The 48,822-nt window shown below is 72.9% G+C and carries 40 protein-coding genes (1 of these 40 cut by a window edge); 30 read left to right on the forward strand and 10 right to left on the reverse strand.

Translation table 11 applies throughout. The annotated features are described in order from the left end of the window. Window positions 1–499 carry the 5' portion of an SAM-dependent methyltransferase gene (locus ACZ4M5_RS32510; RefSeq protein WP_467742283.1) on the reverse strand. The gene continues 308 nt to the left of window position 1, outside the view, so 499 of the gene's 807 nt are visible here — the first part of the coding sequence; its start codon is at window positions 497–499; the stop codon falls past the left edge of the window. A 192-nt stretch (window positions 500–691) separates the two neighbouring features. On the opposite strand from ACZ4M5_RS32510, the gene ACZ4M5_RS32515 reads away from it, so the two are divergent. From ACZ4M5_RS32515 to ACZ4M5_RS32545, 7 genes are all read left to right on the forward strand, one after another. Next, the gene (locus ACZ4M5_RS32515) at window positions 692–1,066 is read left to right on the forward strand and encodes a hypothetical protein (RefSeq protein ID WP_467742285.1); all 375 of its coding nucleotides are present in this window, start codon (window positions 692–694) and stop codon (window positions 1,064–1,066) included. Between the two features lie 157 nt (window positions 1,067–1,223). Beyond that, window positions 1,224–3,467 carry an MMPL family transporter gene (locus tag ACZ4M5_RS32520; RefSeq protein WP_467742287.1) on the forward strand — a complete coding sequence of 748 codons (2,244 nt, stop codon included), beginning with the start codon at window positions 1,224–1,226 and terminating at the stop codon, window positions 3,465–3,467. Beyond that, window positions 3,445–4,017, forward strand: coding sequence for a GNAT family N-acetyltransferase (locus tag ACZ4M5_RS32525; protein WP_467742289.1), 573 nt, complete (start codon window positions 3,445–3,447; stop codon window positions 4,015–4,017). The genes ACZ4M5_RS32520 and ACZ4M5_RS32525 overlap by 23 nt, the downstream gene beginning before the upstream one ends. 35 nt (window positions 4,018–4,052) lie before the next feature. Further along, a complete protein-coding gene (locus tag ACZ4M5_RS32530) occupies window positions 4,053–4,607 on the forward strand; it encodes a hypothetical protein (protein ID WP_467742291.1) in 555 nt (184 codons plus the stop codon). A 169-nt stretch (window positions 4,608–4,776) separates the two neighbouring features. Continuing rightward, window positions 4,777–4,989, forward strand: a complete 213-nt coding sequence (locus ACZ4M5_RS32535; RefSeq protein ID WP_467742293.1) for a hypothetical protein — start codon at window positions 4,777–4,779, stop codon at window positions 4,987–4,989. A 203-nt stretch (window positions 4,990–5,192) separates the two neighbouring features. Beyond that, complete coding sequence (locus ACZ4M5_RS32540) at window positions 5,193–8,267, forward strand: helix-turn-helix transcriptional regulator (RefSeq protein WP_467742295.1); 3,075 nt, start codon at window positions 5,193–5,195, stop codon at window positions 8,265–8,267. 50 nt (window positions 8,268–8,317) lie between these two features. After that, window positions 8,318–8,491, forward strand: coding sequence for a DUF6191 domain-containing protein (locus tag ACZ4M5_RS32545; protein ID WP_467742297.1), 174 nt, complete (start codon window positions 8,318–8,320; stop codon window positions 8,489–8,491). A 63-nt stretch (window positions 8,492–8,554) separates the two neighbouring features. Here the strand turns inward: ACZ4M5_RS32545 and ACZ4M5_RS32550 are convergent, their stop codons facing one another. Then, window positions 8,555–9,718 (reverse strand): PQQ-dependent sugar dehydrogenase, encoded by a 1,164-nt coding sequence (locus ACZ4M5_RS32550; protein ID WP_467742299.1) that lies wholly within the window; start codon window positions 9,716–9,718, stop codon window positions 8,555–8,557. 118 nt (window positions 9,719–9,836) lie between these two features. Next, on the reverse strand, window positions 9,837–10,835 hold the full coding sequence (locus ACZ4M5_RS32555) for an aldo/keto reductase (RefSeq protein WP_467742301.1): 999 nt from the start codon (window positions 10,833–10,835) through the stop codon (window positions 9,837–9,839). 77 nt (window positions 10,836–10,912) lie between these two features. Between ACZ4M5_RS32555 and ACZ4M5_RS32560 the strand changes: the two genes are divergently transcribed. From ACZ4M5_RS32560 to serA, 6 genes are all read left to right on the forward strand, one after another. Further along, window positions 10,913–11,863 (forward strand): 2-hydroxyacid dehydrogenase, encoded by a 951-nt coding sequence (locus ACZ4M5_RS32560; protein WP_467742303.1) that lies wholly within the window; start codon window positions 10,913–10,915, stop codon window positions 11,861–11,863. Between the two features lie 421 nt (window positions 11,864–12,284). Beyond that, entirely contained in the window at window positions 12,285–15,302 is a 3,018-nt protein-coding gene (locus ACZ4M5_RS32565) for a putative bifunctional diguanylate cyclase/phosphodiesterase (RefSeq protein ID WP_467742305.1), read from the forward strand. Between the two features lie 230 nt (window positions 15,303–15,532). Further along, entirely contained in the window at window positions 15,533–17,380 is a 1,848-nt protein-coding gene (locus tag ACZ4M5_RS32570) for an acetolactate synthase large subunit (protein WP_467742307.1), read from the forward strand. Window positions 17,381–17,401: 21 nt separating this feature from the next. Then, complete coding sequence (ilvN, locus tag ACZ4M5_RS32575; RefSeq protein ID WP_467742308.1) at window positions 17,402–17,926, forward strand: acetolactate synthase small subunit; 525 nt, start codon at window positions 17,402–17,404, stop codon at window positions 17,924–17,926. Between the two features lie 121 nt (window positions 17,927–18,047). Beyond that, window positions 18,048–19,046 (forward strand): ketol-acid reductoisomerase, encoded by a 999-nt coding sequence (ilvC, locus tag ACZ4M5_RS32580; protein WP_467742310.1) that lies wholly within the window; start codon window positions 18,048–18,050, stop codon window positions 19,044–19,046. A 269-nt stretch (window positions 19,047–19,315) separates the two neighbouring features. Continuing rightward, complete coding sequence (gene serA, locus ACZ4M5_RS32585) at window positions 19,316–20,905, forward strand: phosphoglycerate dehydrogenase (protein ID WP_467742312.1); 1,590 nt, start codon at window positions 19,316–19,318, stop codon at window positions 20,903–20,905. A gap of 192 nt (window positions 20,906–21,097) precedes the next feature. Here the strand turns inward: serA and ACZ4M5_RS32590 are convergent, their stop codons facing one another. Further along, window positions 21,098–22,348: a PucR family transcriptional regulator gene (locus tag ACZ4M5_RS32590; RefSeq protein ID WP_467742314.1), complete on the reverse strand. Its 1,251-nt coding sequence runs from the start codon at window positions 22,346–22,348 to the stop codon at window positions 21,098–21,100. Window positions 22,349–22,540: 192 nt separating this feature from the next. On the opposite strand from ACZ4M5_RS32590, the gene ACZ4M5_RS32595 reads away from it, so the two are divergent. From ACZ4M5_RS32595 to ACZ4M5_RS32610, 4 genes are all read left to right on the forward strand, one after another. Beyond that, window positions 22,541–23,467 (forward strand): proline dehydrogenase family protein, encoded by a 927-nt coding sequence (locus ACZ4M5_RS32595; protein ID WP_467742316.1) that lies wholly within the window; start codon window positions 22,541–22,543, stop codon window positions 23,465–23,467. Between the two features lie 54 nt (window positions 23,468–23,521). Then, a complete protein-coding gene (gene pruA, locus ACZ4M5_RS32600; protein ID WP_467742318.1) occupies window positions 23,522–25,153 on the forward strand; it encodes an L-glutamate gamma-semialdehyde dehydrogenase in 1,632 nt (543 codons plus the stop codon). A gap of 75 nt (window positions 25,154–25,228) precedes the next feature. Next, window positions 25,229–25,771, forward strand: coding sequence for a GNAT family N-acetyltransferase (locus tag ACZ4M5_RS32605; protein ID WP_467742320.1), 543 nt, complete (start codon window positions 25,229–25,231; stop codon window positions 25,769–25,771). A 254-nt stretch (window positions 25,772–26,025) separates the two neighbouring features. Next, window positions 26,026–26,157, forward strand: coding sequence for a hypothetical protein (locus ACZ4M5_RS32610; protein WP_389093301.1), 132 nt, complete (start codon window positions 26,026–26,028; stop codon window positions 26,155–26,157). Between the two features lie 46 nt (window positions 26,158–26,203). On the opposite strand, the gene ACZ4M5_RS32615 is transcribed toward ACZ4M5_RS32610, so the two are convergent. Further along, window positions 26,204–27,793, reverse strand: a complete 1,590-nt coding sequence (locus tag ACZ4M5_RS32615) for a purple acid phosphatase family protein (RefSeq protein WP_467742322.1) — start codon at window positions 27,791–27,793, stop codon at window positions 26,204–26,206. Window positions 27,794–27,956: 163 nt separating this feature from the next. Between ACZ4M5_RS32615 and ACZ4M5_RS32620 the strand changes: the two genes are divergently transcribed. Next, window positions 27,957–29,009 (forward strand): 3-isopropylmalate dehydrogenase, encoded by a 1,053-nt coding sequence (locus ACZ4M5_RS32620; RefSeq protein WP_467742324.1) that lies wholly within the window; start codon window positions 27,957–27,959, stop codon window positions 29,007–29,009. A gap of 243 nt (window positions 29,010–29,252) precedes the next feature. After that, on the forward strand, window positions 29,253–30,341 hold the full coding sequence (locus tag ACZ4M5_RS32625; protein ID WP_467742326.1) for a branched-chain amino acid aminotransferase: 1,089 nt from the start codon (window positions 29,253–29,255) through the stop codon (window positions 30,339–30,341). Window positions 30,342–30,750: 409 nt separating this feature from the next. Here ACZ4M5_RS32625 and ACZ4M5_RS32630 read toward each other — a convergent pair whose 3' ends face one another. Continuing rightward, a complete protein-coding gene (locus tag ACZ4M5_RS32630; protein WP_467742328.1) occupies window positions 30,751–32,199 on the reverse strand; it encodes a cytosine permease in 1,449 nt (482 codons plus the stop codon). Between the two features lie 143 nt (window positions 32,200–32,342). Here ACZ4M5_RS32630 and ureA point away from each other — a divergent pair, with 143 nt between their 5' ends. The 5 genes from ureA to cimA all read left to right on the forward strand — a co-directional run bounded on the left by ureA (window position 32,343) and on the right by cimA (window position 38,377). Then, entirely contained in the window at window positions 32,343–33,047 is a 705-nt protein-coding gene (gene ureA, locus ACZ4M5_RS32635; RefSeq protein ID WP_467742330.1) for an urease subunit gamma, read from the forward strand. Continuing rightward, window positions 33,044–34,756, forward strand: a complete 1,713-nt coding sequence (locus ACZ4M5_RS32640) for an urease subunit alpha (RefSeq protein WP_467742332.1) — start codon at window positions 33,044–33,046, stop codon at window positions 34,754–34,756. Before ureA ends, ACZ4M5_RS32640 begins: the two co-directional genes overlap by 4 nt. A gap of 9 nt (window positions 34,757–34,765) precedes the next feature. Next, entirely contained in the window at window positions 34,766–35,803 is a 1,038-nt protein-coding gene (locus ACZ4M5_RS32645; protein ID WP_467742334.1) for an agmatine deiminase family protein, read from the forward strand. Between the two features lie 8 nt (window positions 35,804–35,811). Continuing rightward, window positions 35,812–36,432 carry a TetR/AcrR family transcriptional regulator gene (locus ACZ4M5_RS32650; protein WP_467742336.1) on the forward strand — a complete coding sequence of 207 codons (621 nt, stop codon included), beginning with the start codon at window positions 35,812–35,814 and terminating at the stop codon, window positions 36,430–36,432. Between the two features lie 340 nt (window positions 36,433–36,772). Next, window positions 36,773–38,377, forward strand: a complete 1,605-nt coding sequence (gene cimA, locus ACZ4M5_RS32655) for a citramalate synthase (RefSeq protein ID WP_467742338.1) — start codon at window positions 36,773–36,775, stop codon at window positions 38,375–38,377. A 134-nt stretch (window positions 38,378–38,511) separates the two neighbouring features. Here the strand turns inward: cimA and ACZ4M5_RS32660 are convergent, their stop codons facing one another. Next, window positions 38,512–39,198 (reverse strand): SLATT domain-containing protein, encoded by a 687-nt coding sequence (locus ACZ4M5_RS32660; RefSeq protein ID WP_467742340.1) that lies wholly within the window; start codon window positions 39,196–39,198, stop codon window positions 38,512–38,514. Window positions 39,199–39,343: 145 nt separating this feature from the next. Between ACZ4M5_RS32660 and ACZ4M5_RS32665 the strand changes: the two genes are divergently transcribed. Next, on the forward strand, window positions 39,344–40,705 hold the full coding sequence (locus ACZ4M5_RS32665) for a hypothetical protein (protein WP_467742342.1): 1,362 nt from the start codon (window positions 39,344–39,346) through the stop codon (window positions 40,703–40,705). 37 nt (window positions 40,706–40,742) lie between these two features. Here ACZ4M5_RS32665 and ACZ4M5_RS32670 read toward each other — a convergent pair whose 3' ends face one another. Then, window positions 40,743–41,711: a DMT family transporter gene (locus tag ACZ4M5_RS32670; RefSeq protein ID WP_467742344.1), complete on the reverse strand. Its 969-nt coding sequence runs from the start codon at window positions 41,709–41,711 to the stop codon at window positions 40,743–40,745. 74 nt (window positions 41,712–41,785) lie between these two features. On the opposite strand from ACZ4M5_RS32670, the gene ACZ4M5_RS32675 reads away from it, so the two are divergent. After that, entirely contained in the window at window positions 41,786–42,367 is a 582-nt protein-coding gene (locus ACZ4M5_RS32675; protein WP_467742346.1) for a TetR/AcrR family transcriptional regulator, read from the forward strand. 39 nt (window positions 42,368–42,406) lie between these two features. Continuing rightward, complete coding sequence (locus ACZ4M5_RS32680) at window positions 42,407–42,988, forward strand: YdeI/OmpD-associated family protein (protein ID WP_467742348.1); 582 nt, start codon at window positions 42,407–42,409, stop codon at window positions 42,986–42,988. Between the two features lie 84 nt (window positions 42,989–43,072). Here ACZ4M5_RS32680 and ACZ4M5_RS32685 read toward each other — a convergent pair whose 3' ends face one another. Both ACZ4M5_RS32685 and ACZ4M5_RS32690 read right to left on the reverse strand, forming a co-directional pair. Further along, a complete protein-coding gene (locus ACZ4M5_RS32685; RefSeq protein ID WP_467742350.1) occupies window positions 43,073–43,858 on the reverse strand; it encodes a S1 family peptidase in 786 nt (261 codons plus the stop codon). Between the two features lie 221 nt (window positions 43,859–44,079). Then, on the reverse strand, window positions 44,080–44,685 hold the full coding sequence (locus tag ACZ4M5_RS32690) for a YceI family protein (RefSeq protein WP_467742352.1): 606 nt from the start codon (window positions 44,683–44,685) through the stop codon (window positions 44,080–44,082). A 366-nt stretch (window positions 44,686–45,051) separates the two neighbouring features. Between ACZ4M5_RS32690 and ACZ4M5_RS32695 the strand changes: the two genes are divergently transcribed. From ACZ4M5_RS32695 to ACZ4M5_RS32705, 3 genes are all read left to right on the forward strand, one after another. After that, window positions 45,052–45,903, forward strand: a complete 852-nt coding sequence (locus ACZ4M5_RS32695; protein WP_467742354.1) for an SDR family NAD(P)-dependent oxidoreductase — start codon at window positions 45,052–45,054, stop codon at window positions 45,901–45,903. Between the two features lie 160 nt (window positions 45,904–46,063). Then, window positions 46,064–48,427 carry a polysaccharide lyase 8 family protein gene (locus ACZ4M5_RS32700; RefSeq protein WP_467742356.1) on the forward strand — a complete coding sequence of 788 codons (2,364 nt, stop codon included), beginning with the start codon at window positions 46,064–46,066 and terminating at the stop codon, window positions 48,425–48,427. A 153-nt stretch (window positions 48,428–48,580) separates the two neighbouring features. Next, on the forward strand, window positions 48,581–48,822 hold a 242-nt coding region (locus tag ACZ4M5_RS32705; RefSeq protein ID WP_467742358.1), incomplete at its 3' end, for a carboxyl transferase domain-containing protein.

Here is a 48,822-nt window from a genome sequence, read left to right on the forward strand (position 1 = left end):
CCGGAACGACGACGCCGATCCGCCCGCCGGGCTTGAGCAGCGGCGTCAGCGCGGGCAGGTAGAGGTCGTCGGTGCCGAAGTACTGGTAGGCGTCGACGGAGACGATCGCGTCGAAGGTGCTCTCGCCGAACGGCAGGTCGTGCGCCTCGGCCAGCACGGGCAGCACGCGGTCCGCGACGCCCGCCTCGGCGATGCGCGCGGCGTTCTCGCCGGGTTTGATCCACAGGTCGGCCGCCGTGACCTGGAGGTCGTACTCCCTGGCCAGGAAGACCGAGGTCATGGCGCGGCCGCAGCCCAGGTCGAGCACGCGCGAGCCGGGGCTCAGCGTGTCGAGCCCCAGGGCCGGGGCCAGCCACTCCAGCAGCCACAGCGCGTGCGGGCCCATCTGGTTGTCGACGGTCCAGCGGGCGTCGTAGCCGTTGCTGCGCGGGCAGCCGGGATGCCTCACACGGTCAGCGAGGGGGGCGTCCGAAGGGGGGAAGGTGAGGTCGTCGTGCATCGGTGAACGGGCTCCTTGAGTCCTCGAGGAAGAAGGGGTGTGCGTCGGAGCTCGGTCGGACCGTCAAACAATGCACCTGCTTCGGCGGGGCGGCGCGGGGCGCCGCGGGCGTACCGGGACGCGCGGACGCTAGCAGCCGGACCACCGGCCCCGCATCCGGTTTCCGTCACCCGGCGCGCTACCGTTCCGGCCATGAGTGGACGCGCTGAATCCGACGCCGGTCCCGAGACGGCGGACCCGGAGACGGCCGCGGACCCGGAGACGGCCGCGGAGCAGGAGACGGCCGCGGAGCAGGACGGCGACGCCGAGGACCACCTCCGTCAGGACGCCCGCCGGGCCCGCTGGACGGCGGCCGGTGCCGGCGCCGCCCTGACGCTGGCCGGCCTGGCCGCCGCGCTCCTCCGCCTCGCCCGCTCCACGCCCGCCTTCGTCCCGGCCGCCTACGCCGGCGGAGCCGCGGTCTGCGCCGCGGCCGCCGTGCTCGGATCCCGGGGGCGGACCCGGCGGGCCCTGTGGCTGCTGATAGCCGGAGTGATGGTCATGGCGCTGGGTGACCAGTTCGACTGACCGCTGCCATTGTGAATAAGCCCACGAATGCCGCAATGGATCTTTTTCGCCTGTAAGAGTGGCTTTGCATTGCTCATGCGTTCTTTGCGGGCTGTTCGGTTCCCCGACGACTGATCCCGGTCAAAGATCCACACAAGGCAACTCCGGGAGCACGTTCGTGGCAGCCCTCGCACGCTGGTGTGTCCAGCGCCGTCTGGTCACTGTTCTGCTGTGGCTCCTCGCCTTCGCGGGCGTCGCCACCGGCGCCGCCGTCGCGGGCACGACGTACTCCAACGACTACGAGGTCCCGGGCACCGAGTCCGGCCGGGCCACCCAGCTGCTGCACGAGGGCTTCCCCCAGCTCGGCGGCGACAGCGACACCGTCGTCTGGCACACCCCGTCCGGCAGCGTGCGCGGCACCGACGTCGAGCAGACCATGACCCGCACCCTGGAGCGCATCGAGGACCTGCCCGGCGTGGCCTCGGTCGCCGGCCCCTACGGCCCGGGCACCGGCCGCGTCAGCGCCGACGGCCGGACCGCGTACGCCACGGTCACCTTCGACGACCGGGCCGAGGACATCGACAGGGGCGAGGCACAGGCGGTCGTCGACACCGCCAAGGCCGCCGAGGGCGACGGACTGCAGGTGGAGCTCGGCGGCAGCGCCGTGGCCCTCACCCAGTCCTCCGGCGGGCACCTCGCCGAGGTCGTCGGCGTGGCCGTCGCCGCGGCCGTGCTGTTCCTGGCCTTCGGCTCGGTCGCCGCCTCCCTGCTGCCCATCGCCACCGCCCTGGTCGGCGTCGGCACCGCCTACGCCGGGATCGTGCTGCTCGGGCACGCCATGACCGTCGCCGACTTCGCGCCCATGCTCGGCATACTCATCGGGCTCGGCGTCGGCATCGACTACGCGCTGTTCATCGTCACCAGACACCGGCGCGGACTCAAACGCGGACTGTCCGTCCCCGAGGCGGCCACCAACGCCGTCGCGACCACCGGGCGCGCGGTCGTCTTCGCGGGTGCCACCGTTTGCATCGCCCTGCTGGGCATGCTGATCCTGCAGCTGGGCTTCCTCAACGGCGTCGCCATAGCGGCGAGCCTGACGGTGGTCCTCACCGTCGCGGCGTCCGTGACCCTGCTGCCCGCCCTGCTGTCCCTGATCGGCATGCGCGCCCTCAGCCGGCGCGAACGCCGCCGGCTGGCCGAGCACGGGCCCGAGCCCGAAGTGCCCACCGGTTTCGCCGCCCGCTGGTCGGCGTTCGTCGAGCGCCACCCCAAGCTGCTCGGCGTGATCGCGCTGGCCGTCATGGCCGTCCTCGCGCTGCCCACCTTCTCCCTCCACCTGGGCACCTCCGACCAGGGCAACGACCCGCGGGCCACCACCACACGCCAGGCCTACGACCTGATCGCCGACGGCTTCGGACCCGGCGTGAACGGCCCCCTCACCCTCGTCACCGAGGTCGACGGCGGCGCCGACCGGCTCGCCCTGGACAACCTCGACGCCACCCTGCGCACCACCGAGGGCGTCGCCTCGGTCACCCCGGTGACCTTCGACGCCGGCGGCCACACCGCGTACCTGACCGTCGTACCGGAGTCCTCCCCGCAGTCGCAGCGGACCAGCGACCTCGTGGACCGGCTGCGCGAGGACGTGCTGCCGCGCGCCGAGTCGGGCACCTCGCTCGACGTGCAGGTCGGCGGCATGACGGCCGGCTACGACGACTTCGCCGAGGTCATCGTCTCCAAGCTGCCCGTGTTCGTCGGGGTCGTGATCGGCCTGGGCTGCCTGCTGCTCCTGCTGGCGTTCCGCTCGATCGGCATCCCGCTCAAGGCCGCCGCGATGAACATCGCCGCCGTGGCCTCCGCGTTCGGTGTGGTCGTCGCGATCTTCCAGTGGGGCTGGGGCAGTGAACTGCTGGGCCTGGGCAGCGCGGGCCCCATCGAGCCGTTCCTCCCCGTGATCATGGTGTCGGTCCTCTTCGGCCTCTCCATGGACTACCAGGTCTTCCTGGTCAGCCGGATGTACGAGGAGTGGCTGGAGACCGGCGACAACCGGCGGGCCGTGCGCGTCGGCCTCGCCGAGACCAGCCGCGTCATCAACTCCGCGGCCGTCATCATGATCTCCGTCTTCCTGGCCTTCGTGCTCAGCGGCGACCGCGTGATCGCCATGTTCGGCATCGCCCTGGCCGCCGCCGTCGCCCTGGACGCCTTCGTCCTGCGCACCCTGCTGGTCCCCGCCCTGATGCATCTGCTCGGCGGCGCCAACTGGTGGCTGCCGCGCTGGCTCGACCGGCGCATGCCGCGCATCAGCATCGAGCCGCCCGAGACGCGCGCCACCCATGAGAGGCTGGCCGCCGCGACGGACGCCGAGGTGGCGGACGTCCTGGCGGAGGAGGAGCGACAGCGGGATGTACGCGATATCCCTGGGTGACGACGCCGAGCTGAGGCCCCTGGAGCCCTGGCACGCCGCCGAGTTCCTGGCACACCTGGAGCGCGGACGGGACTTCATCGGCCGGTACATCCCGTTCGGCACGACCGAGACGGACCTGGCCTCGGCGCGGGCGAAGCTCCAGCGGTACGCAGAGATGCGGGCCGCCGACACGGGCTCCCTGCACGGACTGTGGCTGGAGGGCACACTCGTGGGCGGGGTGCTGTTCCTCAACTTCGACGCGGCGAGCGGCAACTGCGAGGTCGGCTGCTGGCTGGAGCCGGCCGCCACCGGGCGGGGCCTGGTCACCCGGGCGATGCGGGTGCTGATCGACTGGGCCGTCGAGGAGCGCGGCATCCACCGCGTCGAGTGGGTCGCCGCCTCCGGCAACCGGCCCAGCCTGAACGTGGCGCGGCGACTCGGCATGAGCCGCGACGGTGTGCGGCGCGAGGCCCACCCCTATGGTGGCGTACGGCACGATCTCGAAGTCTGGTCGCTGCTGGCGCCCGAGTGGCGCGCCGCACGCGCGCGTGCCGCTCACGACGCTCCTTAAGAGACTTCTCAGACAGCGACCCTACGGTGCGAGACATGGCAACGAACGCAGTGGACGAGACCGAGGCCGCCGAGGCCACGACCGAGGAGAAGGCGGTGAAGACCACCGAGTCCGACGAGGTGACTCCAGCCGGGGCGCCCGAAGAGAACGAGGCCCTGGACGAGACCGGGGAAGCGGCGACCGGGCAGGAGCGCCCGTCCGGCGTCGGCCAGGGCGCCGCGGCCGTGGTCTCCGCCGCGCTGGGCCTCGTCTCGCTCACCGGCAGCTGGGTCGGCACCGTGGCCGCCGCGCGCCAGAACCTCATCGGCCAGCTGGAGACCACGCAGAACGCGAGCGTCGCCAAGCAGATCCAGGCCGTCTACGGCGACGCCTGGCAGACCACCGCCCTGTGGGCCGGCCTGTTCGCGCTGGCCGCGCTGATCGTCGGCGTCGTCACGCTGGCCCGCCCCGCGTTCGGCACGCCCGGCCGCGTCCAGGCGCCCTGGATCAAGTCGGTCGCCTGGGCGGGTGTCGCCCTCGGCGTCGTCGGACTGTTCCTGGCCGTGCTGAAGTACACCGACGTCCTGCTCGGACTGCCGTCGGCGAGCTGAACCGCAGCACATCCTGAGGGGCCTTAGGGCGTCCGTGAGCACCTTACGGACGACCCGGGGCCCCTCGGCCGTGTCCTAAGGCCCCCGCCCCGGCGGGAGATGCGGAACTCTCCCGATGTGGCCGCCCCGCCTGGGAGACGACAGTGGAGTCATCGCGGAGAAGCCCTCCGTGACCGACTCCCACCGAGGACACGCCATGTACGAGTACGAACTCCAGCGCCTGCACACCGCCGACCTCATCCGCCGGGCCGACCACGAGCGCCAGGTCCGCGAGGCCGACCGGGCCCGCCGCGCCGCCCGCCGCGATACGGATCACGACTCCGCCGAGCACGAGAGCCATAGCCGCCGCTTCCGCCGCCCGCGCCCCGCCCGGCCGGCGTGAACGCCGGGCCGGGACCGGCCCCGGGCGGCGGGGCACGCGGTGCACGGCCGGTGACCGAGCGGACGAGCACCGCCCCCGGAAGCGGATCCGGGGGCGGTGCGCTCGTCCGTCCGGCACCGGCCACCGCTTCCCTCCGCCCGCACGGCGACCGCTCGGGCGCGGCACCGGCGAAAACCGGTGCCGCCCCCTCCGCCGCACGTGCGATGCTCGGGACCGTGGAGACCAGGTCCGTCAGCCCCGTGTTCGTCGGCCGTGCCGAGGAGTTGGGCACGCTGCACGACGCGCTCGCCCGCTGCCGCGCCGGTGAACCGCAGGCACTGCTCCTCGGCGGCGAGGCCGGAGTCGGCAAGACCCGCCTGGTCGAGGAGTTCGCCGCCGCGGCCCGCGACCGGGGCGCGGTGGTCGCCCTGGGCGGCTGCGTGGAGATCGGCGCCGACGGACTGCCCTTCGCGCCCTTCTCCACGGCCCTGCGCGCCCTGCGCCGGGACCTGCCCGCCGAGCTGACCGACGCGGCCCAGGGCCAGGAGGAGGAGCTGGCCCGGCTGCTGCCCGAACTCGGCGAGTCCGGCACCGGACGGCACGACGAGAACGGCATGGCCCGCCTCTTCGAGCTCACCGCCCGCCTGCTGGAACGCGTCGCGGCCGAGCACACCGTCGTCCTCGCCCTGGAGGACCTGCACTGGGCCGACGCCTCCACCCGCCACCTGCTCGCCTACCTCTTCCGCACCCTGCGCACCGGCCGCCTCGTCGTCGTCGCCACCTACCGCTCGGACGACATCCACCGCCGCCACCCCATGCGGCCGCTGCTCGCCGAGCTCGACCGGCTGCGCACCGTCCGCCGCCTCGAACTGCGCCGCTTCACCCGCGAGGAGGTGGGCCGCCAGATCGCCGGCATCCTGGCGCAGGAACCCGACCCCGACCAGGTCGACGCGATCTTCGAACGCTCCGACGGCAACGCCTTCTTCGTGGAGGAACTCGCCGTCGCCGCCCACGAGGGCTGCCGGACGGGCCTGACCGACTCCCTGCGCGATCTGCTGCTCGTGCGGGTCGAGGGGATGCCGGAGCCGGCGCAGCAGATCGCCCGGATCGTCGCCGAGGGCGGCTCCACCGTCGAGTACCGCCTGCTCGCGGCCGTCGCCCGGCTCGCCGAGGACGACCTCATCGAGGCGCTGCGCGCCGCCGTGAACGCCGGCATCCTCGCCCCCGCACCGGGCGGCGACGGCTACCGCTTCCGGCACTCCCTGGTCCGCGAGGCCGTCAGCGACGACCTGCTTCCCGGTGAGCGCTCCCGCCTCAACCGCCGCTACGCCCAGGCCCTGGAGGCCGACCCGAATCTGGTCCCGGCCGACCAGCGCGCCACCCGCCTGGCCAGCTACTGGTACCACGCCCACGACGCCGCCAAGGCCCTGCCCGCCGTCCTCGAGGCCTCCGTCGAAGCCCGCCGCCGGCACGCCTACGCCGAGCAACTGCGCCTGCTGGAACGGGCGATGGAGCTGTGGGACTCGGCCCCCGAGGACGTGCGCCGCACGCTGCGCCCCGTCGACCACGCCGAGATCTATCCCCCCTGCGGCTGCGACCCGGCCACCACTGCCCTGCGCCACCTCGACCTGCTGGCCGAGGCGGCCGTGGCGGGGCGGCTCTGCGGGGAGCGCGAACGGGCCCTGAAGATCACCAAACGGGCGCTGCGGCTGCTGGAGGAGGACGGCACCGCGCCCTGCGGCACCGGCCGGCACCCGGGCGGCGCCGACCCCCAGCGCGCCGCCTGGTTCTGGATCCAGCGCTCCCGCCTGGTGCGGGGCCTCGCCCGCGGCGACGGCTGGCGGGAGATCGCCACCGCGCAGGAGCTGGTGCGCGGTCTGCCGCCGTCCGGGGTGCACGCCGAGGTGCTGGCCGCCGTCGCCCACTGGTCGATGCTCCACGAACCCGGGCCGCAGGCCCTGACGGCGGCCGAGCGGGCCGTGGAGTACGCGCGCATGGTCGGCGCCGACGACATCGCCTCCCACGCCCGGCTCACCCTCGGCGGCCTCATGGTCGACGCCGGGCAGATCGACGCCGGACTGGCCCACATGTACGACGTGCGCGACGAGGTGGTCGCCCGCGGTCTCGCCGCGATCGTCGGCCGCAGCCACGTGAACCTGCCGTCCGTCCTCGAAGGCGTCGGCCGCTCCGAGGAGGCCGTGGGCGTCCTCCAGGAGGGCCTGCGGCTCACCGCCAGGATGGGGCTGCGGGACACCGAGGCCTGGATCTGGAGCAACCTCGCCGAGTCGCTCCTGTCGCTGGGGCGCTGGGACGAGGCAGCCGAGGCCGCCGCCAACGCGCAGCGGCGCGGTCACACGGCCGGTCCGCACGGATCGGCCGCCAACAGCCTGGCGTACCTCGCCCTGGCCCGCGGCCGGGTGCCCGAGGCCGCCCGGCACCTCGCCGAGGGCCGGGCCGCCTACGGCCCGCACGACCCCATGCCCCAGCACGACCTGCCGCTCTCGTGCCTCACCATCGCCGTCGCCGTGCGGGAGGGCCGCCCGGCCGCCGCCCGCGCCGAACTCGCCCGCACCCTCGCGGCGGGCTTCCCGCCCGGCACCCAGCGCTACGCCTGGCCGCTGCTGCTCGAAGCGGCCGCCGCCGAGGCCGACGCCCGCGCCCTGCCCGCCGCGCAGGAGGGCCGCGACGAGGTCCTCGACAGCGTCTTCGAGACGGTCAGACGCCTCACCACCAACGCGCCCGTCTGGCTGGCGCACGAACAGTGGGTCCGCGCGGAGCTGCACCGCGCGCGGGGCCTGAGCGCTCCGGAGACCTGGTCCCGGGTGGTCACCGCCTTCGAACCCCTGGGGCGGCCCTACGATCTCGCCCGCGTCCGGTACCGCCTCGCCGAGTCGCTGCTCACCGGCGGGGGCGAGGACGACCGCGCCCGCGCCACGGAACTGCTCCGGCTCACCCACGCCGTAGCACGCCACCTCGGTGCCCGGCCGCTCGCCGACGCCGCCGGGGCGCTCGCCCGGCGGGCCCGGCTCCCGCTGGCGCCCGCCAACACGGCGGCCGGGGACCCCGCCGGCGCACTCGGCCTCACCAGCCGGGAGCGGGACGTGCTGCGGCTGGTGGCGGCCGGGCACACCAACCGCGGGATAGCGCAGGAGCTGTTCATCTCCCCGAAGACGGCGAGCGTCCACGTCTCCAACATCCTGGCCAAGCTCGGCGTCTCCGGGCGGGGCGAGGCGGCGGCGCTGGCGCACCGGCTGGGCCTGTTCCCGGCCGAGACGCTCCTGCCGGGTCCGGCGGGCTGAGGCATACGCTGGAACAGAGGTCGCGGTTCCCGCGGCTGAGGGAGGCAGAGTTGTTCAACATGTTCGAGGAACTGTTCTCGCCCGGCCGCAAGCACACCCGGGACGAACAGAAACGGCTGGAACTGACCCGGGAGGACGTCGGTGACGGCGATCCCGGGCGGGGTCCGATAGACCTGGCCTCCGGCAAGGTCGTCGTACGCCCGCCGGACGACGCGCAGGAGTAGCCGCAGCCCCGGCCCGTCCCCGCCACCCGGCGGCCCCGCCCGCGTGCCAACCCTCAGGGGCGGCTACCGGACCCGCACCTCCAGGATCCTGTCGTCCCCGTCCTTCGGGCTGCCGCGGCCGTCGGTGTTGCTGGTCATGACGTAGAGCCGGTCGCCGCCCGCCGCGACCACCGTGCGCAGCCGGCCGTACTCGTCCGTGAGGAACGGCTGCGGCTCCGCCGCCGCCTTCGTGCCGTCCAGCGGGATGCGCCACAGCCGCTTGCCCCGCAGGCCCGCCATCCAGACCGACCCCTCGGCGTGAGCGATGCCGCTGGGGGACGCCTCGCCCGTGGACCACTGCTCCACCGGGTTGTGGAACCCGGACTCGTCCGAGGTGCCCTCCGCCTCCGGCCAGCCGTAGTTGTCACCGGGCTTGATCGCGTTCAGCTCGTCCCAGGTGTCCTGCCCGAACTCCGAGGCGAACAGCCGCTGCCGCCCGTCCCAGGCGAGCCCCTGCACATTGCGGTGGCCGTAGGAGTACACCGGCGAGTCCGGGAACGGGTTGCCCGGGGCGGGCTCGCCCTCCGGCGTGAGGCGGAGGATCTTGCCGCCCAGGGAGTCCTTGTCCTGGGACAGGCCGGTGTCGCCGCTCTCGCCCGTGCCGGCGTACAGCATCTTGTCCGGCCCGAACGCGATCCGGCCGCCGTTGTGGACGAAGCCCTTGGGGATGCCCTTGAAGACGGTGTCGGGGGCGCCGAGCTGCTCGCCGGCGGGCTTGCGGTCGTCGTAGAGCATCCGCACGACGCGGTTGTCCGAGGCCGAGGTGAAGTACGCGTAGATCATGCGGTCCGAGGCGAAGTCGGGGGAGAGGGCGATGCCGAGAAGACCGCCCTCCCCGGCCGCGGACACCCCCGCCACCTCGCCCAGCTCGGTCTTCTTGCCGGTCTTCTCGTCCACGCGCACGATCGTCGCCTCGTCGCGCGAGGAGACGAGCAGGCCGCCGCCCGGGACGGCGGCCAGCCCCCAGGGGGAGTCCAGGCCCTCGGCGACGGTGCGCAGCACCTTCACCGAGCCCTTGGCGGGCGGGACCTCGGCGGACTGCCGCGGCGGGGCGGACGCTCCCGGTCCGGTCCGGCTCGCGGAGGCACTGCCGTCCGGACCGGCGGACCCCTCGTCGCCGGAGGAGCAGCCGGCCGTCAGCAGGAGCGTGGCGGCGGCCAGGACGGCCGGCACGGCTCGACGTCGCACGATCTTGGTCCCTTCGACGGGGCGGGTCCTCTCCCTGTCATACACCGCACGCGCCCGGGAAGTTCCCGATCAGCCGAAGCCGGACCCGCCCCCACCGGCTTCCCCGTGCCGCCGCGGCTCAGTCCCAGGATCCCCGCGCGGGCGGGAGATACGCCAGTTCCTGCAGATCGTCGCTGGTCAGACGCAGCTGTGCCGCGGCCGAGTTCTCCGTGACCCACCGTTCGTGCTTGGTGCCCGGCACCGGCACGACGTGCTCGCCCTGGGCCAGGACCCAGGCCAGGGCGACCTGCGCGGGGGTGACGGCCGGGCCGTGCCGGCGGGCCACACGGCGCAGGCCGGCGACGATCGGCTGGTTCGCGGCCATCATCTCGCCGGTGAAACGCGGATGCCGGGCGCGCGGGTCGTCCGCCTCGAACCCGGCGCCGGGCCGCAGCCGGCCGGTCAGGAAGCCGTTGCCCAGCGGCATCGCGGCGAGGAACCCGACACCCCGGCCCCGGCACCACGGCAGCAGCGTCCGCAGCGCCTCCGGCGACCACACCGACAGCTCCGCCTGCACCGCGCTCACCGGGAACACCTGCTGCACGCGCTCCAGTTGCCGCACGGTCGCGTCGTACGGCCGGACCCGGCCCCTGCGCGAGGACCCGGCACCCACCGCGCACAGGCCCAGCGCCCTCACCTTCCCGGCGTGGACGAGGTCCGCCATCGCACCCCAGGTCTCCTCGACGGGCACCTCGGGATCGGCCCGGTGCAACTGGTAGAGGTCGATGACATCCGTCTGGAGCCGCCGCAGCGACGCGTCGCACGCCCGTTTCACGTACCCGGGGCGGCCGTTGGCGACGATGTGCTGGTCGCCCACGAGCAGCCCGACCTTCGTCGACACGAACGCGTCGGCGCGCCGCTCCTTCAACACCCGCCCCAGCAGCAGCTCATTGGTGAACGGGCCGTACATGTCGGCCGTGTCCAGCAGGGAGGCGCCCAGGTCCAGCGCCCGGTGCACCGCCCTGAGCGATTCGTCGCCGCGCCGCCGCGAGGCGCTGTAGGCCCAGCTCATCGGCATGCACCCGAGTCCGACGGCCCCCACCGCGAGTGCCCCCGCGCCGATCGTCCTGCGCTCCACGTGGTCGTGACCCTCCCTGTTCCGGCCACCCCAACCTAACCTCTGCCGTGGCGCGGCCCTGACATAGCCTCCGGAGCATGACTGCTGACGTGTGGCTGCCCATCCCGCCGGACGAGATCGAGGGACTCCCCGAGGGTCCGGACTACCACTTCTGGGACGGGACGCAGGACTTCCCCGCGGACCCGGCCGACTGCGCCTTCTACGTCGTCCCCTATATGAAGCCCAGTGCGCTGTGCGTACGCCCGCTGCCCGGGATGCGCCGGGTGGAGGTGGTGCAGACGCTGTCCGCCGGGATCGACCACGTCGAGCCGGGCCTTCGGGACCTGCGGCCCGGGGTGCGGCTGTGCAACGCGCGCGGAGTGCACGAGGCCAGCACGGCGGAACTGACCCTGGCGCTGGTCCTGGCCTCGCTGCGCGGACTGCCCGACTTCGTCCGCGCGCAGGAACGGGGCGAGTGGCTCGGCGGGTTCCGGCCCGCGCTCGCCGACAGGAACATCCTCATCGTCGGCTACGGATCGATCGGCGCCGCCATCGAGGACCGGCTCGTTCCGTTCGAGGTGGCGCGGGTGGCGCGCGTCGCGCGCTCCGCGCGCACGACGGCGCGCGGGCCGGTGCACCCGCTCACCGAACTGCCCGCGCTGCTGCCCGAGGCGGACGTCGTCATCCTCTCCACCCCGCTCACGGAGACGACCCGCGGCCTGGCGGGAGCCGACTTCCTGTCCCGGATGAAGGACGGCGCCCTGCTGGTCAACGTCGCCCGCGGACCCGTCGTCGACACCAAGGCCCTGCTCGCCGAGGTCGACAGCGGCCGGATCACCGCGGCCCTCGACGTCACCGACCCCGAGCCCCTCCCGCGCGAACACCCCCTGTGGCGTGCGCCGGGGGTACTCATCAGCCCTCACGCGGGCGGACCCACCTCCGCGTTCCTGCCGCGCGCCCGGCGGCTCCTGGTGGCCCAGTTGAGCCGTTACGTGAACCGGGAGCCGCTCCGGAACGTGATTCTCACGACGGGTGCACCAACCGACTGACCGACCTTCGGGTACCGTCCGCAACCTTCCAGGTGCGGTGGGTACTCATATATCTGTTGATCGTCACGGAGCGTAGAGAACCTATGTCCCTGAGTGACGAGACTGGTGTATCGTCCCGACAGGGGCTGCGCCGGGGACCGTTCGGCGCCGGGGACGAGCACTTCAGACTGTGAGGGGGGCGACAGGCGATGCACGGCCTATGGACGAGCGATCCGACGGGGCGGGGCGGCCGGCGGCGACCCGGGCGGACGGCCGCGGGTAGCCGCGGCCGGCGCGCCGATCACGGCGGCCACCGCACATGTCACAGCGATCATCACACCCAGCACAGCCACCACCGCAGGGCCGGCGTCCGCCGACGGCAGGCCCAGCCGGTCCACCGGGGTCCACGGGACCCGGGCGCGGAGCGAGCCGGGAGGGCCCGGTGAGCGCGCCCCCGACGACCCCCACGCTGGACGGAACGCTGCGGGCACAGCCTCCGTCCCGGACCGCGCAGCCGCCCCGTACACCGGCCCCCGGCCACCGGCCGGGCCCGGCCCTCCAGCTCGTCCTCGCCCTGGCCTGCGCGGGATACGCCGTCGGTGCCGCCTTCGGCTGGGGTTCGAGCCGACTGGCCCTGATCATGGGCGACTTCGGGCTCAGCGCGGCGGCCGCCACCGCGGCGGTCTCGTGCTTCCTGTACGCCCGCAGCCGCCGCACCCGCTTCCGGCCCGCCTGGCTGCTGTTCGGCCTCTCCTCGGCCATGGCGTCCCTGGGCAACCTGGTCTGGGGGTGGTACGAGGTGGTCCTGGGACTGCCCGTGCCCAGTCCCAGCTACGCCGACCTGTTCTTCCTCTGCTTCGCGCCACCGGCGATCGTCGGGCTGCTCGTGCTCGCCAAACGGCCGGTGACCAAGGCCGGCTGGGTCTGCCTCGGGCTCGACGCCTGGCTGATCGGCGGCTCGTTGCTGACGCTGGCCTGGAGCCTCGCCCTCGCCCAGGCCGCGAAATCCGAAGGGCCCGGCGTGGCGCACACCGCGCTCTCGCTGGCGTACCCGCTGCTGGACATCGCCCTGGTCAGCATGGTGCTCGCGCTGCACTTCCGGCGCTCGGCGGTGAACCGCTCGGCGGTCAACACCGCCATCGGCGCCCTCGCGCTGACCGTGATGTGCGACGCCCTGTTCACCTCTCCGCTGCTGCACCACGGCTACCGCTCCGGCCAGCTGCTCGACGCGGGCTGGTTCACCGGCTCGCTGCTCCTGGCCTACGCCCCCTGGGTCGCGCCCCGGACCGCGGAGGGCGACCGCCCGGGGTCGGACCGGCCTGGTGCGGAGACGCACACGCGCGTGGTGCACGAGCACGTGCCCGGGCAGCGCGGCGGCGCACACCCCACCCCGGCCGGACCCGCCAACGAGACCGTCCGGTACCCGGCGGCCCGGCCCATCGCCGGCTCGCTCGCCGCCCTCACGCCGTACCTCGCGGCAGCCGTGTGCACCCTGGGGATCCTCTACAACGTCCTCAACGGCCGCAGCGTCGACCGCGTGGTCCTGCTCACCGGCGGCACGGTCGTGCTCGCGCTCGTCGTGCGCCAGGGCATCATGCTGCTCGACAACATCACCCTCACCCAGGAACTGGCCCAGAAGGAGAACCACTTCCGCTCCCTGGTCCAGGGCTCCAGCGACGTCATCATGATCGCCGCCCCCAGCGGTGTCCTCAGATACGTCTCGCCCGCCGCCGCCGGGGTCTACGGCCGGCCCGCCGAGGACCTGGTGGGCACGGAACTGGCCGGTCTCATCCACCCGGAGGACCTCGGCTGCGTCGTGCACGAGGTGCGGCGCTTCCTCGCCGCCCACCCCGTCGAGGAACCCACCACGCGCATCGAGTGCCGCTTCCGCTCGGGCGAGGGCGGCTGGCTGAACGTCGAGTCGACCGTCAACCGCCACCAGGGCGGCCTGATCTTCAACTGCCGGGACGTGACCGAACGCGTCCGGCTCCAGGCCCAGTTGCAGCACAACGCCGAGCACGACCCGCTCACCGACCTGCCCAACCGCGCCCTGTTCACCAAGCGCGTCCAGCACGCCCTGTCCGGCCGCCGCGCCTCCGACCGGGGCCTGGCCCTGCGGAACACGGCCGTGCTCTTCATCGACCTCGACGGGTTCAAGGCCGTCAACGACACGATCGGGCACCAGGCCGGGGACGAACTCCTCGTCCAGGCCGCGCGCCGGCTGCAGGACTCCGTACGGCAGGGCGACACCGCCTCGCGGCTCGGCGGGGACGAGTTCGCCGCCCTGATCGTCGGGGACAACACCCGCGACCGGGACGCGCGGGAGCGGCACATCCTGGAGCTGGCCGACCGCCTCAGGACCACCCTGTCCCAGCCGTACCTCATCGACGGCAACGATGTCCGGGTCAACGCGTCCATCGGCGTCGCCTTCGCCGAGCCCGGCCTCGGCGCGGGCGAGCTGCTGCGCAACGCCGACCTGGCCATGTACCGGGCCAAGGCCGGTGGCAAGGGGCGCGTGGAGCTGTACCGGCCGCAGATGCAGCAGGACGTCGTGCGCAAGGCCGAACTGGCCACCCGGCTGCGGGCCGCCCTGCACGACGGCGAGTTCGCCCTGCTGCACCAGCCGGTGGTGTCCCTGGAGGACGGCCGGATCACGTCGGTGGCCGCACAGGCGCGCTGGCGCTCCTCCCAGGGGGTGCTCTTCACCCCGGCGGAGTTCCTGCGGGTGGCCGAGGACGGCGGCAGAACGGCCGAACTGGGCCGCTGGATGATCGAGGAGGCGGTCGAGCAGGCCGCCGAGCGGCACGCCACGGGACCGGCCGTACCGGTCGCGGTCCGGATGAGCGCCCGGCGGCTGCTGGACACGTCGATGCCGCTCGGCTCGATCGAGGCCCTGCTCACCCGGCACGGACTGCCGTCCGGCGCGCTGATCATCGAGCTGTCCGACGCCGACCCGCGGGTCTCCATGGACGAGCTGGAGCGGCGCCTGGCGGCTCTGCGGCGGGTGGGCGTACGGATCGCGCTCGACGGCTTCGGCAGCGGCTACGCGGCGATCACGGCCCTCAGAAGGCTGCCCGTGGACGTGCTCAAGCTCGACCGTGACCTCGTCGACGGCGTGGTCGAGTCCGCGCGCCTGCACAAGATCACCAGCGGGCTGCTCCGGATCGCCGGCGACCTCGGGCTGCAGTCCGTGGCCGAGGGGGTCGACCTGCCCGAGCAGGTGGTCGCCCTGCGCGCGATGGGCTGCACGCACGGGCAGGGCATGGCGTTCTCCGGGCCGCTCGACGAGTACCGGCTGCGCCGGGCACTGGCCGGCGGCCGTTACCCGGTGCCGAACGGGCCCGCCGAGCCGGCGTTCGCGGGCGGCACCCCGCGTCTGTACAGCTCGGGCGTGTCCGCCGTCATCGGCGGTGGGACGGCCCTCCGTTCACATAATGAGACTCCCGTCCCACCCACTTGACAGTGAGTGTGTGCCGGGGGGAGGGTCAGTGCCATGCGCACCCGAATTCTCGTACTTGGAAAGCGCGTCGGCTGACGCTGAGCTTCGACCGCTCAGCGACCCCACCCGGCGCGCTCCCCTCGCTTGCCTTACGGCACGAGGGGTTTTTTGTTGCACCAGCACCTGCCGTGCGGCAGAACAGCACCGCCCAAACCTCGCAAAAACCCTCAGCATCTGAGAAGAGATTGCCGATGACCGAGCAGGCCACCGGGGCCCACCACCCGCAGCCCCGGCCCCGATCCGGAGGACAGCACTCCGCCCCCGAGCACGTCACGGGCGCGCAGTCCCTCATCCGCTCTCTCGAGGAGGTCGGCGCCGACACGGTATTCGGCATCCCCGGCGGCTGCATCCTCCCGGCGTACGACCCGCTGATGGACTCCACCAAGGTGCGCCACGTCCTGGTCCGGCACGAGCAGGGCGCCGGCCACGCGGCCGAGGGCTACGCGCAGGCCACCGGCAAGGTCGGCGTCTGCATGGCGACCTCCGGCCCCGGCGCCACCAACCTGGTCACCCCGATCGCCGACGCGCACATGGACTCGGTGCCGCTCGTCGCGATCACCGGGCAGGTGGCGTCCAAGGCGATCGGCACGGACGCCTTCCAGGAGGCGGACATCGTCGGCATCACCATGCCGATCACCAAGCACAACTTCCTCGTCACCAAGGCCGAGGACATCCCGCGGGTCATCGCGCAGGCCTTCCACATCGCCTCCACCGGCCGCCCCGGCCCGGTCCTGGTCGACATCGCCAAGGACGCCCTCCAGGCGCGGACGACCTTCTCCTGGCCGCCGGCCATGGACCTGCCCGGCTACCGCCCGGTGACCAAGCCGCACGCCAAGCAGATCCGCGAGGCCGCCAAGCTGATCACCTCCGCCCGACGGCCGGTGCTGTACGTCGGCGGCGGTGTGCTCAAGGCCAAGGCGACCGCCGAGCTGAAGGTCCTCGCCGAGCTGACCGGCGCACCCGTCACCACCACGCTGATGGCGCTCGGCGCGTTCCCCGACCAGCACCCGCAGCACCTGGGCATGCCGGGCATGCACGGCTCGGTGGCCGCGGTGACCGCCCTGCAGAAGGCCGACCTGATCGTGGCGCTGGGCGCCCGCTTCGACGACCGCGTCACCGGCAAGCTGGACAGCTTCGCCCCGTTCGCCAAGATCGTCCACGCCGACATCGACCCGGCCGAGATCGGCAAGAACCGCGCCGCCGACGTGCCGATCGTCGGGGACGCCCGCGAGGTCATCGCCGACCTGATCCAGGCCGTGCAGAAGGAGCACAGCGAGGGTCACCAGGGCGACTACGCGATGTGGTGGAACGACCTCAACCGCTGGCGCGAGACCTACCCGCTCGGCTACGACCAGCCCGGCGACGGTTCGCTCTCCCCGCAGCAGGTCATCGAGCGCATCGGCCGGCTCGCCCCGGAGGGCACGATCTTCACCGCGGGCGTCGGCCAGCACCAGATGTGGGCCGCCCACTTCATCCAGTACGACAAGCCCGGCACCTGGCTCAACTCCGGCGGCGCCGGGACCATGGGCTACGCCGTCCCGGCCGCCATGGGCGCCAAGGCCGGGGCGCCGGACAAGGCGGTCTGGGCCATCGACGGCGACGGCTGCTTCCAGATGACCAACCAGGAACTGGCCACCTGCGCCCTGAACAACATCCCGATCAAGGTCGCCATCATCAACAACGGCGCCCTCGGGATGGTCCGCCAGTGGCAGACCCTCTTCTACAACCAGCGGTACTCCAACACCGTGCTGCACTCCGGCCCGGACGACGTCAACCCCGAGGCCCGCGGCACCCGCGTCCCCGACTTCGTCAAGCTGTCGGAGGCCATGGGCTGTTACGCCATCCGCTGCGAGGACCCGGCCGACCTGGACAAGGTCATCGAGGAGGCGAACTCCATCAACGACCGCCCGGTCGTCGTGGACTTCGTCGTCCACGAGGACGCGATGGTGTGGCCGATGGTCGCCGCCGGCACCTCCAACGACGAGATCATGGCCGCCCGGGACGTCCGCCCCGACTTCGGCGACAACGAAGACGACTGAGCGAGAGAGACGTAAAAGACCATGTCCAAGCACACGCTCTCCGTCCTGGTGGAGAACACCCCCGGCATCCTGGCCCGGATCGCCGCCCTCTTCTCCCGCCGCGGCTTCAACATCGACTCGCTCGCGGTGGGCGTCACCGAGCACCCCGACATCTCGCGCATCACCATCGTCGTCGGCGTGGAGGACCTGCCGCTGGAGCAGGTCACCAAGCAGCTCAACAAGCTCGTCAACGTGCTGAAGATCGTCGAGCTGGAGCCGTCGCAGGCGGTGCAGCGCGAACTCGTTCTGGTGAAGGTGCGTGCCGACAACGAGACGCGCTCCCAGATCGTCGAGATCGTCCAGCTGTTCCGCGCCAAGACCGTCGACGTCTCCCCGGAGGCCGTCACCGTCGAGGCCACCGGCTCCGGCGAGAAGCTCTCCGCGATGCTCAAGATGCTGGAGCCGTACGGCATCAAGGAGCTCGTGCAGTCCGGCACGATCGCGATCGGCCGCGGTGCCCGTTCCATCACGGACCGGTCGCTGCGTGCTCTGGACCGATCGGCCTGAGCAGCGAAGCGGGCGGTCGGCGCGCTGCCGCCCGCCCGCATCCCGAGACCCTCACGCTTCCCTTCCGCCCCCCGTCATACGGTGGGACGCAACACCTGCACTCCCGAGGAGAGAACCCAAAGTGGCCGAGCTGTTCTACGACGCCGACGCCGACCTGTCCATCATCCAGGGCCGCAAGGTCGCGGTCATCGGGTACGGCAGCCAGGGCCACGCCCACGCGCTGTCGCTCCGTGACTCGGGTGTCGACGTCCGCGTCGGTCTGCACGAGGGCTCCAAGTCCAAGGCCAAGGCCGAGGAGCAGGGCCTGCGCGTGGTGAGCCCGTCGGAGGCCGCCGCCGAGGCCGACGTCATCATGATCCTGGTCCCGGACCCGATCCAGGCCGAGGTCTACGAGAAGCACATCAAGGACAACCTGAAGGACGGCGACGCGCTGTTCTTCGGCCACGGCCTGAACATCCGCTACGGCTTCATCAAGCCCCCGGCCGGCGTCGACGTCTGCATGGTCGCCCCGAAGGGCCCGGGCCACCTGGTCCGCCGCCAGTACGAGGAGGGCCGCGGCGTTCCGTGCATCGCCGCCGTCGAGCAGGACGCCACGGGCAACGGCTTCCAGCTGGCCCTGTCCTACGCCAAGGGCATCGGCGGCACCCGCGCCGGCGTCATCAAGACGACCTTCACCGAGGAGACCGAGACCGACCTGTTCGGTGAGCAGGCCGTCCTGTGCGGTGGCACCGCGGCCCTGGTCAAGGCGGGCTTCGAGACCCTGACCGAGGCCGGCTACCAGCCGGAGATCGCCTACTTCGAGTGCCTGCACGAGCTGAAGCTGATCGTGGACCTCATGTACGAGGGCGGCCTGGAGAAGATGCGCTGGTCGATCTCCGAGACCGCCGAGTGGGGCGACTACGTCACCGGCCCGCGGATCATCACCGACGCCACCAAGGCCGAGATGAAGCAGGTCCTCGCCGAGATCCAGGACGGCACCTTCGCCAAGAACTGGATGGACGAGTACCACGGCGGTCTGAAGAAGTACAACGAGTACAAGAAGCAGGACAGCGAGCACCTGCTGGAGACCACCGGCAAGGAGCTGCGCAAGCTCATGTCGTGGGTGGACGAGGAGGCGTAAGCCCCCCGCCCGAGGGGCCGGAGCGACCCGCTCCGGCCCCGTCGGCGAACCCCGGGTAACGTCGGTGGTACCGGCGTTGTCCATCCCGTCCCGCCACGGACGGGTGATCCTTCCGCAGCGGCACAGGACGACGCCGTCAGCGCCACTAGACTGCTGCACACATACGCGTCAGGCCCACAGCGTCGTGCGTCTTCCACGCGGCAAGCACCCCTCCACCGCCTGCGGCCGTCGGGACGGCCGTCCGCAGCACTGGACTTGTGAGGACTCACGTGAGCTCGAAACCTGTCGTACTCATCGCTGAAGAGCTGTCGCCCGCCACCGTCGACGCCCTGGGCCCGGACTTCGAGATCCGGCACTGCAACGGCGCGGACCGCGCCGAGCTGCTCCCCGCCATCGCCGACGTCGACGCGATCCTCATCCGCTCGGCCACCAAGGTCGACGCCGAGGCGATCGCCGCCGCGAGCAGGCTCAAGGTCGTCGCACGAGCCGGCGTCGGCCTGGACAACGTGGACGTCTCCGCCGCCACCAAAGCCGGCGTGATGGTCGTCAACGCCCCGACCTCCAACATCGTGACCGCCGCCGAGCTGGCCTGCGGTCTGCTCGTCGCCACCGCCCGCCACATCCCGCAGGCCAACGCCGCGCTGAAGAACGGCGAGTGGAAGCGCAGCAAGTACACGGGCGTGGAGCTGGCCGAGAAGACCCTCGGTGTCGTCGGCCTCGGGCGCATCGGCGCGCTCGTCGCCCAGCGCATGTCCGGGTTCGGTATGAAGGTCGTCGCCTACGACCCCTACATCCAGCCCGCCCGCGCCGCGCAGATGGGCGTCAAGGTGCTGTCGCTGGACGAGCTGCTCGAGGTCTCCGACTTCATCACCGTCCACCTGCCCAAGACGCCCGAGACGGTCGGCCTGATCGGCGACGAGGCGCTGCGCAAGGTCAAGCCGAGCGTGCGCATCGTCAACGCCGCGCGCGGCGGCATCGTGGACGAGGAGGCGCTGTACTCGGCGCTGAAGGAGGGCCGGGTCGCCGGCGCCGGTCTCGACGTGTACGCGAAGGAGCCCTGCACGGACTCCCCGCTGTTCGAGTTCGACCAGGTCGTCGCCACCCCGCACCTCGGTGCCTCCACCGACGAGGCGCAGGAGAAGGCCGGTATCGCCGTGGCCCGCTCGGTGCGCCTCGCGCTGGCCGGTGAGCTCGTGCCGGACGCGGTGAACGTGCAGGGCGGTGTCATCGCCGAGGACGTCAAGCCGGGCCTGCCGCTCGCCGAGCGCCTCGGCCGCATCTTCACCGCGCTCGCCGGCGAGGTCGCGGTCCGCCTGGACGTCGAGGTGTACGGCGAGATCACCCAGCACGACGTGAAGGTGCTGGAGCTGTCCGCCCTCAAGGGCGTCTTCGAGGACGTCGTCGACGAGACGGTGTCCTACGTCAACGCCCCGCTGTTCGCGCAGGAGCGCGGTGTCGAGGTGCGCCTGACGACCAGCTCCGAGGCGAGCGAGCACCGCAACGTCGTCACGGTGCGCGGCACCCTGGCCGACGGCGAGGAGGTGTCGGTCTCCGGCACGCTGGCCGGCCCCAAGCACCTGCAGAAGATCGTCGCCGTCGGGGAGTACGACGTCGACCTCGCGCTCGCCGACCACATGCTGGTCCTGCGGTACGAGGACCGGCCGGGCGTCGTCGGCACGGTGGGCCGCATCCTCGGTGAGGCCGGCCTCAACATCGCGGGCATGCAGGTGTCCCGTGCGGTGGCCGGCGGTGAGGCGCTGGCGGTGCTGACCGTGGACGACACGGTGACCTCCGGGGTGCTGGCCGAGGTGGCGGCGGAGATCGGCGCGACGTCGGCCCGCTCCGTGAACCTGGTCTGACCCTTCCGGGGGAGCCCGGGGGCCTCGGCCCCCGGGGCCCTTTCCTCCGGCAGCGAGATGCATCCCCGGACGCCGGACGGGCCGAGCTGAGCGGCCTGTCCGGCGTCTTCTCGCGCCCAGATCCGGCGCGGGGCTCTCCCCGCCGGGTCCTGCCAGGTGATCGAGGCCGCCGAGGGGAAGTGACGTCCCGGCTCAGAGCCGGTGGGCCTTCAGGGCCATGTGCAGCAGCAGGCGGTCCTCGCCGTCGTCGAGGTCGAGGCCGGTGAGCTTCTCGATCCGGGACAGGCGGTAGTACAAGGTCTGCCGGTGCACGCCCAGTTCGGCGGCGGCCCGGGCGGCCTGGCCGGCGCAGTCGAGGTAGACCTCGGCCGTCCGGGCGAGGTCCCGGTGGACGGGTGCGAGCAGGGTGCGTGCGACGGGGTCGTGGACGACCTCCGGGGGCAGCGCGGTCAGCAGCCGGTACGGCCCGATCGACGCCCACTCGGCGACCGGCCCCAGCCGGGGCTCGGCCAGTGCCGACCGGGCCGCCGCCGACGCCTCCCCCCAGGCGGTGCCCAGCTCGGCCAGGCCGGCACGAGGGGCGGCCACCCCGGCCGCGTGCCCGTCCGCGGCGGCCGGGCCCGCAGGGGCGGGCCCCTGCGTGGACCGGGCGGCGCCCGGCACCGGCCCGCCGGGGCCGCTTCCGGTGCGGGCCCGGTCCAGCAGCCGCGCCGCCGCGGTGGCCGCCGGGGTCAGCACCTCGGGGGAACGCAGCCGGATCAGTACGGCCAGGCACTGCGCGGCGGCGCCCCACGGCAGGGTGCACAGCGCCGTCGCCCCCGGGACGGCCCGCACCGAGGGCGCGTCGTCCGGGTCCGCCGACGGCCAGGGGGCGACGCACACCACCGTGTGCAGGGCGTCGGCGCGGGCGCCGAGGGCGGTGCGCAGCTCGGCCACGGCCATGTCCTGCGGCCAGCCGCGCTCCGCGGTGAGGACCGCCCTCAGCTCGCGGCTGAGGTCGGCGCCGTGCTGGGCCTCGTCCGCGAGCAGGGCGCCGATGCGGGCCGTCACCTCCATGGCGGCGGACAGCTGCCGCTCGCCGGGGCCGGGGTCGTCGTCCAGCAGCCAGACGTAGCCGTGCACCACGCCCCGGTGGCGGACCGGGAGGCAGATCCGGCCCCGGTAGACGCCGGCCTCGGGGGTCGGCGGGATGCGGACCGGCTGGGTCGCACGGGTGATGCCGAAGCCCTCGAACCAGGCCCGGACCGCGGCCGTCGAACGGCGGGTGAGGATCGAGCGGGTGCGCACCGGGTCCAGCGCCGAGGGGTCGAGGTCGCCCTCGCTGTCGTAGGCGCCGAAGGCGATCAGCTCGAAGTCGCGGTTCTCCAGCGTCGCGGGCGCCCCGAGCAGCTCCGAGATCTCGTCGACCAGCTCCTGGTAGTCACCCCTGTGTTCCGGCGTCACCCGGGCATTGTCCCTCACCACGACCGACCCTTCATACAACTGTCTGAGATCTGCGGCACGGATGCGTGACAGCTGTCGATGGCAGACGATCGGAGGGATCCTTAGGTTTCACGGTGGTTCTCCGTGCCGTACCCGACGCGTCGCCCGCGAGGGGTCCGGCCTTCACGTTGCTTGTGCTCCTGGAGGTGCCCCGTGCTGGGTCCCGTGATTCTCGCCGCGTCTCGCAGCGACCGGATGCGACGCCTGATCTCGGCGGCCCCGGTGACCAAGCAGGTCGTCGACCGCTTCATCCCGGGCGAGGACGTCGACGACATCGTCCCGGTCATCCGCGAGCTGTCCGAGCGGGGCCTGGAGCTGACGATGGACGTCGTCGGCGAGGACATCACCACCCCGGAGCAGGCCGCCGCCGCCCGGGACGCCTACCTGGAGCTGATCGACCGGCTCAAGCCGCTGGAGCTCGGCACCCGCGCCGAGATGTCGGTGAAGCTGTCGATGTTCGGCCAGGCCCTCCAGGGCGGCCACGAGCTGGCCCTGGAGAACGTCCGCCCGGTCGTCGAGGCCGCCGCCGAGATCGGCACCACGGTGACGCTCGACGCCGAGGACCACACCACCCTCGACTCGATGTTCGCCATCCACGAGGAGCTGCGGAAGGACTTCCCGCAGACCGGCTGCGTCATCCAGGCGTACCTGTTCCGCACCGAGGACGACGCCCGCCGCCTCGCCGCGAGCGGCAGCCGGGTCCGCCTGGTCAAGGGCGCGTACAAGGAGCCCGCCTCGGTGGCCCTCCAGGACAGGCACGAGATCGACCGGGCATACGTGCGGATCCTGAGGACGTTGATGGAGGGGGAGGGGTACCCGATGGTCGGGTCCCACGACCCGCGCCTGATCGCCATCGCCCAGGAGCTGGCCCACCAGGCCGGGCGCAAGCCCGGCGACTACGAGTTCCAGATGCTCTACGGCATCCGCGCCGAGGAGCACGTCCGGCTGGCCGCCGAGGGACACCGCATGCGCGTCTACACCGCGTACGGCACCGACTGGTACGGCTACTTCATGCGGCGCCTCGCGGAGAAGCCGGCCAACCTGCGCTTCTTCGCCCGTTCGATGCTCACCAAGGGCTGACAGCTCGACCAGGGCTGAGACCGCCACACCGCTCAGTAAGGAGTTACGGAAAACATGGACGCTGTGACCCAGGTCCCCACCCCCGTCAACGAGCCGGTGCACGGCTATGCCCCCGGCTCGCCCGAGCGGGCCCGGCTGGAGGCCAAGCTGAAGGAGCTGGCCGACAATCCGGTCGACCTGCCCTGCACCATCGGCGGCGAGAAGCGGATGGGCGGCGGCGAGGCCTTCCAGGTCGTCCAGCCGCACAACCACAAGGCCGTGCTCGGCACGTACCGCAACGCCACGCAGGCGGACGCCCAGGACGCCATCGACGCGGCCCTGGCCGCCGCGCCCGCCTGGCGCGCGATGTCCTTCGACGACCGCGCGGCGATCATCCTGCGCGCCGCCGAGCTCCTTTCCGGGCCCTGGCGCGAGACCCTCGCCGCCTCCACCATGCTCGGCCAGTCCAAGACCGCCCAGCAGGCCGAGATCGACACGCCCTGCGAGCTGGTCGACTTCTGGCGGTTCAACGTCTCCTACGCCCGCAGCCTCCTCGCCGAGCAGCCGCCGGCGAACTCCCCGGGCGTGTGGAACCGGCTGGACCACCGCCCGCTGGAGGGCTTCGTCTACGCGATCACGCCCTTCAACTTCACCGCGATCGCGGGCAACCTGCCGACGGCCCCCGCCCTGATGGGCAACGTCGTCGTCTGGAAGCCGTCCCCGACGCAGACCCACGCCGCCGTGCTGCTGATGCAGCTGCTGGAGGAGGCCGGTCTGCCCAAGGGCGTCATCAACCTCGTCACCGGCGACGGCATCGAGGTCTCCAAGGTCGCCCTGGAGCACCGCGACCTCGCCGGCATCCACTTCACCGGCTCGACCCCCACCTTCCAGTACCTGTGGAAGACGGTCGGCAACAACATCGAGAAGTACCGCACCTACCCGCGCCTCGTCGGCGAGACCGGCGGCAAGGACTTCCTCGTCGCGCACCCCTCGGCCGACCGGGCCGTCCTGAAGACGGCGTTCACCCGCGGCGCCTTCGAGTTCCAGGGCCAGAAGTGCAGCGCCACCTCCCGGGCGTACATCCCCGCCTCGATCTGGAACTCCGGCTTCAAGGAGGAGCTGGCCGCCGAGGTCGACGGCATCAAGATGGGTGACGTCACCGACCTGTCGAACTTCATCGGCGCCGTCATCGACGAGCGTGCCTTCGCCAAGAACAAGGCCGCCATCGACCGCGCCAAGCAGGACCCGACCTGCACGATCGTCGCGGGCGGCACCTACGACGACTCGGTCGGCTACTTCGTCCGCCCGACCGTCATCGAGTGCACCGACCCGGAGAACGAGGTCTTCCGCACCGAGTACTTCGGCCCGATCATCGCCGTGCACGTCTACGAGGACGACAAGTACGACGAGATGCTGACCCAGATGGAGTCCGTCTCCGACTACGCCCTGACCGGCTCGGTCATCGCCAACGACCGCGCGGCGGCGGCCTACACGGCCGACAAGCTCCGCTACGCGGCCGGCAACTTCTACATCAACGACAAGTCCACCGGCGCCGTCGTCGGCCAGCAGCCCTTCGGCGGCGGCCGTGCCTCCGGCACCAACGACAAGGCCGGCGCCCCGCAGAACCTGATGCGCTGGACCCTGACCCGCGCCATCAAGGAGACGCTGGTCCCGCCGACCGACTACACCTACCCGCACATGGGCTGACGCCCCGCCGCGCCGACGGGCCAGGTCGTGAAAACGACCTGGCCCGTCGGCATGTCCGCGGGGAAGACTGGCCCGATGACCCCGAGCGTGCGCACCGCCCACACCGCCGACCTCGCCCCGGCCGACCTCGACGCCCTGCGGGCCTTCCTCGACGCCGCGTTCGACGGCGACTTCGGCGACGACGACTGGGACCACGGACTCGGCGGCATGCACGTCCTCGTGCACGACGGGGCGGGCCTCGCCGCGCACGGGGCGATCGTGCTGCGCCGCGTGCGCCACCGCGGCCGGTGGCTGCGCACCGGGTACGTCGAGAACGTCGCCGTGCGCGCCGACACCCGCCGCCGGGGGCTCGGCGGACGGGTCATGGCGGAGTTGGAGCGCATCGCGGAGCGCGCCTACGACCTCGCCGCCCTCTCCGCCAGCGACGACGGCGCCGCGCTCTACACCGCCCGCGGCTGGCGGGTGTGGCGCGGCGAGGTGCACGCCCTCAGCCCGCTGCACGGCGACGTGCGGCTGCCCGAGGAGGAGGGGAGCACCTACGTGCGCACCGCCCGCGCCGCCCTCCTGGACCCCGCGCACCCCCTGCTGTTCGACTGGCGGGACGGAGACGTCCTGTAGGCGTCACCCCAGGTCGGAGGGGGGTGACCCGATGCGCCGTCTCAGATAGTAGGAAGTCCGAGTAATTGTGGAGACAGACGCTCCGCCCTCCCTTAGCTTTGTAGGAGCCGAACGTCTCGCTCGACCAAGCGAATGGCGGTCGTGAGCCGGACCCCGTGCAGGCAACCCCTGCGGCCGTGCTCCCCGCCCCCTTCCGGCGTCTCGAATCCCCTTTCCCGCGCACTCCGTGCTGTTCCCGAAGGAGTCGATGTCCCATGGCCGAGACGACCGTCCGCCGCCGAGTCCGCCACCTCTCCCGTACGAGCGAGTCCGACCGCAAGAACGCCGCCGCCGCGCTCCAGCGCGCCCTCGACCGCAGGGACAACGGCGGATCCACCGGCCACTGAGCCGCCACACGACCGGGAGCCACCCGACGGGGCGCGGTGCGGGGCCTCAGGCCCCGCGCCGCACCTCGAAGTGGTCGATGCGCTCACCGCCGGACGCCAGCGCCTCCACCTTCAGCCGCGGGTCGGCGCCGCCGATCGCCTCCACCGAGAGGAACGAGAAGCCCCGGTAGCGCACCCGCGACCACCGCACCGACTCCGGCTCGGTGTCCCGGGACCTCGTCCAGCGGAACGTGGTGACCGGCTCGTCCGGCTCGTCCTTCGCAGGCCGCCCCTCGTGGCTCTCCCGCACACCGCCCGGGAAGCCGTACAGCTCCTTGCCGCCGCCGCCCGCGGTGACGTACACGATCCCGTCCCGGCGCGGGTCCGTCGTCCCGCCGACCGGCACCGGCCGGCCCACCTCACCGTCCTTCACGGCGTCGGTGCGCTCGTAGACGTGGTTGTGCCCGTTGATCACCAGGTCCACCTCGTGCCGGGCGAACAGCGGCAGCCACGCCGCGCGCACCCCGCCGTCGGAGGCGTGCGTCGACGTCGAGTACGCGCAGTGGTGGAAGAAGACGACCACGAAGTCGACCGCCGCGTCGGCGCGCAGTTCGCCGAGCTTCCGGTCCAGCCAGCGCGTCTGCCGGCCCTCGCTGTAGCCGAAGTTGGCGGGGATCTCGTAGGAGACGTCGTTGGCGTCCAGCGCCACCACGCCCACGTTGCCGTAGGTGAAGGCGTACACGCCCGGAGCCGTGCGCGGGTCGAAGCCGCTGTCCGGCAGGGAGAAGCGGGCGAGCTGGCCGCCGTAGCCGTCGGGGGAGTACCACGCCTCCATGTCGTGGTTGCCGGTGGTCACCATCCACGGCACCGACCTGGCGACCGGGTCGGTCTGCCGCAGGAACCGGTCCCACTGGCTCGCGTCGAAGACGTCCGAGTCCTTGCCCTTGCCGGTCGGGTCGGCGTAGCAGATGTCCCCCGCGTGCAGGTGGAACGCCGGGTCCCGGCGCAGCAGCGCACGGTCGATCAGGGCGGCCTCCGGGCCCACGCCTTGGTCGCCGAAGGCGGTGAAGACGAACCGCTCGGGCGCTCGCGCCGGGGCCGTGCGGAAGGAGGCGACAGTCGGGCGGTGGCCGGGCGACGCCGGGTCGAAGCCGTCGTGGCCCACACCGTAGTAATACGTGGTGCCCGGCCGCAGACCGTCCAGGGCCGCGTGCAGGTAGTACTGCTCCACCGGTGCCCGGACGCCCTTCAGCCCCGGGGTGTGCAGGTCGCGCAGCTCCGCCTCGATCTTGCGGCCGAGGTCGTCCGGGCGCAGCCCGACGCGGACGTACGGCTTCCGCACCGCGAGGGGCACCTGCCAGGAGATCCGCATCTGCGTCTTCGGGTCGGCGCCGAAGGCGAGATGGCGGCCGAACGGGGTGACGAGGGCGCCGGGCGCCGTCGACGTGACGGCCGACGGGGCTCGGGTCGCGGTCGCGCCGCCCTGCCCGGCGCCGGTGCGCCCGCCCGAGCAGCCGGTCAGCAGCCCGCTCGCGACCGCGCCCGCGGTGACCAGCGTGCGCCGCCGCGACAGCCGGGCGCGCAGGTATGCGTGCTGCTCCGCCATGCTCATCCGGTGCGCGAGTTCGGGCGGGATGCCGAAGTGGGGGATCTCCATGTCCGGGAAGTTCCCAGCACGGGCCGACGGCCGCCCCACACCCGGGTGAACGGAGCCTGACGGACCAGTGCCGTCCCCCGGTCGGACGCGGCGCCGGTGCCCCCGGGTGTCCGCATCCCGGACACCGCATGTCATCCCATGGGACGAGGAGTAGGGTGCTCGCATGTCGGCAAGCTCTCGCATCATCGATCTCGCAGTGATCCCCGGTGACGGCATCGGCCAGGAAGTGGTGGCCGAAGGCCTGAAGGTCCTCTCCGCCGTCCTTCCGCAGGATGTGAAGCTGGAGACCAAGGAGTACGACTTCGGCGCCCGGCGCTACCACGCCACCGGTGAGACCCTCACCGACGCCGACCTCGACGCCCTGAAGCAGCACGACGCCATCCTGCTCGGCGCGATCGGCGACCCGTCCGTGCCGTCCGGCGTCCTGGAGCGCGGCTTCCTGCTGAAGCTGCGTTTCGCCTTCGACCACCACGTGAACCTGCGCCCGTCGAAGCTCCTGCCGGGTGTGGACACGCCCCTCAAGGGCGAGCCGGCCATCGACTTCGTCGTGGTCCGCGAGGGCACCGAGGGCCCGTACACCGGCAACGGCGGCACCATCCGCAAGGGCACCGAGCACGAGGTCGCCACCGAGGTGTCGGTCAACACGGCGTTCGGTGTGGAGCGCGTGGTCCGTGACGCCTTCGCCCGTGCCCAGGCCCGTCCGCGCAAGAAGCTGGCGCTCATCCACAAGAACAACGTGCTGACCTTCGCGGGTCACCTGTGGACGGACGTCTTCAACAAGGTGGCGGCGGAGTACCCCGAGGTCACCACCGAATACATGCACGTGGACGCGGCGACGATCTACCTCGTCACGCAGCCCGAGCGCTTCGACGTGATCGTCACCGACAACCTCTTCGGCGACATCGTCACCGACCTCGCCGCGGCCGTCTCCGGCGGTATCGGCGTCGCCGCGAGCGGCAACATCAACCCCTCCGGCGAGTTCCCCTCGATGTTCGAGCCCGTGCACGGCTCGGCTCCGGACATCGCCGGGCAGGGCAAGGCCGACCCGACCGCCACCGTGCTGTCCGTGGCCCTCCTGCTGCGCCACCTCGGTCACGAGGCCGAGGCCGACCGCATCGACGAGGCGGTGGCCGCCGACCTCGCCGAGCGCACCGGCAGGCCCGCCCGCTCCACCTCGGAGATCGGCGACGCGCTCGCCGTACGAGTAGCCGGCTGACCCGCCGCTGCTTTTCCGCAAGCCGCCGGGTCGCATCCGCACCCGGCGGCTTTCGCATGCTCCCGCCGGGTGTCACCATCGACCACCGGGTCGGATTCACCCCGTTCCTTCCGCCTCCGCCCACGGGCGATAATCGAACGTGAGGCCGCGGAATGAGGGAATGCTCGGACGTCCTAGCACTGGTCCTCGCCAGAGCGGTACCGAGCGCGGCCCGTCACTACAACCGGTGAAGGACATCAACCCATGACGACGCCCACGATCGAGCTCAAGCCCTCCGCCAACCCGCTTGCCGCAAGCGAGCGCGAGGCGATCCTGGCCAACCCCGGGTTCGGCCGGCACTTCACCGACCACATGGTGACGATCAAGTGGACGGAAGGCCGCGGCTGGCACGATGGCCAGCTCGTGCCGTACGCCCCCATCTCCCTCGACCCGGCCACCACGGTCCTGCACTACGCGCAGGAGATCTTCGAGGGCCTCAAGGCCTACCGCCGCCCCGACGGCTCGGTCGCCACCTTCCGGCCGGAGAAGAACGCCGAGCGCTTCCAGCGGTCCGCGCGTCGGCTGGCGATGCCCGAGCTGCCGGTGGAGACGTTCATCGAGGCGTGCGACGCGCTGGTCGCGCAGGACCGCGCGTGGGTCCCGGCGCATGGCGGTGAGGAGTCGCTCTACCTGCGCCCGTTCATGATCGCGACCGAGGTCGGGCTGGGCGTGAAGCCGGCCAACGAGTACCTGTTCCTGGTGATCGCCTCCCCGGCCGGCGCCTACTTCCCGGGCGGCGTGAAGCCGGTGTCCATCTGGGTCTCCGAGGACCGCGTGCGTGCCGTCCCGGGCGGCATGGGCGACGCCAAGACCGGCGGCAACTACGCGGCGTCCCTGCTCGCGCAGGCCGAGGCGGCGGCCAAGGGCTGCGACCAGGTCTGCTACCTCGACGCGGTCGAGCACACCTGGGTCGAGGAGCTCGGCGGCATGAACCTGTACTTCGTGTACGGCAACAAGATCGTCACGCCGTCGCTGACCGGGTCGATCCTGGAGGGCGTCACCCGCGACTCCCTGCTCACCGTCGCCCGCGACCTCGGCTACGAGGCCGAGGAGGGCCGGATCTCGGCCGACCAGTGGCAGCGGGACTCGGAGAACGGCACGCTCACCGAGGTGTTCGCCTGCGGTACGGCCGCGGTCATCACGCCGGTCGGTACGGTCAAGCGGGCCGGGACCGAGTGGCAGCAGAGCGGGGGTGAGCCGGGCGAGGTCACGGTGCGGCTGCGTCAGGCGCTGCTCGACATCCAGCGGGGTACGGCCGAGGACAAGCACGGCTGGATGCACCAGCTGGCCTGAGTGTCCTGGCCCGGTCCTTTGCCCGGCCCCTCGCCCGAAGCTGTCGGGCGAGGGGCCGGGCTCGTCTTGCCGGGGGGCCGGTCGTGGGGTGTGCGTGGGGGAGACCGGCGGAGGGGAAGCAGGCGGCCGGGCTCGCGTCCGGCCCTGGCAGCGAGGGCGGGTCGGTCGGGGTTCGGCCCGTCTCCCGGGTGCCGGTCCGGTGGGCGCCCGGGCCTTTGCCCCCCCGCCGCCCAAGCCGGCGGGCCGAGGGGCCGGGCTCGTCTTGCCGGGGGCCGGTCGCGGGGTGCGGGTGGGTGACGCGGGCGGGCGGGAGACCGGGCGGTTCGACGCGCCTGGCCCCGTTCAGTGAGCGCCCTCCCCGTCCCGGGCTCGTTCAGCCGGTTGCCCGTCACCGCCCCGGGGCGGTGGGTCAGCGGGAGGGGTTCGACGCGGTCTCCGGGGACGGCTGCTGCGGCGAGTGTGGCCCGGCGGACGGGCGGGCCGCCTTCGGGGCCGACAGTACGTAGGCCGCTCCGCCCACCAGTCCCGACAGCAGGAAGCTGCAGTCCACCCCGCCGGTCAGGGCCAGCAGGGGTCCCTCGTAGGACGGCAGCGAGACCGCCAGGACGCCCACCGTCGCCCCGGCCGCCCAGGACGCCGTCGCCGGGACGTTCCAGCCCGCGCGGTACCAGTAGACGCCGCCCCGGGAGCGGCGGTTGAACACCTGCAGGGCGTCCGCGTCGTAGACCCCGCCGCAGCGGGCGAAGCCGATCAGCGTGATGACCGCCCATGGTGTGCCGATCGCCGTCAGCAGCAGCACGAAGGACGTCATCGCGTCCTGCGCGCTCGAGTAGTAGTGCCCGGCGAAGACGGCGGCGGTGGCCACGACGGCGACCGTGGAGGTCGCCCGGGCCCGCGAGGCGCGCGGCAGGATCGCGTCCAGGTCCAGGCCCATCGAGTACAGCATCAGCCCCGCGTTGCCGACCGAGCCCGCCGAGGCCGCGAGCAGCAGCGGTACCAGGTACCAGCCGGGCGCGGCGTCGACCAGCGGGCCCGCGTAGTCGAGGGCGGCCCGGGCCGCGTAGGCCGTGAACGTGCCGAACAGCTGCGGCACCAGCAGGCCCAGCATCAGCCCCAGCCAGGTCGCGTGCAGCACCCGGCGCGAGGAGTGCCGGGCCGGGGAGATGTAGCGGGTGTAGTCGCCGAGGAGGGTGATGAAGGCGACCGGCCCGGACAGCCCGGCCGCCACGGCAGCCAGCAGCCAGGTCGGCCAGAACCCGCCCAGCAGGTAGCCGCCCGCCCCGGGCAGCGCGGCGGTGGTGAAGTGCGGGGCGTAGGCGATCACGCCGAGCGCCAGCAGGGCCGTCATGCCGAAGGCGAGGACCCGGGACATCGCGAGCAGCACCCGGTAGCCGTAGACGGCGCCCGCGACCGTGGCGGCCGCGAGCAGGCCGTAGACGACCGCGTAGGAGGTGCCGCCCTGCGGCAGCCCGGCCAGCCGGCCCAGGACGCCCACCATCACGTCCCCGCCGATCCAGACGGTCAGCGCGGTGTAGCCGAGGGCCAGCAGCAGGCCGACGACCGAGCCGACCAGCCGTCCGCGCACCCCGAACTGGGCGCCGGAGGAGGTCGACAGGTTGGTGCCCGTGCGCAGCGAGACCAGGGCGAGCGGGGCCGTGAACACCACCCCGACGACGGTGCCCGCGACGACCGCCGCGACGGAGGACCACCAGTCCAGGCCGAAGGACGGCGGCAGCCAGCCGAAGACGATCACGCCGAGGCAGAGGTTGGAGCCGAGCAGGATCGAGACGAGGTCCCGTGGGCCGCTGGTGCGTTCCTCCTCGGGGATGGTGTCGACTCCGCGCTGTTCGATCGGCATGGTCTGGTCTCCTTCGACGCCACCAAGTTTTAGAGCGACGCTCAATGTGATGCAGTGCGGTGTGATCCGTCAATGGTTGGGTTGCGGAAAACCCGCGTTTAGAGTGATGCTCTAAGTTCTTGACGGCAAGGAGGTGCCGAGGCGTGAGACTGACTCCCACGGAACGTGACCGGCTGCTGCTCTTCTCGGCCGCGGAGCTGGCCCGGGCCCGCAGGGCGCGCGGGCTGCGGCTGAACGTGCCGGAGGCCACCGCACTGATCGCGGACACCGTGTGCGAGGCGGCCCGGGACGGCGCCCGGCTCGCCGAGGCGGTCGAGCGGGCCCGGGCGGTGCTCGGCCCGGGCGACGTGCTGCCCGGTGTCGCCGACGTCGTCACCGAGGTGCACGTCGAGGCGGTCTTCGACGACGGCTCACGGCTCGCCGTGGTCACCGACCCCCTCGGCCCCGGCTCCGGCCCCGACGCCCCCGGCGCGCTGCTGCCCGGCCCGGAGCACCCCGAGCCCGAACCCGCCGACCGGCTCACGGTCACCAACACGGCGTCCGTGCCCGTCTCGGTCACCTCGCACTTCCACTTCTTCGAGGCCAACCCCCGCCTCGACTTCCCCCGCGCCCGGGCCTACGGCATGCGCCTGGCCGTGCCCGCCGGGTCCTCCGTGCGGTTCGGGCCCGGGGAGAGCGTCGATGTCGCCCTGGTGCCGATCGGCGGAGACCGGATCGCCATCGGGTTCGCCGGGCTGGTCGACGGACCGCTGGACGCCCCGGGCGCCCGCGCGCAGGCGCTGCGCCGCGCCGCCGCCTGCGGCTACCTCGGCGCGACGGACACCGACGGACAGGAGGACGGGCGATGAGCCGCCCGGGAGGACACCCCGCAGAGGCCCGCCGCCTCACCCCGCACGAGTACGCCGCCACCCACGGACCGCGCGCCGGGGACCGCATCCGCCTCGGCGACTCGGGCCTCACCGTCCGCGTCGAGTCCGACTCCCAGCGGCCCGGCGACGAGTTCCTCGCCGGGTTCGGCAAGACCGCCCGCGACGGACTGCACCTGAAGGCCGCAGCGGTCCGCGAGACCTGCGACGTCGTCGTCAGCAACGTCGTGGTGATCGACGCCGTCCAGGGCGTGCGCAAGGTCTCCATCGGCATCCGCGAGGGGCGGATCTGCGCGATCGGGCGGGCCGGGAACCCCGACACCCTGGACGGGGTCGACGTCGTCGTCGGTACGGGCACCTCGATCGTCTCCGGCGAGGGGCTCATCGCCACGGCCGGGGCGGTCGACACCCACGTCCACCTGCTGTCGCCGCGGGTCATGGAAGCCTCGCTCGCCTCCGGCGTGACCACGATCATCGGGCAGGAGTTCGGGCCCGTGTGGGGCGTCGGGGTCAACTCGCCCTGGGCACTGCGCCACGCCTTCGGCGCCTTCGACGCCTGGCCGGTCAACATCGGTTTCCTGGGCCGCGGTTCGTCGTCCTCACCCGCACCCCTGGTCGAGGCCCTCGCCGAGGGCGGGGCGTCCGGCTTCAAGGTGCACGAGGACATGGGCGCCCACACCCGCGCCCTGGACACCGCGCTGCGCGTCGCCGAGGAGCACGACGTCCAGGTCGCCCTGCACAGCGACGGACTGAACGAGTGCCTGTCCGTCGAGGACACCCTGCGCGTGCTGGAGGGCCGCACCATCCACGCCTTCCACATCGAGGGCTGCGGCGGCGGGCACGTCCCCAACGTCCTGAAGATGGCGGGCGTCCCGAATGTCATCGGTTCCTCCACCAATCCGACCCTGCCCTTCGGCCGGGACGCCGTCGCCGAGCACTACGGCATGATCGTGTCCGTCCACGACCTGAAGACCGACCTGCCGGGCGACGCCGCCATGGCCCGCGACCGCATCCGGGCCGGGACCATGGGCGCCGAGGACGTGCTGCACGACCTGGGCGCCATCGGCATCACCTCCTCCGACGCGCAGGGCATGGGCCGGGCCGGCGAGACCGTCCGCCGCACGTTCGCCATGGCCGGGAAGATGAAGGCCGAGCTGGGCGACCCCGGAGCCGGGCACGACAACGAGCGCGTCCTGCGCTACATCGCGAAGCTGACCATCAACCCGGCCATCGCGCACGGCCTCGCGCACGAGGTCGGGTCCCTGGAGACGGGCAAGCTCGCCGACATCGTGCTGTGGCGCCCGGAGTACTTCGGGGCCAAGCCGCAGCTCGTGCTGAAGGCCGGCTTCCCGGCGTACGGGGTGACCGGCGACCCGAACGCGGCGACCGACACCTGCGAACCCCTCGTGCTGGGACCGCAGTTCGGCGCGTACGGGGCCACACCGGCCGACATCTCCGTGGCGTTCGTGGCACGGGCCGCCCTCGACCAGGGGCACGACACGCTGCCCACCCGCCGGCGCCGGGTCGCCGTGCGCGGCACCCGGGGCATCGGACCGGCCGACCTGCGCCTCAACTCCCGCACCGGTGCCGTCGACGTGGACCAGCGCACCGGGCTGGTCACCCTCGACGGCGAGCCACTGCGCTCCGAACCGGCCGACTCCGTCTCCCTCAACCGTCTCTACTTCCTCTGAGGATCCACGATGTCCGCAGCCGCCGACGGCTTCCGCATGCCCGCCGAATGGGCCCCGCACGAGCGCACCTGGATGGCCTGGCCCGGCCCCAACGCCACCTTCGAGTCCCCCGACGACCTGGCCGCCGCCCGGATCGCCTGGGCGTCGGTCGCCCGGGCGGTCCGCCGCTTCGAGCCGGTCACCGTGGTGTGCGGCCCGGGCCAGTCGGCGCAGGCGCGAACCCTGCTGGGCGACGGGATCGACACGGTCGAACGGGACCTCGACGACGCCTGGATGCGCGACATCGGGCCGACCTTCCTGACCGACGGCACGGGCCGGCTGGCCGCCGTCGACTGGACGTTCAACGGCTGGGGCGCGCAGGAGTGGGCGAGCTGGGAGCACGACGCGAAGATCGCCGCACACGTCGCCGACCTGGCCGGGGCGCGGACGTACTCCTCGGAGCTGGTCAACGAGGGCGGCGGGATCCACGTCGACGGGGAGGGCACGGTCCTGCTGACCGAGACGGTCCAGCTCGGACCCGAGCGCAACCCGGGCTGGAGCCGCGAGCGGGTCGAGGCCGAGATCCACGCCCACCTGGGCACGCGCAAGGCGATCTGGCTGCCGCGCGGCCTGACCGGCGACTACCCCCCGCACGGCTTCGGCACCCTCGGGCACGTCGACATCGTCGCCGCCTTCGCCCGCCCCGGTGTCGTCGTGGCCCACTCCCAGCCCGACCCCGCCCACCCCGACCACGAGATCACCAAGGAGGTAATCGGCCTGCTCAAGGCGCAGACCGACGCCCGGGGCCGCCGCCTGGAGGTCGTCGAGGTCCCCGCCCCGACGGTCCTGGAGGCCGACGGCCACTGGGCCGACTACTCCTACATCAACCACTACCTGTGCAACGGCGGCGTCGTGCTGTGCGGCTTCGACGACCCCCGCGACGAGATCGCCGCCGGCATCTTCCGCCGTCTGTTCCCCGGGCGGACCGTGACCCTCGTGGACGCCCGTACGATCTTCGCGGGCGGTGGCGGCATCCACTGCATCACCCAGCAGCAGCCGAGGATCTAGGAGCGCACATGGCCGGTGGGCGAAAGCAGGCCCCGCCCCGCGAGGACGTGCTCGCCGCCGCCATGGAGATGATCGCCGAGCGCGGCCTGGAGAAGCTGACGATGGCGGCGCTCGGCCGCGAGGTCGGGATGAGCAGCGGCCACCTGCTCTACTACTTCGGCTCCAAGGACGAACTGCTGCTGCGCACCCTGGAGTGGAGCGAGGGCCGGCTGGGCGCCGAGCGCGCCCGGCTGCTGACCCGGGCCGCCCCCGCCGGCGAACGCCTGCGCGCCTATGTCGACCTGTACGTCCCCGACGGCCACCGCGACCCCCACTGGACGCTGTGGCTGGAGGTCTGGAACCGGTCGCAGAACGCCGCCGTCGAATCCGAAGCCCGGGACCGGCAGGCCGCCATCGAGGGCGCCTGGCACCGCGACCTGGTCGCCCTGCTCGCCGAGGGCATCTCGCGCGGCGAGTTCCGCCGCGTCGACCCGGACCGCTTCGCCGCCCGTCTGCGCGCGCTGCTGGACGGGCTGTCCATCCACGTCGCCATCGGCCTGCGCGGAACCGACCGGGCCGGGGTGCTGCAGCACGTGGCCGAGTTCCTCGCCGACGGGCTCCTCGCGCCCGGCCCCGCCGAGGACGGCTGAACGGCGCCCCGGGCGGCGTGTCCGCCACCCGGAGCCGATCGACCGCATGCTGAGACGCCGGTGAGCCGGGCCCGGGGACTGTGCCAGACTTCCCGCGTGCTCTCGTTCGCCATGATTATTGGCAGCAGGCGCGCCGGTCCGCAGTGACCGCACGTACGACCAGGTACGGGCGGACACCGTCGTCCTCGACCCGCGCGCAGACCTCTCGCACCCGCGAGGGGTTTTTCGCATTTCTGGCCCACCCGCAGCCGGAAGGCGAGAGCGCGAGGAAGTATGTGAGGGCGGTGGAGCCGGTCATTCCGGTACGACCGAGATCTCATCCTCAGGAGCCTTTGAGACCATGACCGAGACCAGCGAGCCCGACGACTCGTTCCATGTCTTCGACACGACCCTGCGCGACGGCGCCCAGCGGGAGGGCATCAACCTCACCGTCGCCGACAAGCTCGCCATCGCCCGGCACCTGGACGACTTCGGCGTGGGCTTCATCGAGGGCGGCTGGCCCGGCGCCAACCCGCGGGACACCGAGTTCTTCGCCCGCGCCCGGCAGGAGGTCGACTTCCGGCACGCCCAGCTGGTCGCCTTCGGCTCCACCCGCCGCGCCGGCACCACCGCGGCCGAGGACCCCCAGGTCAGGGCCCTGCTGGAGTCCGGTGCCCCGGTGATCACCCTGGTCGCCAAGTCGCACGACCGCCATGTCGAGCTCGCCCTGCGCACCACCCTCGACGAGAACCTCGCGATGGTCGCCGACACCGTGTCCTACCTGAAGGGGCAGGGCCGCCGGGTCTTCGTCGACTGCGAGCACTTCTTCGACGGCTACCGCGCGAACCAGGAGTACGCCAAGGCGGTCGTGCGCACCGCGTCCGGCGCCGGCGCCGACGTCGTCGTCCTGTGCGACACCAACGGCGGCTTCCTCCCGGCGCAGATCCAGGCGGTCGTCGGCACCGTCCTCGCCGACACCGGCGCCCGGCTCGGCATCCACGCCCAGGACGACACCGGCTGCGCGGTCGCCAACACCCTGGCCGCCGTCGACGCCGGCGCCACCCACGTGCAGTGCACCGCCAACGGCTACGGCGAGCGCGTCGGCAACGCCAACCTCTTCCCGGTCGTGGCGGCCCTGGAGCTGAAGTACGGCAAGAGGGTCCTGCCCGAGGGGCACCTGCGGGAGATGACGCGGATCTCGCACGCCATCGCCGAGGTCGTCAACCTGACCCCCTCCACCCACCAGCCCTACGTCGGCCTGTCCGCCTTCGCCCACAAGGCCGGCCTGCACGCCTCCGCGATCAAGGTCGACCCGGACCTGTACCAGCACATCGACCCCGGGCGGGTCGGCAACACGATGCGGATGCTCGTCTCCGACATGGCCGGGCGGGCCTCCATCGAGCTCAAGGGCAAGGAGCTCGGCGTCGACCTCGGCGGCGACCGCGAGCTGGTCGGCCGGGTCGTCGAACGGGTCAAGGAGCGCGAGCTCAAGGGCTACACCTACGAGGCCGCCGACGCGAGCTTCGAGATCCTGCTGCGCACCGAGGTCCAGGGCAGGCCGCTGCGCTACTTCCAGGTCGAGTCCTGGCGGGCCATCGTCGAGGACCGGCCCGACGGGTCCCACGCCAACGAGGCCACGGTCAAGCTGTGGGCCAAGGGCGAGCGCATCGTCGCCACGGCGGAGGGCAACGGCCCGGTCAACGCCCTCGACCGGGCCCTGCGCGTCGGCCTGGAGAAGATCTACCCCCAGCTGGCCAAGCTGGAGCTGGTCGACTACAAGGTCCGCATCCTGGAGGGCAAGCACGGCACCAACTCCACGACGCGCGTGCTGATCTCCACATCGGACGGCTCGGGGGAGTGGTCGACGGTGGGCGTCGCCGACAACGTCATCGCGGCGAGCTGGCAGGCCCTGGAGGACGCGTACACCTACGGCCTCCTGCGGGCCGGGGTGCTCCCGGCGGAGTAGGACCGGGGGCGTCTCCGGCCGAGTAGGGCCAGGGACGGTTCCGGCGGAGCAGGGCCGGCGGGGCCGTCCGCTCCGCGCGCCGCCCACGGCGCGCGGCCCGGCCCCGGTCCGGATCACATCCGGACCATCCTCAGTCAGATCGCCGTGTCCCTGGACCGCGGGCCCGGAACCTCCCCGCCCCGGGCGCCGCCGGGCGCCCGGTCCAGCCGGAACAGGCCCGCGCCGTGCGGGCGCTGGCCGGTGACCTGGGAGGTCGAGCGGGTCAGTTCCTCGACGCCGTCGGCGAGGTAGCCGACCCAGGCCGACCCCTCCTCCTCGACGATCCGGTGCGCGTCCGTGCGCAGCCGCTCGATCACGCCCAGCAGGGCGGCCTGCTCCTTGTCGCTCGGGGAGTCGGTGGTCCGCAGGTATGCCTGCGCCCACTCCGCCTGCGCCTTCTTCAGCAACTGCTGCAACGCCAGCTGTGAGCGGATGTACCGGGTCCAGGACGCCGAGAAACCGAAGATCCGGTCGAACAGGACGCAGCCGGCGCCGGCCGCCAGGAACACGAACCCCCACTCGGGCTGCACGGCGGTGGGCGCGGCCGCGTGCACCAGGGGCGTCAGCGTGCCGACGATGCCCAGCAGCGCCGCGAGCGCCCGCAGCGAACGCGACCAGAGCGCCGGTCCCCGCCGCCGCGCCAGATACCAGTCGATCGCCGCCAGCACCTCGGCCTCGGCGTGCCGGAACAGCTCCCACAGCAGATCGGCCCGGGTCCGCGACCGGTCCAGCTCGGTCAGTCCGGACACGGTCATGTCCGCGGCCCTGCGTCGTCCGAGCATGCCTTCGTCCCCGCCCTCCCGCTGCGGCCGGCGGGCCAGGGCGGCCCACGGCAGTACGTCACAGGCATCGTAGGGCCCGGGGCGGGCCGGAAACCGGGTCCCGGGCGATCTCCCTTTCTGTGCCGATTCGGGTAGCTTCGAACATATGAAGGCCCACTTGGTGCGTACCGTCATACGCCTCCTGATCGTGCCGGTCGCCGCCGTGCTGGCGGTGCTGGTGGCGGGTGCGCCGGGTGCGCACGCGGCCACCGACCTGTCGAAAGTCGCCGCGGAACTGCGCGAGAACCCCGTCTACGTGGACCCGGCCGCCTCCGGCCTGCTCTCCGCGTCGGACGCCGAGGCGCTCGCCGACAAGATCAAGGACGCCGACAAACCGGTCTTCGTGGCGGTCCTGCCGGCCGGTTACCCCACGCAGGACCTGTTCCGGAACCTGCGCACCGAGACCGGCGTCACCGGCCTGTACGGCATCCGCCTCGGCGACCGGTTCGACGCCCGCGCCGACCGCGCGGTGATGAGCCGCCCGGCGGTGTCCAACCTCGTGTCGGCCGTGCAGGGCGCGGGCGACACCAAGGCCCAGTTGAACGACTTCGTCGACGACGCCCTGCGCAACGTGCGCGGCACGGCGCCCAGCAGCTGGGGCGGCGGCTCGGGCAGCGACGTGCCGGTCGGCGGGCTGATCACGGTCGGCGCCCTGGTCGCGGCCGGCGGCGCCGGCACCTACGCGCTGGTCCGGCGCAACCGCCGCCGCCACGAGGAGGAGCAGCGGGCCGCGCTGGAGAGGCTGCGCGTGGTGGTCGACGAGGACATCACGGCCTTCGGCGAGGAACTCGACCGCCTCGACTTCCGCCCGGGGGAACCCGGCGCCGACGACGCCATGCGCGCCGACTACGAGCGGGCCCTGGACTCCTACGACCGGGCCAAGTCCCTGATGGCGGCGGCGGCCAAACCGGAGGACGTGCGGGCCGTGACCCAGACCGTGGAGGACGGCCGGTTCTCCCTGGCCTCCCTCGCCGCCCGCCGCGAGGGCAGGGTCCTCCCGGAACGGCGCCCGCCGTGCTTCTTCGACCCGCGCCACGGCCCCTCGGTGGCCGACGCGAGCTGGACGCCGCCCGGCGGCACCACGCGCGAGGTCCCCGTGTGCGCGGCCGACCAGGTGCGGCTCGCGGAGGGCCGCGACCCGGCGGTGCGCGAGGTCGACACCGACTACGGCCGCCGCCCGTACTGGGAGGCGGGCCCGGCCTACGGCCCCTGGGCCGGCGGCTACTTCGGCGGCGGACTGCTGCCCGGCCTCCTGGTCGGCACGGCGCTCGGCAGCATCATGGCCGGCCCCGCCTACGCGGCCGACTACGGCTCCGGTTACGGCGACTTCAGCGGCTACGAGGGCGGTGACGTCTCCGGCGCGGACTTCGACACCGGCGACTTCGGCGGTGGGTTCGGCGGAGGTGATGTCGGCGGCGGCGGTGACTTCGGCGGAGGCGGCGGCGACTTCGGCGGCGGTGGATTCTGACCCGGGCCGGCTCACGTCCCGTCAGGCCGGAGACCCCCTAGCGGCACGACGGCTGACGGCGGGCGCGTCCGGAGGAGCGGGTGCGCCCGGGGGAGCGGGGCCACTCGCCGCCCGGCCCGCCCCGGGCGGCGTCCCCGCCCCGCCCGCCCTCGCCGCGGCCGACGACGACGACGGCCAGCAGGCAGACGGCCAGCCCCAGCGCGGTCCGGACGCCGAACGGCTCGTCGAACATCAGCGCTCCCCACACGGCCGTGACCGGCGCCATGAGGAACATCAGCGTGTTGACGGCGGTGACGCCGGAGCGCCGCAGCAGGAGCCAGTACAGCCCGTACCCGCCGACGGTGGACAGGACCACGAGCCAGACCACCGCCAGCCAGAACGCGCCCTCGGCGGGCGGCGCGGCGGACCCGGCCGCGAAGGCCAGCACGGAGAACAGGACGGCACTGGTGGCGCAGTGGACCGTGAGGGACACCTGCGGTGCCACGCGTGAGCGGGACCGGCTCTCCAGGAACGTCGCCGCGATCAGCGAGAACATCCCGAGCAGCGGGACGGCGTAGGCCCACCGGGGCACATCGGCCCCTGCCGTCGCGTCGGCCAGGGTGACCACGGTGACGCCGCTCAGGCCCAGCACCAGGCCGATCCACTGCCGTCCCGACACGTACTGCCCCAGCAGCGGTCCGGCGAGGGCGCCCGCGACCAGGGGCTGGACCCCGTCGATCAGGGCCGTCGTCCCGCTGGAGACGCCGAGTTGGATGGCGTGGTACACGCTCAGCAGGTAGCCGCTCTGCGACAGCAGGCCGATGACGGCCTGGCGGGTCAGGTCCCGGGCGGTCAGTCCCCGCCAGGCGCCGCGCGCGACGACGGCGACGGCCACGAGGACGAGGGCCGGCGGCAGGAACCGCCACATCAGCACGGTGATCGCGGACGCGCTGCCCGCGCCGAGCTTGGCGCCGATGAAGCCGGAACTCCAGCACAGCACGAAGGCGAGCGACAGAAGGATCCTCACGGCGTCACCCCAGCCACTAGACAGATCGGTTTACTCGTTCCCGGCTCACTATACAGATCGGTATAGTGAGGGGCATGGGCACCACCGAGACCCCCCGCCGCATCACCATGACGCCCGCCGCACGCCGCGCCCTGCGGGCGGCCGGCCGGCTCTTCTACGAGCGCGGCATCCACGCGGTGGGCGTCGACCTCATCGCGGCCGAGGCCGGGGTGACGAAGAAGACCCTCTACGACCGGTTCGGCTCCAAGGAGCAGATCGTCGTCGAGTACCTGGCCGACCGCGACGAGCGCTGGCGGGCCTTCCTCGCCGAGCGGCTGGACGCGGCGGGGCCGGAGCCGCGCGCCCGCGTCCTGGCCGTCTTCGACGCCACGGGCGCCTGGGCCGCGGACCTCAGCCCGAAGGGGTGCAGCATGGTCAACGCCCATGCGGAGATCAGCGACCCGGCCCACCCGGCCCACCCGGTCATCACCGGGCAGAAGCGGTGGATGCTCGACCTGTTCACCCGCCTCGTCGAGGACATCGCCCCCGAGCGGGCCGGCGAGCTGGCCCGGACGCTGATGCTGCTGCACGAGGGCGCCCTGGTCGCGCACGGGCTCGGCATCTTCCCGGACGCGGCGGCATCGGCGCGCGAACAGGCCCGCGCCCTGCTCCCGTAGCGGACGGCATCCGTCCTACTGCCTCCGTACGGTGGTGCCATGAGCGCCACCGACGACACCGGCCCGCTCGCCTTCGCGACCGTGGCCGGGCTGGACTCCTGGCTCGCCGCCCATCCGGCCCCGCACCCCGGGCTGTGGGTGGAAGTGGCCAGGAAGGGCTCGGGCATCGCCTCCGTCAGCGCCGCCGACGTCAACGACGTGGCCCTGTGCCACGGCTGGATCACCGGGCAGCGCAAGGGACTCGACTCCGCGCGCTACCTCCAGCGGATCACTCCGCGGCGGCCCGGCAGTCTCTGGTCCGCGGTCAACGTCCGGCGGGTGGGGGAGCTGACCGCCGAGGGCCGGATGCGCCCGGGGGGACTCGCGGAGGTCGCGGCCGCGCGGGCCGACGGGCGGTGGGACGCGGCGTACGCGTCGCAGAAGGAGGCCGAGGTCCCCGGTGACCTGGCGGCGGCGCTGGAGCGGAGCCCGCGGGCCGCGGCGGCCTTCCGGGCGCTCGGCCGCACGGACCGCTACCTGGCGATGCTCGGCGTCCTGCGCGCCCGGACGCCGAGCGCGCGTGCGGCCCAAGTGGCTGCCGCCGTGGCGGCGTTGGAGTCACGCGACGAATCGGGCCGCTGAGGGCCCGCAATGCCGCAGCCGCCCCTGGGACCCCCGGGCGTGACGGCCCGGCGCCGCCAACGGCGCCGGGCCCGGGACGAGCGGTCAGAGCGTGGACGCCGCCGAGGCGATGGCGGAGGCGAAGGTCGAGACCTCGGTGTAGACGCCGGGCGCCTGGGGCCGGGCGCAGCCCTCACCCCAGCTGACAATGCCGACCTGGATCCAGTCGCCGACGTTGTCCTTGCGGAACATCGGGCCGCCGGAGTCGCCCTGGCAGGTGTCGACGCCGCCCGCGTCGAAGCCGGCGCAGATCTCCTCGTTCGCCACGAGACCGCTGTACGAGCCGCCGTACGCCTTGCACGCGGCGTCGCTGACGAACGGCACGGTGGCCTTCAGCAGGTAGCGCTGCTGGGCGCCGCCCTCGCGGTTGGCGCCCCACCCGGCGACCGTGAAGTCGCCGGTGTTGTACTGCGCCGTGGTGGCAATCTTGAGGGTCGGCAGGTTGATGGGCTGGGCGAGCTTGATCAGCGCCCAGTCCTTGCCGGTGCCGTTGTAGCCGGGGGCGCGCAGCACCTTGGTGGAACGCACCTGCACGCGGCCGCTGGTCGACTGGAGGTCCACGACCCCGGCGGTCGCCGTGATGCTCGTGTTGTTGCCGGAACGGCCCACGCAGTGCGCGGCCGTGAGCACGATCTGCTGGGTGTAGAGCGCGCCACCGCAGCCCATGGAGAGCCGGACCATGAACGGGAACTCGCCCTGCGCGGCGCGCGTCCCGCCCACCACGGGCGAGGGAGCGGCCTGCGCGGCGGAGACGGGCTGCAGGCTGGCGATCGCGAGCGCGGCGGCGCCGAGGACGGCGCATCTCTTGAGGGCCGTGAGGAGTCTCTTCAACGTGATGCCTTCCGTGGGGGGTTGACTGGGGAGGTGCAACCGGAGCATCAGATTGACGAGCGCATGACAGCAGCATGGGCAAAAAGAACGTCCATGGACTGGCATGGACTGGTCAAAATTCTGCTGCTGGATTATGAGAACGCCGACGGTCCTTCCACAAGGGGCGCGTTCCGGCCAGACCGGCCCGGTGGCGGGGGGGCCACCGGGTCGGCCGCGCGGGCTCACGCGTTCCTGACGGCCGAGATGTCGAAGGTGAGCTTGATCTTGTCGGACACCAGGACACCGCCGGTCTCCAGTGCGGCGTTCCAGGTCAGGCCCCACTCGGAGCGCAGGATCTCCGCCTTGCCCTCGAAGCCGGCGCGCTCGTTGCCGAACGGGTCCTTCGCGACGCCGTTGAACTCGAGGTCGATCGTCAGCGGGCGGGTCGTGCCGAGGATCGTCAGGTCGCCGGTGATGCGGTAGTCGTCGCCGCCGAGCGCCTCCGCCCCGGCGGAGCGGAACGTCATGGCCGGGAACTCGTCCGCCTTGAAGAAGTCGGCGCTCTTGAGGTGGCCGTCGCGGTCCGCGTTGCCCGTGTCGATGCTGTCCATGACGACGTCGAGGGAGGCCGTGGAGTGCGAGGGGTCGCTGCCGTCCAGGTGGAGCGTGCCGGTGAAGTCCTTGAAGCTGCCCTTGACGTTGGTGACCATCGCGTGCCGGGCCGTGAAGCCGATCGTGGAGTGCGTGGGGTCGATCGTGTAGTCACCGGTCAGGGCGGCGAGCTCCGGGCTCACGGCACCGTCGGTGGTGGTGGCGGTGGTGCTGGTGCTGCGGCTGAAGATGCTCATGGCGTACGCCTCCTGCGCTTATGTTGAACGTTGAACTACCTGAACGCGACCCACCGTAGACCTATTCCGTTCAACATTCAACATCTGTGCGGGGTGTGTCTCCGTCCCGTCCGGATCCGGCGCGTGCCGTACACCCGGATGGCCGCATCGAGCGGTTCGCCGCGGGGGTGACGCCGGATTCCGGTGGAGACGCCACGGACCGTGCGCCGCCCGGGAACGGGGCCGCGGGAGACCCGCCGAGCGGGCGCGGAGGCGCGGCCGTGTGCGGTGGCGGGGTCCCGGAAGACGGGGTTCGGTTGCAAGGAACCGTATGGAGACGCGACAGACGAGACCACGGCGGACGCACAGCGCAGGGGAGAGCGACTCGTGACACTCACCGGCTCCGGCTCGGCCCACGACCCCCGGGCGGATTCAGCCCCACGCCACGCGGCGACCCCCGCCCCGGACCGGCCCGGTGCCTACGGACCGGCGCGGGGACTCGACCGGCGCGTGGCCCTGGTCACCGGCGCCTCCTCGGGCATCGGGGCCGCCACGGCACGCCGTTTCGCCTTGGACGGCTGGCACCTGCTGCTCAGCGGACGCGACCGGCACGGCCTGGAGCGGACGGCCTCGGGCACGTCGGCCGTCGTGCTCCCCGCCGACCTCGCGGCCCCCGACGGACCCCGCCTGCTGGCCCGGTCCGCCCTGCACACGACCGGCCGCATCGACGCCCTGGTCGCCGGGGCGGGGCTCGGCTGGACCGGGCCCTTCGCGGCCATGCCGCACACCGACATCGACCGCGTGCTCACCCTGGACCTCAACGCCACGCTCCACCTCGTGCGCGAGGTACTGCCGTCCATGATCGCCGCCCGGCGTGGCCGGGTGGTGCTGCTCGGCGCGGCGGCGGGCGGCGGCGGAGTGCCGCAGGAGGCGGTCCGTTCCGCCGCCCGGGCCGGACTCGCCGCCTTCGCCGAGGCGTTGCGCCGCGAACTGCACGGCACGGGTGTGGGCGTGACGCTCGTCGAACCCGGTCCCGTGGGTACGGCGTTCCCCACGCGCGAGGGTGACCACGCGGGCCGCCTGTCGCCGGGCCACGTGGCCGCCCGGATCTGGGAGGCCGTGTCCCAGGACCGCGACGAGGCCGCCGCACCCGCCCGGCCGAGCCTGCCGGAGCGCGTCCGCGAGCTGGCACCGGGCCTGTACCGCAGATGGACGAACGGCTCGGACCGATCAGGCTGAGCCGGGGCCGGCACCGCCCGGCCGGCTTGCGGGCCCGGGCCCGGGCTCGGGTCCGGGCCGTGCCGGTCCTCTCGTAGCCCGGGGAGCGGCCTCCGCCGTCCGGTCGATCCGGCCGGTTCCGGCGTTCAGGGCGAGCGCCCGCGCGTGGTAGGGCATGGGCATGACTGCCCAGCGCCGCGCCCTGCCCGGAGGCCACCACCGGCCCACCCGTCGCGCCCTGCTGCTGACGGCCGCCGCCCTCGCGGCGACCGGCGGGGCCCCGCCCGCCACCGCGAGCGCCGCCTCCGGCCGGACCGGTGCCGGCGACCCGTACGACACCCTGCGCCGCCGCTGGCTGGAGCTCGCCCTGGGCAGCGGGTACGACCCGGCAGCCGAGCCCTACGCCTCACGGCTCGCCCGGACCGGCGCCCTCGCGCGGGAGCTGAGCGGCACCATGTCCCCGGCCGCCGGCTCCCTCTGGCCCGGCCACCCCTTCGACCCGCCGGCCGGCATCACCCTCAGCTACGGCCGCCTGTGGACCATGACCCAGGCGTGGCTCCGCCCCGGCACCGGATCGACCGGTGATCCGGACCTGCTCGCCCGCGTCCTGCACGGCCTCGACCACCTCGCCACCACCGTCTACCACCCGGCCACCACCCCCTACGGAAACTGGTGGGAGTGGCAGATCGGCAGCCCCCGTCTGCTCATGGACATCACGGCCGCCCTCCACGACCGGCTGGGCGACGCCCGGGTCCGCGCCGCCTGCGCGGCCGTCGACCACTTCGTCCCCGACTCCGCGATCGGCGACTACAGCGGCACCTCCACCGGCGCCAACCGCGTCGACCTGTGCCGCTCCGTCGCCCTGCGCGGCGTCCTCGGCCGCGACCCGGCCAAGATCGCCCTCGCCCGGGACGCGCTCTCCCCGGTCTTCCCGTACGTGACCCGGGGCGACGGCCTGTACGCCGACGGCTCGTTCGTCCAGCACACCTGGGTCGCCTACTCGGGCACGTACGGCCAGGTCCTGCTCGACGGCCTGGGCCGCCTGTTCGCCCTGCTCGCCGGATCCGACTGGGAGGTCACCGATCCGAACCGGCAGATCGTCCTCGACAGCGTCGAGCACGCCTTCGCACCGCTCGTCCACGACGGCCTCGTCATGGACGGCGTCAACGGCCGCGCCATCAGCCGCGGGCTCCTCGCCGCCGACGACCGCCGGGTCATGCGCAGCGACCACTACCACGGCCAGCAGCTCATCGCGGCCATCGCCCTCCTCGCGGCCGGCGCGAGCCCCGCGGAACGCGACCGCTGGCACGCCCGCGTCAAGGGCTGGATCGAACGGGACACCGTGAGCCCCGTCCTGACGGCCCCTCAGTACGACGTCGCCGACCTCGCCCGGCTGCACGCGATCGCCGCCTCACCCGTGCCCGCGGCGCCCGAACCCGCCGGTCACCGCCTGTTCGCCGCCATGGACCGCGCCGTCCACCGCGGCCCGGGCTTCACCGTGAACGTCGCCATGGCCAGCGACCGCATCGCCCACTACGAGTGCGGCAACGGTGAGAATCCGCGCGGCTGGCACACCGGCGCCGGCATGGTGAGCTGGTGGTCCGGCGCGAGCGACCAGTACACCGACTGGTACTGGCCGACCGTCGACTGGTACCGCCTGCCCGGCACCACCGTCTCCACCAGGCGGCTCGCGGACCGGGAGGGCGGCGAGTGGGGCACCGCCCGCCCCGCCGCCCGCTGGGTCGGCGGCACCACCGACGGCCGGTACGCGGCCCTCGGCCAGGACCTCAGGGGCCTCGGCTCCACCCTGCGGGCCCGCAAGTCCTGGTTCTTCGCCCATGACGCGGTGATCTGCCTGGGCGCCGGGATCAGCTGCGCCGACGGCGTCCCCGTGGAGACGGTCGTCGACAACCGCAACCTGGGGGAGTCCGGCACCCAGCGCTTCACCCGGGGCCCGCACTGGGCCCACCTGGAGGAGCACGGCGGCTGGGTGCTCCTCGACGGCGAGGCGCGGTCGCTGCGCGAGGACCGCACCGGCGCCTGGTCCGACATCAACACCGGCGGCACGGCCGAGCGCCGCACCCGTCGCTGGCAGACCCTCTGGCTCGACCACGGCACCGACCCGCACGACGCCACGTACGCCTACCTGCTGATGCCCGGGGCGTCCCGCCGCGCCGTCGCCCGCCGGGCCGCGGACCGCCCCTGGCTGTCGGTCCTCGCCAACGACGCCGGGCGCCAGGCGGTCGCGGTGCCCTCCCTGGGCCTGACGGCGGCGAACTTCTGGCAGGCGGGCACGGCGGGACCGCTCACCGCCTCCGCGGGAGCGAGCGTGCTGACCGTCCGCAGCGGCCGTGGCGCTACGCTCTGCGTGAGCGAACCGCCCCGCACGGGCGAGCCCCTGGAGATCGTCTGGGACCGCCCGGTACGCCGGGTGATCCGCGCCGACCACTCGGTGCGCGTCCTCGCCACGGGCACCCGTCTGCGCGTCCGCGTCACCCCGGGGGAGGCATGCGCCACCCACGTCTGTGAGGTGGCTCTCGCCTGACGACTTTGTACGACCCCTACAAGCGACATACCCTCTGAGCAGTCAGAAAAGCTGCACCCGGCCATGGTTCTGTTCAGGGGTACCAGGAAAACACGCCGGAGACTGTGAGGAGTCGACGGCCCCATTCCTCGGTCGGCTTCGTAAGGTCGCTACATGACCGTTTTGGATGAGGCGCCGGGTGAGCCGGCCGACGCGCGCGGACGTGTGGCCGAACTGCACGAGATCCGTGCGCAGGCGGTGGCCGGACCGAGCGAGAAGGCGACCGAGGCGCAGCACGCCAAGGGCAAGCTGACCGCGCGCGAGCGCATCGAACTTCTCCTGGACCCGGAGTCCTTCCGCGAGGTCGAGCAGCTGCGCCGGCACCGGGCGACGGGCTTCGGGCTGGAGACGAAGAA

It is taken from the genome of Streptomyces sp. NPDC026246 (genome assembly GCF_055567995.1).

Excerpts from the sequence above, each read along its gene's own strand:
- ACZ4M5_RS32515 (WP_467742285.1), top strand. The coding sequence starts at position 692 with ATGAGTGGACGCGCTGAATCCGACGCCGGTCCCGAGACGGCGGACCCG.
- ACZ4M5_RS32665 (WP_467742342.1), top strand. The coding sequence starts at position 39,344 with ATGAAGGCCCACTTGGTGCGTACCGTCATACGCCTCCTGATCGTGCCG.
- ACZ4M5_RS32675 (WP_467742346.1), top strand. The coding sequence starts at position 41,786 with ATGGGCACCACCGAGACCCCCCGCCGCATCACCATGACGCCCGCCGCA.
- ACZ4M5_RS32680 (WP_467742348.1), top strand. The coding sequence starts at position 42,407 with ATGAGCGCCACCGACGACACCGGCCCGCTCGCCTTCGCGACCGTGGCC.
- ACZ4M5_RS32700 (WP_467742356.1), top strand. The coding sequence starts at position 46,064 with ATGACTGCCCAGCGCCGCGCCCTGCCCGGAGGCCACCACCGGCCCACC.
- ACZ4M5_RS32570 (WP_467742307.1), top strand. The coding sequence starts at position 15,533 with ATGACCGAGCAGGCCACCGGGGCCCACCACCCGCAGCCCCGGCCCCGA.
- pruA (WP_467742318.1), top strand. The coding sequence starts at position 23,522 with ATGGACGCTGTGACCCAGGTCCCCACCCCCGTCAACGAGCCGGTGCAC.
- ACZ4M5_RS32640 (WP_467742332.1), top strand. The coding sequence starts at position 33,044 with ATGAGCCGCCCGGGAGGACACCCCGCAGAGGCCCGCCGCCTCACCCCG.
- ACZ4M5_RS32530 (WP_467742291.1), top strand. The coding sequence starts at position 4,053 with ATGGCAACGAACGCAGTGGACGAGACCGAGGCCGCCGAGGCCACGACC.
- cimA (WP_467742338.1), top strand. The coding sequence starts at position 36,773 with ATGACCGAGACCAGCGAGCCCGACGACTCGTTCCATGTCTTCGACACG.
- ilvN (WP_467742308.1), top strand. The coding sequence starts at position 17,402 with ATGTCCAAGCACACGCTCTCCGTCCTGGTGGAGAACACCCCCGGCATC.
- ACZ4M5_RS32645 (WP_467742334.1), top strand. The coding sequence starts at position 34,766 with ATGTCCGCAGCCGCCGACGGCTTCCGCATGCCCGCCGAATGGGCCCCG.
- ACZ4M5_RS32625 (WP_467742326.1), top strand. The coding sequence starts at position 29,253 with ATGACGACGCCCACGATCGAGCTCAAGCCCTCCGCCAACCCGCTTGCC.
- ACZ4M5_RS32560 (WP_467742303.1), top strand. The coding sequence starts at position 10,913 with ATGACTGCTGACGTGTGGCTGCCCATCCCGCCGGACGAGATCGAGGGA.
- ACZ4M5_RS32660 (WP_467742340.1), bottom strand. The coding sequence starts at position 39,198 with ATGCTCGGACGACGCAGGGCCGCGGACATGACCGTGTCCGGACTGACC.
- ACZ4M5_RS32690 (WP_467742352.1), bottom strand. The coding sequence starts at position 44,685 with ATGAGCATCTTCAGCCGCAGCACCAGCACCACCGCCACCACCACCGAC.
- ACZ4M5_RS32620 (WP_467742324.1), top strand. The coding sequence starts at position 27,957 with ATGTCGGCAAGCTCTCGCATCATCGATCTCGCAGTGATCCCCGGTGAC.
- ACZ4M5_RS32525 (WP_467742289.1), top strand. The coding sequence starts at position 3,445 with ATGTACGCGATATCCCTGGGTGACGACGCCGAGCTGAGGCCCCTGGAG.
- ACZ4M5_RS32605 (WP_467742320.1), top strand. The coding sequence starts at position 25,229 with ATGACCCCGAGCGTGCGCACCGCCCACACCGCCGACCTCGCCCCGGCC.
- ACZ4M5_RS32615 (WP_467742322.1), bottom strand. The coding sequence starts at position 27,793 with ATGGAGATCCCCCACTTCGGCATCCCGCCCGAACTCGCGCACCGGATG.
- ACZ4M5_RS32650 (WP_467742336.1), top strand. The coding sequence starts at position 35,812 with ATGGCCGGTGGGCGAAAGCAGGCCCCGCCCCGCGAGGACGTGCTCGCC.
- ACZ4M5_RS32610 (WP_389093301.1), top strand. The coding sequence starts at position 26,026 with ATGGCCGAGACGACCGTCCGCCGCCGAGTCCGCCACCTCTCCCGTACG.
- ACZ4M5_RS32540 (WP_467742295.1), top strand. The coding sequence starts at position 5,193 with ATGCTCGGGACCGTGGAGACCAGGTCCGTCAGCCCCGTGTTCGTCGGC.
- ACZ4M5_RS32630 (WP_467742328.1), bottom strand. The coding sequence starts at position 32,199 with ATGCCGATCGAACAGCGCGGAGTCGACACCATCCCCGAGGAGGAACGC.